The sequence below is a fragment of the Geobacillus lituanicus genome, assembly GCF_050994965.1.
Lineage (GTDB): Bacteria > Bacillota > Bacilli > Bacillales > Anoxybacillaceae > Geobacillus > Geobacillus stearothermophilus.
In genome coordinates, this window is record NZ_CP194773.1 from 57,672 (window position 1) to 115,342 (window position 57,671).

Consider the following 57,671-nt stretch of genomic DNA (forward strand, 5'->3'; position numbering starts at 1 on the left):
GAGCATTTCCAAATGGCATAACCGTTTGAACTTCCGCTAAAGTAATTTCACCTGCATCAATCGAAGCACGGATTCCCCCACCATTTTGTAAAGCTATTATAGTATTAGGATTTATTGTTTTAGCTTTTGCAAGCATACCATCTGTAATTAAGTTTCCTAAATTCGTTTCTTTAGTACGTACATTGTTACGCACCCCATCTAATACGACAGCTGAATTTCCAATAACAGTCTTTTTCTTTTCTTCAATTTGATCATTGTACGGTTTTAGTTTTGCAGCAGCTTCCGGATCATCTTGTAGCACATAAACCTCTTTATCTCCTACTTTTACTTTTTGATCAATGTCGATCAGCTTGCCGGCATAGCCAACCACTTTCCCATTCTCATCAAACTCGACATCTAGCGTACCAAGGTACTTGCTATATTCATTCGCTTGAACAATAACAGTCGGCTCTTCTCCTGTTTTATCAACAACAGGTTCAACAAGCTTATCGTGAGAATGTCCGCCAACAATAACATCTATTCCTTCAACTTCCTTTGCCAACGTAAGGTCATTATCTCCACCGCCGTCGTTAAATCCTATATGGGTTAATGCGATAATTTTATTGACTCCTTGGGCTTCGAATGCTTCAACTGCTTTTTCCGCCTCTTCAATGTAGTCTTCAAAGACTACGTCTTCACCTGGACTTGAAATATTTTTCGTTTCAGCTGTTGTTAGGCCGAAGATACCGATCTTTTCTCCATTTACTTCTTTGATAATTCCATTATAAATTTTTCCATTTTCTGGATTTGAAGATATTTCATTACGGAAACTTACTTTTAGATTTTCATCTTTGGAGAAATCGACATTGGCGCTGACAAATGGGAACTTCGCCCCCTTCACAAAGTTAGCTAAAATTGCAGTTCCTTTGTCAAACTCATGATTTCCAAATGTCATGGCGTCATAGCCCGCAAGATTCATAAACTCTAAATCTGCTAATCCATTAAATTCATTAAAATACAATGTTCCAGAGAACACGTCTCCTGCATCTAATAACAATGAATTAGGGTTTGTTTGTCTTACCTGTTTAATTGCAGTGATGCGTCTTGCAATATTGTCTAAATGAGCATGTGTATCATTTGTGTGCATTACTGTTAATTTAAATGGGTTTCTCGTTCCACCTGATCCTGTATTACCTGTTGAACCAGTTTGTCCACCGGGATTGTTCTTTACTGTAACACCGATAGCCGTTTGCACCGTACCGTTATTTATTACTTCAATAGAACCCGTGACGGATGAATCTTTCTTAATCTCTTTAATTACAGAATCTTTAGCTACTTCAATTTTTGCATTAGCATTTTTAACAGTGACCGTAGCTTCTTTTAAGTCCCCTTTTAATTCGATTTTTTGTCCTGATTTTTCGGCAGCTAAGTTCACGGCTTGTACTTTCGCGCCCTGTTCCGCTTCCAATTTCGCTTCTGTCTTCACTTCGATTTCTTTCACTACAGCGTCTTTCGCTACCTTGACTTGTGAACCTTCTCCCGTTACCTCTACCTTCGTATTAGAGAAGTCGCCTCTCAATTCCACCCCTTTACTCGATTCGCTTCCTTTCGTGCCAACAGAAACGACTTCGTACGCGCCTTTTTCTTTAGAATCAAGAATAATCGTTCCTGTCGCTCCCGCCTTTTCTGTAAGAGATAATGTCTTAATCTTTGTTCCTTCTTCCGCTACGATATTAGCACCGTTCGCATCGTTGATTTTCAATTCTTCCGCTGTAACGTTTTTCTGACGCAAACTGTGATCAGCCACATCATCAACAATAATGACACCGCCTTGGTTGTTTACCTTGTTCACTTTCACATTTTCAAGGTAAACCGTTCCAGCGCCTGTTTCATTCCCTTTAATAATAATATTTCCATTGACCTCTGCATTTGCCAGTTTAATATATTGATCTTTTCCCGCAATGACGATAACGGATTGGTCGTATTTTTTCACTTCCGCTACCGTTCCGCCAAAAGTGGTTGGCTTGTCCGCTATAGTAGAATCTGCATTAAAAATTGCAAATCGCTTTTCCAAATCTGCCTTAACCGGATTTACGTAAGCCATCACGCTTTTTAATAGCTTGCTATTTTCTTTCAACACTCCAAGTTTTAAACCTTCGCTCACAAATTTTTCAATACGGTTTTTATGGTAAATCGCTTGATCAATCTTATTTTCTTTTAGCGCCGCGTTCAAACGGTCTGTCTCTATTTTAATGGAAACTGGATATAACGCCGCATCTTTCACTTGTTGTGCAGGTTTGAGATATGTTTGAACCAATGCTGTACGAGTAGAAGCACCATATACTTTATAAAAAGCAGGGGACTTTGTACGAATTTCTTTTGTTAAATCATGATACGCTTTTTCTGTGGAGTCATTTACGATATGGTTAGAAATGAATTTCTTTAATATATTCGCTTTCGCTTCAATTTTTTTACCTGCTGAAACGGCATCAATATAGAAGGTAGCGCGATCAACGTATACTTGAACATTTTGCGTGAGACGAGCCTCCAAAATTTCTTTCTCTTTTCCTTTTAGCTTCTTTACTTCTTCCCGAGCAGCTTTCAACGCAGATTTTGTCTCATTAAACAGCTTCATATCTGGATAATCTAACACATTTTTAGGATAAACCTTTTTCCGGTAATCGTAAGAAACTTGCCATTTTAATGCGCCAGCAAGTTTTTCCGCTTTGACAACCAACTTCTCAGCATTGGTTGTTATTGCGGCTTGAGACGGATTGGAAACCACCACTGCACTAGCGGCGAACGCAGACATAGCAGCAATAGATATTGCTAACTTTTTAGTTTTTTTCTTTCTCATTCTTCTTTCTCCTTTACTAAAAATATTGATTCCGAAAATAAGTATAATTATGGTAAATAAAATCTGTATATCAAAGTATCATATTTTTCATATTAGTACAAGATATGTAACGTAAATAAATTATTAATTTTTTATTAATTACTCATATTTCGCAACCTTTGCATAATATACAAAAAATAACCAAAATATTCGCATAAAAATAAATTTTTATACAAATATTGTAAAATAACTAATTTTTATTCACTCAAATCAGGCTTATTTTGAATTTTTATTCAGGGTGCGAAATGTGAGTTAATTATATATTATTTGAATATTATACTTTTAAATAAAAAAGAATAGATAAAGGTTTTCTCCCGTTCCACGGCGAATAAATAAAAGAGAAAATAGGGGAACGGAGAGAAAATATGATGCCAAATCACAAAGACGAGATCGAAAAGTTGTCCACTGCCATGAAAGAAGCAAAAAGTAAACGAGCATATGAACGCTACCAAGCGATTTATCTTCATTTGCAGGGATATACCAAAGGAGAAATCGCAACGATTATTGGTCGATCCAAGAAAACTATTTATAACTATATTCATGCCTACGCCCAGCGCGGTCTTGATGGACTGGAGATGAAATACTCACCTGGCGCCCCACGTCGATTGACCCCTGAGCAGGAAAAAGAGCTGGCTTTGATCATTGAACATCAGCTCCCCGTAGATGTGGGATTCGAAGCAAAATATAATTGGACGCTTGCGATAATCGCTGAACTCATTCAACAAAAGTGGGGGCCAACATACACGCTTCGCGGAACAAGTGACATTCTGCATCGGTTAGGGCTAAGCTATACGAAACCGACCTATACACTAGCCAATGCCGATGAAGAGAAACAAAAAGAATTCGTCGAAATCACCTTCCCTGAAGTAAAAAAAACTGGTAGATGGGAACATCGCCCATGTCCTCTTTCAAGATGAGTCGATGATTCGTGATTACCAAGCGATTCAAAAAACATGGTTTGTCAAAGGAAAACAACGAATCATTCCGACGTTTGGAAAACATCAAGGGCTGAAGCTGATTGGCACGTTGAACTACGAAACAGGGGAAGTGTTTTGCATCGAAGAAGAACGCTATGACGCGGAAACATTTCTTCGATTTCTTCAACTTGTGTTAGAACGCTATCCCACAGGCAAAATAGTGATGATTTTAGATAACGCTCGAATTCACCATGCCAAACTCATTCAGCCATTTTTAAAAGAACACGAAGATCGGTTAGAGCTCGTCTTTTTGCCACCATACAGTCCGCAATTGAACTTGATTGAAGGGCTATGGAAATGGCTAAAATCAGACGTGATTTACAACGTGTTCTATTCGAGTGTGCAAGAAATTAGAAAGAATGTCCAAGCCTTTATTCAGCGAATCAACCAGAAACCAGAACAAACGATCGATCGTTTGTGTGTTCAGTTGTAAATCTTTAATTCAACTTATATAGACGGCGGCCAAGCCTGGGTCTATTCGACTTCTCTTTTCGGATATCATACGCTGCTCGTCTATGGATTTGAGAACGGAAAGCTTGCCTTCTACGGCTACTCGTTCGATGCCGGCCAGGAGTATACAAACGATCAGCTCACAGCGATTTATAACAATCTGAAACAACAGCTCATCACGCTATTTGGAAACCAGTATGAACAGTCCGATTCTGGCCAAGGCTACCCGCCTGCACTCGTATTTCACAAAGACGGCCTTGTGATTGCCCTTTCCTATGATGCGGACGGGTTGGCGGTTACGGTCACGAGTGAACAATAACGTGCAAAAAGCGAGGCTGCCCTATTGATTCGGACTGCCTCGCTTTCTTGCTTACTCCCCATTCACCAACTTCAACTTCTCCTTTGACGGCGTTTCGTAGCGGATGTGCGTGTCGATGTCGGTCACGTAATACCCGCCGCCGACCGCGTACTGCCCGCCGAAGCGCGCATCATACCCGTAGACGCGGTACACTTCCCCAGGCTGTAAGATGCGGACGAACACAAGGCGCCCATCCTTCGTCCGTTTCCATAGATTGATCGGCTTTTGCACCGTCAAGCGGCCGATTTGCCCTTTTTTCAGCTCCACGCCATCCCAGTACACTTTTTTCACTTGGCCTGGAGGAGTGGTTGGCTTTCTCGGTTTCTCTTTTGGTTTCGATGGAGACGGTTTTTGCGGCGGTGCTGATGGAGGTGCTCCGTTTCCCGGCGGAGCTGTGCCGCCCGGCGGAACGCTCCCCCCAGGGGATGTGCCATCCGATGGACCACCGTTGCCTGGAGAGGTGCCGTTGCCTGGTGTTGTCCCTCCGTCATGGGACGGCGTTTCGCTGCCCGGCCAACCGCTTCCTGGAGAATCGCCGTTGCTTGGCGGCGTTGTCAATTTCCCTTCACGCAACTGCTTCGTCTCCAAATTTAGCACGTAATCTTTCGTATTTTTCGCAATGGCTCCACCGTCGTTTTTGAACACGGCTGCTTTGCTTTCCGCTGACGGTTCGATATGGATCGCCACTTCTTTTTGCTGCGGAGCCGGCGTAAAGGTGTAGACAAATGCCATTTGATCATTGATCGGCACCCGCTCGCCATTGATCGTCAAAACACCGTTTTTAATGGCATTGCCCTTGATCGTCACTTGACTCCCTTGTTTTTGCACCTCTTCGATGACCACCGGCATATCAATCCAGCGCAAAATGCGGTCTTCCACAACCATCGTATTGTTTCCTTCATTGTGAACGGTCACTTTCAAATCCGTGCCGATCGAGCCGTATCCATAATAACTGACATCATCATCCCCATTGTCTGCAGGCGTATGATCAGCCAGTCCTTCCTGATCCCACGACCCGCCTTTCACATACTTATACGTGATCGTTTCCCCTTCTTGCACTTCAGTTGTAAATTGCCAATCAGGCGTCACCGCTCCATTGCGCGACATTTCCCATGCCCCTGTGTTCCAGCCATTCAAACTGTTCGGAATCGTAATTCGGGCATCTAACGGCGTATAGTCTGGGGCTTTGACTTTAAAAATGACTTTCACCATCACAATGTCCGGCTTCACTTTGACCGTGTTGGACGCGGTGACATTTCCAGCGCGGTCATACAGCTTGACAACGTACGCATACTCGGTGCCGTTTTCGACCCCGTAATCAACGAACGATGTGCTGATGGATGTCGTCATATGAATGACTGTTCCATTGCGTTCGATGACTAGCAAGTATGCATCCGCATCATCTTTTCCTACAAACTGCCATGACAAATGAACTTGCCCTGACTCAACAGGCGGCGGCGTCAGCTCAATCGCCTCGGCCGGCGCTTTTTGGTCGCTGGAGTCGGCCGCAAACGTCACTTGTTTGGCTTCCGTATACACCCAATTCTTACCAAGGTTGGTCGTCAGCGCGTAGCGATACGTATACGTCCCTGCCACAAGCGGGGTGAAGGCGGCACGGAACACATTAGCGTCGCCATCTTGCCCTTGGTAAACCGCTCTATATTCTTTCCATGCTTCGTCATGCGGCCCTTTCACTTGCAGCACCGCTTGCAACCCATCGGCTGCTCCTTTGCTTGTCACACCGTCGATGTTCACTTTGACATCGATTGGTTGCGGCTGGGACAAGTCGAGTGTGGCATCGCTTAACGTGGTCACGAACTGGACATTGTCGCTCGTCAGCGGATAATGAGGAACGACGCGATTCGTTTCCACCTTTGGCGACTCATTCCCGTTCTCATCGACGGCGGTAACGGCAAAGTAATACGCAGTCCCGTTCGCCAACGAATCGATCGTCACGGAAGTCTCGTTCGTTTCCACCGCTAACGTATAACCAGCCCCTTGAATGGTTGATTGGTACACCCGATACTTCGACGCTTGCCCTTCCCAAGTAAGCGTCACGCGACCAACCGCGGCGCTTGCCTGCAAATTTCTGACCGCGGCAGGCATTTCTGCCGTCACCGTCCCAAACATCATCCGTCCATCCATCGCCGGAACAGTGACCTTCAATGTTCCGCCGGCGACTGCGGCCGTTACGCCGTCATGCAACTCATCCGTGAGTACGGTGCCATTCGGAAGCAAAGAAGCGACATCCAATGTCACCGTTTTGTCCGCATCACCGCGGTTGACGGCAATGAGCGCCACGTCACGACCGTATTGGCGGGCAAAGACGTATACATCCCCTTGCGCATACACGGTCTTGATGTCGCCATGGGCCAGCAATGACGAATGATGTTGACGAATTTGGCCGACTTTTCGATAGTGCGCCAACAAGTTTTGGTCTTCGCTGCCCCACGGATAGGTGCGGCGGTTGTCCGGATCTTTTGAGCCTGTTACTCCCGCTTCATCGCCGTAATAAATCGTCGGTGCTCCCGGATATCCCATCTGCAAAATCGCCGCTAGCTTGAGCCGCTTTTTTCCAAGTTCTTCATTATAATTCGGATCAAACTCCGCCCGCTCGAATGAATCCGTTCCGTTCCCAAGCAGAAAGACCGCCCGCGCCGTGTCATGGGAACCAATTAAGTTCATCAGCGCATAAAACGCTTCACTTGGGTAGTCTTCTCTTATGGCCGTCAGCCGTTTGTCCGCCTCTTCCGCATTTCCGTTTTTCAAAAAGTCAAGCACCGCCCCGCGGAACCGGTAGTTCATCACGGAATCGTACTGGTCGCCTAGAAAATATTTCGATGCGTCATCCCAAATTTCCCCTAAAATGAGCGGCTGCTCCCCTTCTTTTAACGTCGGACCGCGGTCGTACGACCCTTGAAGCAATTCTTGGCGGAACTCGCGCCAAAACGCCGGATCCACCTCATTGGCCACATCGAGCCGCCAGCCGGAGGCGCCGCGGGCAATCCAGCTTTTCGCCACCGAATCCGGTTCGCGGAAAATGTAGTTCGCGAGCGCATCGTTGTTTAATTCACTCGGATGCGGCACTTTTTCCCCCGTCACCGACTTAAACTCCGGCAAGCTGTCATAGCCCCACCATGACTGATACTTATAACGACCATCGACTTTTTCGTTTTCAATATTGAACCAAAGGTGAAACCCATACGGGCTGAACGTCTGTCCCTCTTGTTTGAACTTCTCTTCCACTTGTTTCCGCGCTTCTTCCTCGCTCAATCCTTTTTCATTCATCAAATCGTAAACCGCTTCCCAATATTCATACGCGCCGACGGTCGGATAGCGGTGGTAACGGTCGAAGTAAATCGAATCATCGGATACGTGGTTGAACACGCCGTCTAAGATGAGATGCATCCCCCGTTTCGCCAGTTCCTGAACAAATGCCTGAAACTCTTCCGGAGACCCAAACATCGGATCGAGTTCTTTGTAATTGCTTGCGTCGTATTTATGGTTCGAGGGCGCCGTGGCGATCGGGTTTAAGTAAATCGTGTTCACCCCAAGCGACTGCAAATAATCCAACTTCTGTCTAATTCCGGCGATGTCGCCGCCGAAAAAGTCGTTCGACCATTCGCCGTCGCCATCATAGCCGCTCGTCCCTTTCAAGCGCGGATTATCGGGCAACTCCGACCAAGCGCGATGTTCAATCGGCTGCGCCCCGCGTGCCTGCTTCTTGCTGTTATCATTTGAAGGGTTGCCATTAAAGAACCGATCCGGGAAAATTTGATACACAACCGCTTCTTTCATCCAGTCGGGCGTCCTGTAATCCGGATCATACACCGTCAGTTGAAACAGCTCCGCGCGGCTGTCCACCGCTTTCCCCCATTGCCCTTCTTGCGTATCTTCGCCGTATTCCACTTTCGTTCCGGCATCTTGCGCTATAAATTTATACCCGTACACCCCGGGCGTCGAAGGGGTGAACGCCACCTCCCAATATTCATCGTCCCCGAGCACGCCGACTTTTTCCATCGTGTAGACGTTGGCCGTGCCGGTCGTCGTATTTTTCACATACACATCCGCTTTCGTCAAATCGCCTTTTTTCGCCGCTAAGCGAAGCGTCACCTTCGTTCCCGCTTTCACCGCCCCAAACGGCTGGCGGTACAGCGCATCCCATGTGTTATGCTTGAGCCGCTCTTTTTGAACGATTCCATCTGAACCTTGCGGGCGATAATCGGTATAGACCTCTTTCGTCTTCGCATTGAAAAAGAACGTAATCGTCGTTGTCTCCAACACGTTTAAGCGTGCATTTTCTTGCGGATAGTTTTCATCCCAATTGGTTCCAAGCACGATTTTGTATTCATAAGATCCTTTCGGCACCTGTGCCGCAAACGTGTACACCGAATCAAAATCATCATCGGTCAACAACGCCGTCGATGTTCCCGGAGTCCATCCATTGTTGTCCCCTTCATAACCAATGGCTGGCAATACCGTCCCGACAAGGCGCGGCTGTTTTTCCTTCGCGATCGGCGCATACCAAGTCGAATCCGCGATCGCATGGGTGCGGTCGTGGTAGTAAAACGTTACCTTTGTCGGCTCGTTCAATGTCAATGTAAGATTTCCACCGTTGCGCCCACCAGCGCCGTAGTTTTCATCCCAGCTGCCGTTGATGGCGATTTTGTACTCATACGTCCCCGCCGGCAGCGTCCCCGTCAACGTATAAAGCCCATCGCCTTCATGATGCATCACGGTCGCTGTAGCCGACGGATCCCATTCCTTCGTATGGCCCAATTCATCTTGTAGCGTGCCGACGAGCGTGATCGTCCGTGGTTGCGAGGCCGTGGATTCGGCCGTCCACCGATGCGCTCCATTCCCTAGAGCGCTAGAACTTCCTGCCTCGTTCGCAGCGGCAACCGCCTGGAAAGGAGTCAATGCCAGCAACAACACCGATGCCAAAACCAATGATAGCATTCTCCTTGCCCTCTTGATCATCCCCCGCTCCCTTCTCCTTTGTTTGGCCAACTTCCTTCTCTCCTTTCCTTTTTATATTCTTTGTGCAATCGTTTGCAAAAAATGGTTGATGCAAACGATTTCATCAATCTTTATCTTATACGAATAAACAGAATATTTCAACTGTATTTTCCCCATGTTGAAAAACGAATCGTTCCGTTGTTCTATTTTCCATTCGTGTCAAACTCAAAATTGTTTAAATTCGATATTGAAAACGATTACAAATAAAAATTATAATAGACGTAAACGTTCGAGGGTTTGCTCCCTTTTTACTCTTTTTATGCAATCGTTTCCCTTAATTTTTTGGAAGCCAAACCGTCGAATGTAACATTTGATTAAGGGGGAAGGGCATTGTGCTAACGTTTCACCGCATCATTCGAAAAGGATGGATGTTCCTGCTCGCGTTTTTGCTCACTGTCTCGCTGTTCTGCGCAACAGGACAGCCCGCCAAGGCTGCCGCACCGTTTAACGGCACCATGATGCAGTATTTTGAATGGTACTTGCCGGATGATGGATGGCACGTTATGGACCAAAGTGGCCAATGAAGCCAACAACTTATCCAGCCTTGGCATCACCGCTCTTTGGCTGCCGCCCGCTTACAAAGGAACAAGCCGCAGCGACGTAGGGTACGGAGTATACGACTTGTATGATCTCGGCGAATTCAATCAAAAAGGGACCGTCCGCACAAAATACGGAACAAAAGCTCAATATCTTCAAGCCATTCAAGCCGCCCACGCCGCTGGAATGCAAGTGTACGCCGATGTCGTGTTCGACCATAAAGGCGGCGCTGACGGCACGGAATGGGTGGACGCCGTCGAAGTCAATCCGTCCGACCGCAACCAAGAAATCTTGGGCACCTATCAAATCCAAGCATGGACGAAATTTGATTTTCCCGGGCGGGGCAACACCTACTCCAGCTTTAAGTGGCGCTGGTACCATTTTGACGGCGTTGATTGGGACGAAAGCCGAAAATTGAGCCGCATTTACAAATTCCGCGGCATCGGCAAAGCGTGGGATTGGGAAGTAGACACAGAAAACGGAAACTATGACTACTTAATGTATGCCGACCTTGATATGGATCATCCCGAAGTCGTGACCGAGCTGAAAAACTGGGGGAAATGGTATGTCAACACAACGAACATTGATGGGTTCCGGCTTGATGCCGTCAAGCATATTAAGTTCAGTTTTTTTCCTGATTGGTTGTCGTATGTGCGTTCTCAGACTGGCAAGCCGCTATTTACCGTCGGGGAAATTACATTACGAAAACAAACGGAACGATGTCTTTGTTTGATGCCCCGTTACACAACAAATTTTATACCGCTTCCAAATCAGGGGGCGCATTTGATATGCCCACGTTAATGACCAATACTCTCATGAAAGATCAACCGACATTGGCCGTCACCTTCGTTGATAATCATGACACCGAACCCGGCCAAGCGCTGCAGTCATGGGTCGACCCATGGTTCAAACCGTTGGCTTACGCCTTTATTCTAACTCGGCAGGAAGGATACCCGTGCGTCTTTTATGGTGACTATTATGGCATTCCACAATATAACATTCCTTCGCTGAAAAGCAAAATCGATCCGCTCCTCATCGCGCGCAGGGATTATGCTTACGGAACGCAACATGATTATCTTGATCACTCCGACATCATCGGGTGGACAAGGGAAGGGGTCACTGAAAAACCAGGATCCGGACTGGCCGCACTGATCACCGATGGGCCGGGAGGAAGCAAACGGATGTACGTTGGCAAACAACACGCTGGAAAAGTGTTCTATGACCTTACCGGCAACCGGAGTGACACCGTCACCATCAACAGTGATGGATGGGGGGAATTCAAAGTCAATGGCGGTTCGGTTTCGGTTTGGGTTCCTAGAAAAACGACCGTTTCTACCATCGCTCGGCCGATCACAACCCGACCGTGGACTGGTGAATTCGTCCGTTGGACCGAACCACGGTTGGTGGCATGGCCTTGATGCCTGCGATCGCGTTGTAAAGATATTCCGCTCTATCATTGAGACAAAAAACACGGCCTTGCCCGCCATGAATGGCGGCACAAGGCCGTGTTTGATGTTACCATCCATTTGCTTGCTTCAACTTCTCCTTTGACGGCGTTTCATAGCGGATGTGCGTGTCGATGTCGGTCACGTAATACCCGCCGCCGACCGCGTACTGCCCACCGAAGCGCGCATCATACCCGTAGACGCGGTACACTTCCCCAGGCTGTAAGATGCGGACGAACACAAGGCGCCCATCCTTCGTCCGTTTCCATAGATTGATCGGCTTTTGCACCGTTTGATGATTGTACCGTGATTTTCTTCGCGAGGAAGTGAGACGAAATGACGATTTTCGACCTTTGAACCATTTCATATATATCTCAAACATTCCTGCTTCACCGTTAAATCCCTAGTTGAAGTTCGTGTACAGTATATTTGCTTTTTGTCACAACTCCCCGGTGCCGCAATGTTTCATGCACCTTCTCATTATACAAGCGAACGTTTTCATTCATGACCTTCCACTCAACCGATCGTTGATGGCAAAACCCATCGATATCATTGTCGAGATGTTTCACATAGCGATAGGGGCTAATGATCCCAATGCTGAGCCATGCTCCATTGCGAACCAACACGATATCCCCTTGTTCCATCGTATGGACAAACGCCCAGATTGCGCCAAGAGCGTTGCCAAGCTTCGCCCCCGAATAATGGTACACGTTGCGCAATCGCTCTTTCCGTTCATCTTTGCTTATGCCGTCCAAATTGCCAATCAGCGGCCAGCCAATCCCAATGACCTGGTCGCGAATGAATTCGTCGTACCGCTGAAAAAAAGCGGTACACGTTGATCGCCGTCAGCCAGTTTTTCTTGTCTAATTTTTGTCAGGCTCTCAGATATTACTGCTCCATTCATTTCGTCTACCCTATGCTTTTCTAATTTTTGAGCTGTTGTCTTCTTCGTTACTCCCATTTAAGAGTCCGGCTATTCCACATTTTCCAATATTCATTTTCTTTTAAAATTGAGTCATATACAGGAAAAAGAAAATCTCGAATTTTCTCCATGACGAAGGGAAACTGTAGATCTTCTTTTATACCCGTTCTTTGCAAAAATGCCTTCCACTGTTTGTTTCGGCTCTCATCTTCTGCAAAAGAAGATGAAAACACAGGATGTTCTTTTTCTAAATTCGTTCGACGTCTTTGAAAGGGTTCAAATATGGCTTCCCATAAAACACGTCCATCAAAATTCTCGGTTGATAAAAGCGTGAAAACATCATAAAAATCCTTCATTCTACTGTTGACAACAGATAGTGAGATCATCGCCTCAAACTTTTCAGCTATTACTGAATAAGTTGAGTAGACTCGAATCTCCGGGGGCTTCATATTTAATAAAGTAGGATACTGCATCTCTTGTGGTTTTGGGATCACGACATCACCAAATCCAATATCCAGTTGCAATTGCTTTTTTATTTTGCCAAGTGCTGCCGGAATTTTAATACGAATCCCTTCATAATCAGCACCCTCTTTAATTCGTTCAGCCGTAATGCCCTTTACATCAAATTCGACTCCATCTTCTTCAGTGGCTAACGCACAAATGGACTCAAACGCAGTTTTGATATATTGAATATCATTCGAAATTTGTCTGGCTAAAAAGTCAATATCTTTGGTTGGCCTAGATTTAAATTGTGTTAAGGAAAATAAAAAGAGACCGCCTTTTAGAACAAATTGATCCCGATAATGAGAAATGGAAAGTCGATATAGCAACCTTTCTTGAAAATACAACAATAAAATGAAATCAAAGGTTTTTCCGCTTTGTTTAGCAATATTCTTTAGTCTTTCTCCAACTGAAGCAGGTATATTTTTAATATTTCCCATTATAAAAGCACCTCTAAGTATTTTAATAAAACCGTCTTGATGCGCATTTTCTCAGCACATTCCACCAGTTTATTTATGTTTTTTTCAGGACTTTGTAAATAATTTCGCAAACCTTCTTTCATTAAATCGATTCCTATTTTTTCTCTGTATCGAATAATGTCGCAAATCGTTTTTTCACGATTATAAATGCTTATTTTATGGCCGCCTATTTCCACTTCTTCAATTCCATATTCAAACTGTTTTTTTGAAAAATAGAAAATTTTAATTGGCGGATAATCGGGCAAACTGGGTTTCCTTGATTTTCTTTCAATAGCAATTTGGTACTCCCACGGGTTATAAGTTGTTAACTCATAAAAAGACAATGCCGACAAAAGACAAAGAACACCATTCGGGATCACTTTTGATACTTCAACCACTTCTTCATTTTGATCATTTTCAAATGCAGCATAACGGTACAGCCCACGTTTTATCCTAATGATGTCTCCATTTTGCTCGAACTTTCGAATATAATATTTGCTCACTCCTTCTCTGGTTAAGTCTTCTGTCTTCGCAAATCCTTTTTGACGCACAAAAATATCTTTTATGATTTTGCTTACTTCTTTATTCATTCATGATCACCACTCCCTCTAGAAATGTTGATCTATCAAGGCTTTTCGGCCTCTCAGGGGTGCCGAAAAAATATTTTTCGACAAAATCTCTTACATCCTTTTTCAGTTTTGTGGATATCTTACAGACCTAGGGTGCGCTTCGCGGCCACGGCTGGTTATATTTTCCTGCCGTGGGGGGGAAGCGTATTCGATGCACCCTTTGGATCTCCGCGTCGCTGATGAGGACGAACCCTCCCATGTCTCCGGGCGTCTTCGCGCCAACATTCCCTCGTTCGGTCTCGTCATCAGGCGGAGGCCGGCCAAGCTCCTTTGGGGACTCAAGGTCGAATGGATAAAATCACGCCAGCTTCTCCGGTGTCATCCTGTTGTCCAACGATTCTTCCGTTCGCAGGGGGAGGCCTTAGGCCGCCCGTTGCACCTGGGACAAGACGTCCTGTTTCATTCGCTCCGCGTCAAAGGCTTGTTTCTTCGTACAAATCGCAAACAGCACATTCAACAGCTTCCGGCATAATGCGACGATGGACTGCTTTCCGGTCAGCGGGTTGACGGGGCGGGTCGTGTAATATTCATGCAGCTCGCGAAACGCCTCGTTGTGCCGGATCAGCGGAATCATCGCCCGAAACAGCACCGAGCGCAGCCGTTTCCGTCCCCGTTTGGAGATGTGCTTTTGCCCTTTGCGCTGGCCGGAGGAGTGCTCCTTGAGCGTCAGGCCCGCCAACTTCACCAATTGGCGCGGGTCCCGATAGTGGGCGAAGCTGCCGATCTCCGCCAACAGATCGATGATCGTGGCGTCTCCCAACCCGTCGACCGTTTTCAACCATTGATACTCCATCGTCGTTTGAACCAATGCCTTCAACTCGGCGTCCAGTGCGGCGATCTCCGCCTCCAATTGGCGGTATCGGCGGACGAGCGCGGCGATCTCAAACCGGGCCATCGTCGTCCCTTCCGTCACCCCAATGGAGTCCTTCGCGGCGTTGATCAACGCCTGAATTTTGGCCTTCTGCGGGCATTTCAGCCCTTCGCTTTGCCGGTACACCTCGATGAGCTCCTCGGCGGTCCGACCCGCCATATCGGCCGGAAACGGCGTCCACTCCAACACCGAAAGCGCCGTTTTTCCCAGATCGCGAAACACCGTCCAAAACTCCGGAAAATACCGATCCGTCCAGCGGACGATCGCATTTTTCACCGCCGTCTGTTCCTTGCGGAGCTTCTCTTTGAGCGTGCTTCCCACGCGCAAATCGGCTTCGATCTCGTGCAGCAGCCGGGGAACGAGGAATCGTCCGTCTTTTGCCAGTCTGGCAATGACCAGGGCGTCTTTGGCGTCGTGTTTCGTCGGCAGGTTGTCATCGAGTTCTTTCGACCGGCACACATGCGCCGGGTTGACCATGACCAACGGGATCCCGTGCTCCTCGAGGAAGTAGGCCAGGTTCAACCAGTAGTGCCCGGTCGGCTCCACCGCGACGATCACCTCTGACTTCCCAAACGCTTGCATCGCCTCCTGAATCGCTTTATACAGCTGCTGAAACCCCTCTTTCGACTGGAAGATCGGGAACGACTTGCGAAGCACGCGCCCCCGGTCATCCACGAAGCAGGCGTAGTGGGTTCGTTTCGCGATATCGATGCCCACGACAAGCGTTTGTTCCGTAACTTGATCAATTTTATAGTTTTGTGTACAATTCATTTGAAGTCCTCCTTGGCATGATGGTAGGTATTGTTTGACACCCCTGCATCATACCAAGAGGGCTTTTTTTGATCAAGTCCCCGGAAAAGCTCCTAACGGGAATGCTCTTTTCACCTAAAAGTCGGCATTTATCATTCATTGCAAACATTTCATCCTATTTCGCGCAGGAGACTCCCACTTCAACGACCAAAGGGAGTAAGTGGGAGAGGAATGCGCGTTCCCCCCTTTCTTTTGTGTATGATATAATAAAGGCGTGGAGAAAACCGTTCAATAAAGGCACTCCAATCACGGCTACTCGATGTATGGAGTTGGTTACAGGAAACGTTGTAACCGTAAAACATCGAGCGTAGGTCCGTCTGTTGTGTGTGGAAGCCAAGTACTGCCAACAGACACACCGAGAGAATCGGTAACGATGCAGGCATGACCTGCGTCGTTGGGTAGTCGTCAACCTGCCCCTGATGCAACCCCAAGTCAAGGAAGGAGGACGAAGTCCGTTTGCACTTCTGGGGAGTTGCAAGCCCCCACTTCAAGCGTTAGCTAAGTGGGGGTAGTTGACATACTTATTCTCCATTATTCACAATATCCCTCTTTTTTCACCTTAATGCATTCACTTATTATTATATGCCGACAATAAGTAAAATTCCTACCGTTATTTTCACATATAATACTGAACCATTTCGCTCATGAAAACGTGATCCACTCCACTCCCGGAAAGACATCGTGTTAATATGGAGGGAGAGACATGATCGGCTGGTTGCCTCATATATCGCCATTCAAGCAAAATAATGCCTATGGAGGCTCCATACCTGTTTATTGCAAAATAAAAATACAGAGTTCTGCAACGAAAAGTGCAGAGCTGAAGGCAAAGAAAAAAGGCTTGCCAGCCTCTAACATTTCCTCTACTGTGGAAGTTGTGAACACATAACCAAACAGTGGAGGAGCGAAAGGATGCTGGCAATGCCCGAAATTAATCGTATCAGAAAACTGCGTGAAAAGAAAGGGTTATCGATTGCGGAAATTTCCCGTGAAACGGGATATAACTGGAGAACGGTCAAGAAATACGCAGATGGAGACATTTCTGTCCAACCAACCATCAAACGCAAAAAGGGGATGATGGAGGAAGAAGGGTACGGGCAAATCATTGATGACTGGTTGGAGGAGGATGCCAAACTGCCGAGAAAACAACGGCGAACGAACAAGACGATGTTTGAAGCGCTTTGTCGTGACCATGGATTTCAAGGCTCGTATCGCACCGTTTGCGCGTACGTGCAAAAACGAAGACCGCAGCTCAAGCTCGAGAAAGAACAGCGCTATGAACGACTGGAGCACCCGCCAGGCGAGGCGCAGGTGGATTTCGGGAAGATGACGGTTGTGACGAAGGAGGGGAAGGAAGAAGAGCGATCGGTTTTGATCATGAGCTTTCCCTATAGCAACGCTGCGTTTGCTTATCCGCTGCCGGCGGAAAACAGTGAATGCTTCCTCCATGGGTTGACGCAGCTGTTTCGTCAGGCTGGGGGAGTGCCAAAGGCATTGCGCATTGACAATTTGTCCGCGGCCATTGTGTCGATTCGAAAAGGGGGAGAACGCCGATTCACCGAGGCTTTTGAGAAATTTCAACTCTACTATCGGTTTGATGTACAAGTGTGCAATCCATACAGTGGACATGAGAAAGGAAATGCGGAGCGAAAAGTCTATTACACTCGCAACCTTTGTTTCATCCCCGCTCCATTGATGGAGTCGGATCCGGAGCTGGTGGAGTGGCTGCATCGCAAGATGGTCGAGGACCGAAACCGTCCTCATTATGAAAAGGGGCGGTGGATCGAGGAACTATGGCAGGAAGAGCAACCGGAGCTGTTGGCGTTGCCGGAACAAGATCTTCCGATCTTCTCCCTCGATCACGCTTACGTGAATAAGTACGGAGAAGTGATGGTGGATGGGAAGGCGTTCGTCGTCCATGGCCTGTCCGTCCCCAACCGGGTGTTGGTGAAGAAAGAATGGAATCGTTTCGTTGTGTTCTCTTCCGATGGAGACGTCCATCTTGAAGCGCCCAGGCCGTATACGAACGTGAAACGCGAAATCCCTTGGAAAGAGATTTTCGCTGAGTGGGAGACCAAACCCCGGGTTGTCGGACATTCCCGCTACCGGACGTACTTGCCGGAGGCGATCCGAACGTATTCTGGCTGGCCCCCCGCCCCAGGTGGTGGCCCGTTTGAAAGGACTGCGAGCGCTGTTGGATCGGCACACGCTTTACGAAATCGCCCAGTGGCTCGAGGAGAGTCAGCGATGGGACTTGGCTCCTCATGAAATCGGCGTGTTGATGGAAGCGAAGCACTCCTATTACCCGGACAAGTGGGAAGAATCATACACCCCTTCCGTTCTAATCGACTATGAAACGGATTTAACGGTGTATGATCAACGTCTTCATCCCGCTCGGGAAGGGGGTGTCCAGAGATGAGAGCAGAGGTGAAAGAGATTTGTAAAGCGCTGCATTTGGCCTATATCGCAGATCGATTCGAGGAGGTGAGATTCGAAACGAAAGAACAGTTTTTGCGGGATGTATTGGCGCTGGAACTGTCGTGCCGCCAAGAAGCGAAACAGGCTCGGCTGATCAAGAAAGCCAAGTTTCGGGAGTTGAAATGGCTGAAGGATTACGAATGGTCGGGTCATATCCATTGGCCAGCCACGACATCGAGGGAGGAACTGTGTGACCTTCGCTTTTTGGAGCGAAAGCAAAACGTTCTGCTTTTAGGTTCACCTGGAACGGGGAAAACCCATCTCGCCACAGCACTTGGCATTCAGGCGTGCCAACAAGGCCATGAGGTTCGGTTTTTCCGCGTCGCGGATCTTGTCGCCCAGCTGGAAGAGGCGTTGAAAAACGGCACGCTCGGACGGCTGAAACGAAGCCTCGACCCATGCGAACTGTTGATTTTGGATGAACTCGGCTATGTGCCGTTTCAAAAGCAAGGATCGGAACTGTTGTTTCATATTATCGCCGACTGTTACGAGCGAAAAAGCGTCATGGTGACATCGAATCTAGAATTTGGACAGTGGAATCGGGTGTTTGGGGACAACCGTTTGACGGCAGCGTTGGTGGATCGCTTGGTTCACCACGCCCACATCTTGGCCTTTACGGGAGAGAGCTATCGACTGCGGAACGCTCTCTCCGCGATCCAGCCGTCCTCTGCCTCCGGTCTGGAACCTTAAGTCTTGAGCTGGCAAGCCTATGTATTTTTTCTTGCACTTCTCTGCATTTTTTGCTTGCAAAAAACATCCATACCATACTGACTGTGTTCCAAACTGTCCTTGGTCAACCGCAATGTCTATGGCTACACTTTAACAGCGACGTCACTGCCACTGACTATTACTCCGTCAAATGATTTGAACTGTGAGCATCATAACACCTTCATTCATTACCAACTAACTTGAACGCTCTCCCCCTATGCTTGCACTTAGAGGCGGGAGATTCTTGGGAACCCCCGCGGCAGGCTATGAACCAAGCCATCCCCGTGCATCCCACGGTTCAGCGATCTTACGAAGACAGCGATTCATCCCCCACTTATGCTCACGCGTAGAAGTGGGGTCTTCTCAATTCGGAATGATAAGCATGCAAAAAGCGAGGCTGCCCCATTCATTCGGACAGCCTCGCTTTCTTGCTTACTCCCCATTCACCAACTTCAACTTCTCCTTTGACGGCGTTTCGTAGCGGATGTGCGTGTCGATGTCGGTCACGTAATACCCGCCGCCGACCGCGTACTGCCCGCCGAAGCGCGCATCATACCCGTAGACGCGGTACACTTCCCCAGGCTGTAAGATGCGGACGAACACAAGGCGCCCATCCTTCGTCCGTTTCCATAGATTGATCGGCTTTTGCACCGTCAAGCGGCCGATTTGCCCTTTTTTCAGCTCCACGCCATCCCAGTACACTTTTTTCACTTGGCCTGGAGGAGTGGTTGGCTTCTCCGGCTGCTTTGGCGGGTTGGGCTTTTCTTCCTTCCAAAGCGGCAAGGCAAATTCATATTGGGCAAATCCGCTCGGCAAGGCGGTGACATAGCGGATGCTGCCGTCTTGCGGCAAGTATTTTTGCGCTTCCGGCGACGATTCAAACGTGACGGTCACCGGCGCTTTCCCTTTCACTGGCGCAAACCGCCAGTTGCCATCCGCTGACGGGTTGATCGTTCCGTTTTCCCGAATGTAATCGATGATCACTTGCCGGTTTTCATCCGGCGCAGCCAAAATCGTGTTTTTCCCGCCCGGATTGATGATCCGGTTTGTCGTCGCCCGATAGTTGTTCGTTGCGACGATAAATTCCATGTTCGGCGTCACTGGCTTGCCTTCGAATTTCAAGTTTTTAATCCGGTTCGCATTCGGATTGATCACATTTTGGTTTTTGTCGTATTTCGCCGGCTCGGTCACATCGATCTCGTACGTCACTCCATCAATAATGTCGAAGTTGTACGTCGGGAAGTCGTTGTTCACAAGCGGCTGAACGTCTGTCTTGTTCGGGTCGATTTGGTTGAATTGCCCCGCCGACCACTCAAGCCATTCTTTCAACTCGGCTCCCGTAATTTTCAACGCATACACCGTGTTCGGATACAAGTACAAATCGGCGACGTTTTTAATGGCGATTTCCCCTGCCGGGATGTCGGTATAATAGCTCGCCCCGCCGCGTCCGCCGGCTTTGAACGGAGCGCCGGCCGACAGCACCGGAAGGCCTTCATATTTCGTCCCTTTCAACATCTTTTCGACATACCATTTTTGCGCATTCGTGACGATTTGCACGGACGGATCGTCTTTGATAAGCGCAAAATAGCTGTTGATCGGGCTCGTTGTTTTTCCAACCGGGCTGCGGACGTACTGAATCGTCGCTTCATGTTCCGCTTGGATCGCCTGCTCAACGGCCGGGTCGCTGTCGACAAGCGGCGTTTTCGTCGCCTTGTCATACACTGGACGGAGTTGGGCTTTCGCTTGCGTCACTTTCCATTTTCCGTCGACTTGCTCGACCGTCAAATCGATCACGCCGAGCGTATCTCCCCATGAACCCGGCATCGTCACCGGAACACCGTTGATCGTGCCGGTTTCATTGTTGATTCCGTTTCCGTCCGGAAAATCTGGTGTCGTGCCTGGAAGGGCCGGGAATTTTTTATGCTGGTGGCCGGTCAACACGGCGTCGATCCCCGGAATTTGCGTCAAATAATACGATGCGTTTTCCATATTCGGGCTGTTTCCGCCGGTCTCAATGCCCGAGTGCGATAGCACAACGATCAAATCGGCCCCTTCCGCTTTCATTTTTGGAATATACTTTTGCGCCGACTGCACAATGTCTTTCGCAATCACTTTCCCTTGCAAATTCGCTTTGTCCCAATCCATAATTTGCGGCGGCACAAAGCCGATGACGCCGATCTTCAGCGTATGCTTCTCCCCGTCTTCATCAACGACTTCTTTCGCTAAAATTTGATACGGCGTGAAATAGTTGACATCGTTATCCGGATTTTGGTCATGATCGTCACGGTACACGTTCGCATTCACGATCGGCAGCTTGGCATCGTCATACACTTCATTGAGGAAATCCAAGCCATAGTTGAACTCATGGTTCCCAACCGTCGCCGCATCGTACTTCAACAAATGCAACAGTTTCACCGCTGGATGCACTTCGCCGTCTTGCAGCGGCTTCACTTTCGCCACATAGTCGCCAAGCGGCGTTCCTTGAATCAAATCCCCGTTGTCAAACAGAAGCGTATTCGGCTGCTCAGCGCGCGCCTGCTCGATCAAACGCGCCGTCTTCGACAACCCAAACTCATTCGTCGGACTATCTTTGAAATAATCGTAGTTGACGAGATTCATATGTACGTCCGTCGTCTCTAAAATGCGCAGCTTGACGACATCTCGGTCTTCCGCGCCCGCTGCGGTCGGCAACACAGCCGGAGCAAGCAGCCCCAACGCCAACACCACGCTCGCCGCCGCGTATTTCTTCCGTTTTTTCAATGCCCATCCCCCTCACTCAGATCAAATCATTGTCATCTCTATACATATTACCATAAAAGCAACAAAATTTTGATAGAAAAAACAAACAAAAAAATAGAGGAAATAAACAGACAATATCGAAAGAGATAGAGGAAAGCACAATGTCCTATTCTTGGGGATGGTTGATCTCTTCAATCTTCTTTTCTACATTCATGCTGTATATTATCATTGAAACCGCCGTCCGACGAGCGATTGACAGCTCAACATTAGCAGAACACATCAAAAAACCGTTGGAAGATAGAAAAAGAAGGAATGACAGCCGACATTAAAGGAGTGACACGCATCGTTCATCAATGTTATGATTAAATAAAAACTTGGAGCTTTTATTTGCAAGGGGAGTATGCAATGTTGCGGGACATCATCAATGCTGTTCTCGGTGTGATCATCGGGGTCATTTTAGGAGACCCTCTAAAGGAGGCTTGGGGGAAATTTGTCAAATACATGAAGCGCCTCCTTGCAAAGCCAAAAACTATTAAAGATCCCTCATATTTTACCATTGGGAATGAAACTACTTCGTTTATTGTTTGTGACGGAGATGGCGTTATGACCTACTCTCCTGAAAATATTGAAACAAGAGTAAACAACCATGCAGTTGAGCTTCCCAGTGATTTAAAAATTTTGAGGAGAGAAATAGAAAAAGCGGAAGATGCAAAGAAACAACGGGGGGAAAGCTACAGTTGGAATGGACCTTTGCTCTCTCTCGAAAAATATTCAATTCTACGAACAAAAGTGAATGAGGATATGAAAGTCATTTTTTCGTTCGTTCCTTCAGATTATTATACATTTAAAGCGTTAAATATGAATCTAGATAAACAACTTCCTTCCGGTTATACAATCCGAGAGAAATACTTGGCCGGAAACACAGTTAGGCAACCAATCCCAGCGCTAGCAAACGGCGTTGGCGTAGCCATCACTGTCATTACTTCAGACAATTACGTCATTTTAACCAAACGATCGCCTGAAAGCGGGGTGCGGCCAAACGAGTTGGATATTAGCGTTGTCGAAGCAATCCATCCTTCCCACGACCGTAAAGCGGTAGGACAAGGGCCGGACCTATTTAATACTGCTGTACGTGGCGCAGAAGAGGAGCTAGGCGTTGTCATCCCTAGGGAAAATATAAAATTTCTTGGGTTCGGTGTAGATGAACAATACTATCAATGGAATATCATCGGCATTGCGCACTGTAAAGAAAAAGCCGAAGAAATTATGAAACAACGCAGCAGAGGAATCCCAGGGAAATGGGAAATGGAACAAATACTCTTCATTCCGTTTAAAATTAGGGACGTATTATATACTATCAAAAATGAAAAAATGTGGTCCACAGCAAAAGTTGCTCTATACTGGTCACTCGTCTTTGAATATACAAAAAGAGGAGTAGATAAGGAAGCAGAAAAGCTGTTCAAATAATCCATTATTCGCAGAGAGAATATGCCTTGAAGGAATGTCTTTTCTAAAAGAGCAGGAAAAGAAGCAACCCAAGCAAAAATAGAAGGTCACCATTGCAACACAACGAAGAGCGCCCTCCACTGGCGCCCTTCCTCATTTCTATAGCAAATTGAGCAACGCCTTTTTGTTCGCTTGCACTTGGTCGTTCAACGCCTTGACTTTTTCTTTTAACTTCTGAATGTCTGCGTTGTTGGCGCCGACTTTCTTTTCAAGGGCGCGAATTTCATTCGTCACCGCCCGCAGCTGGTTGGACAGCGCGATGAGCTGGCCGATGAGGCCATCAATTTGCTCTTGTTTTTCTTCATCGAGTTCCTCTTGGTCTTCACCAACAGGTTGTGGAGAATTCGGAGACGGCGCCTCCGTTACCGTTTGCCCGCTGGAAGCTGGAGCGGCAGCGTCATTGGCCGCTATGGCTTGTCCACTCGGAGCGTCAGTTGCCGCTGTGACTTCTGTCGGTTGAGAAGCAGACGGCTCGCCCGTTGGCAACGAATCAGCAGGCGTCGTTTGCGTGTCCGTTGCCGATTCCGCTTCGCTCAATGCTTGAATGCGAGCGGTCACTTTGTCTAGCCGCTCTTCAATTTGGCCTACTTTTTTATGTAACTGCGCCAACTTTTGCGCAAGCCATTTTTGTTGCTTGGACGATTCCTGTTTTTTCTTCGCCTCTGTTTCCTTTTGTTCCGTCTTCTTCTTGACGACGACTTCCACTTTCTTCACCATCGTTTCGCGCTCATGCGCTTTGCCCGCAGGTTTGGCGGCCGCCCACGCCGGAGAGGCGACGAGCATCGACGCCACCAAAATTGGCCATCCTTTCTTCAACATTACCAATTCCTCCTTTATTTTTTGGTAATGGCAGCTGGCTGGCATAGGTTTCCCCTTAGCCCCTGTAGCTTTGTGACGCTAAGTTTCCTTAGCTGTACCTTTCATCATCATTGTACCATGATTTTCTTCGCGAGGAAGTGAGACGAAATGACTATTTTCGACCTTTGAACCATTTCATATATATCTCAAACATTCCTGCTTCACCGTTAAATCCCTAGTTGAAGTTCGTGTACAGTATATTTGCTTTTTGTCACAACTCCCCGGTGCCGCAATGTTTCATGCACGTTCTCATTATACAAGCGAACGTTTTCATTCATGACCTTCCACTCAACCGACCGTTGATGGCAAAACCCATCGATATCATTGTCGAGATGTTTCACATAGCGATAGGGGCCAATGATCCCGATGCTGAGCCACGCTCCATTGCGAACCAACACGATATCCCCTTGTTCCATCGTATGGACAAACGCCCAGATTGCGCCAAGAGCGTTGCCAAGCTTCGCCCCCGAATAATGGTACACGTTGCGCAATCGCTCTCTCAGTTCATCTTTGCTTATGCCGTCTAAATTGCCGATCAGCGGCCAGCCAATCCCTATGACTTGATCGCGAATGAATTCGTCGTACCGCTGAAACCCATGCGGTTTCGTTTTCATTTGAAATACATGCGCCATTTCCAATCCCCCGTTTCCCTTTCAACCTCCGCCTTAGCCACACCGTCCCATCCATCAAAAAGCGACAGGCGCGTAACCACTTCAACTTCTTGCATGCTTCTTAAGAACGGCGGTAATCGCCTCAATCGTTTCTTTGGCGCCATCCGTCCACGCTTCAAACTTAAAAGCAATCTTTTGCATGAGATCAGCTTTTTCCTACCGCGCTTCGCTTGGTACCCCCGACGAGTGTTGCGAACAAAAGTTCGCAATCCTCGTCGGGGATCATTTCGGAATGTCACCCACAAATATTTTACTCACACTCATCTCCCACCTACTCATTGGGCTTTGCCCTGCACATTCCTTGAAGGTGAGAGACTTCTGTCGGATAGATGTTAAAAAACAAGTTTCTTGGAGAATTTTCTCTCCAAGGAACTGCTTCGATAATATAAGCGTATTAATTATGCGCTAAACTTGAACATGCAAGTTATGATCCTGTCTACTTGTACCATCAATGATGAAAGGGGTATTCAATGCCTGCGAGATTTTAAAAAGTGTCTCTACTCTAGGGCTTGTAAGCCCCGCTTCAATTCTCCCAATCGTGGATTTTGGAACTCCAATACGGTCTGCAAGTTCCTGTTGAGACATATTCAGCTGCTTCCGTCTTGTTTTGATTTGTGCAGCTATAGTTCCCTCTAATTGAAGTTTTTGAACATGCTGCTCGCCTCGAATAGCTGCATATTTCTTAAAAAAATCACTCATTCTTTTTCCCTCCCAGTTGATCAATAAAGGTAAGGATCAAAAGCGCAATAACTTTCATATGCTGATTCGGCAGGCACAATATCCTCTCGTCTTATCGCTCCATTATACTGCTTGTCGAAATAATGGAGCAGTATGACTTTTGAAAAATTGTGGATCGCAAATATAATCCTGTGATTTCCATCTCTTCCACCCCTTATACCCCATCTGTAAAAATTATCATAACGAGTATTCATGCTAAGATGTTTCAATGATGGAGGGGTTATATCGTCCAGAAAGCTGTTGTCCTCTGGATCAGAAGGATATGGATTATGTTGAATAATCGTAAGTTGCCTTGCATATACATCAGCAACATGACACCATATACCCGGATGACCTTTTTGTCTAAGTTCTTGCTCTGCCTTATTCAAGAGATAATTTTCAAATTCCTTTACATTTCCTGTGTATATTACCTCAAACAACATCCTCTACCCTTTACATATATATTATTACACATATGATAGCATTTATGCTACTGAAACACAATAATTTATAATTAGGGAATACTGAACAACTTTTTTTCCTATAAATAAATTGCCATTCTGAGTCTCTGAGATAAAAATATCCGTCGAACGAACAAGTGAAAAAAAAGGCAAAAAAGTATCCCGAAGGATCTTTTCAAGGTTCATGACCAAGAATTGGAGGGCAATGACGGTTTCGCTTGTCTGTTGAAGGCGTGCTCGAATAAGACCAAGCCCATAAGCACGCTTGCCCTCGCCAAATTTGCCTTCGACGGCGTTCCGATCCAAGGCGTCTTGGCATTCAATTTGTTTGTGGGCGCTGCTTTCCTCCCTGTCTTTTGAAGGACGTCCCAGTTTCGGCTCGCTCAGACGGATGCCCAGTTTTTGGCCATACTGGCGGTTCTCTCGCATCCTGTCAATCTGATCTGCCAGTGCAGCTTCCGGATAAACGCCGTATCGTCTGCGGTAGGCCTCAACAGATTCCTGGAGGTATGATCCTTCGTGATAATCTGGTCTTCCGGAGAAGGTTTTGTCTGTGCTTCCGCCACCCATTCGTTGACCCGGTTAAGGATATCGCGGCCAAGCCGTTTCCGGAAATGAGTCATAGAAGAAGGGTGGAGAGGCGCTTCATCCTGGAACGACGGCAACCCGATGAAGTATTGGAGATACGGGTTTTCCGTAATCTGCCGGACGGTTTCTTCATCACTCAAATTCAGGCGTTCCTGAATGACCAGTGCCCCAAGTGCCAAACGAACCGAAAAAGCCTTGTTTCCCTGCCTTACATCACCTTGTATTCCTTTTCCGCTCTTGACCAAGGAATGAGGTTGGACAAGACCACCCAACGGTTATGTGGATTTAATTGTCCGCCAAACGGCAGAAAAAATTCATGTAGCAAGATCATTTGATCGTCATTATGTAAATTATCACTTTATTTCGGAACAAAAGAGCCATTTTTTTGCACATTCCTTCAGAAAGCCCTCTCCCCTTTTCTGAAAGAATGTGCTAAATTTTTTGTGAATGATTTCAGAAGAGAAAATCCATCGATTCAGAGGAGGGGGAGGAGGACGTGATCCAATTTCATGACTTTGGCATTGACGTCTAAACGTATGCAGAACGTGGAAAAGAAAACGACTTCCCTCTTCTGAAACAGTGTCCGCATTGCCGGGCCAAGCGCCCGTTGCACCGCCACGGTTACTATGAGCGAAACGCATTGACCCCACATGGTGATGATCGCATTTGGATTGTCCGGTATCGCTGCCGGGAATGCTTGAAGACGGTGAGTGTGCTGCCTTCCTTTCTCCTCCCGTATTTTCAGTATACGTTGTCCGCCATATGGCAAGTCGTGAAAGAGCAGTTGGGATTGACCGAGGGGACGAACCAGACTCCGTTCCTCCCGACAAAGGACGGCATCCTCTTTTATGTCCGACGGTTCTGCCGAAACCTATCAAGCCTTCACAGCTTTTTTACGAGGCGGTGGGGGATCATAGGCCCTATCGTGAAAAAAGAAAAGGAACGGGCTTCCTGGTGGATCCGGACGTTGGAGGAACACGGTCTCTATTCGGTCATCAGAGGCATATGGGAGGACGGATTCCGACACCCTTTTGCGAATCAAATGGGATCCTGATTTTGAATAAATATCCTGAATTAGAAATAGTTGAGGTTCCCACAAACCTTTCCTATCGACGGAAAAAAAGCGATCCGGTACGATAAGGGCAGACGGACCGGAACGGTCCTGATTCCAAGTGAGACAAGGAGGAGATTCGAATGGATGAGTCGATGAGACACGACATGGCCCTGTTTCGGTACGGGCTGATCGCTCCATTGGTGAATGGGCAGGTGGAACCGAAGACATATCTGAAAGAGGTGAGCGAACGAGTGCACCATGTCCCCCACCAGGGCGACAAACGAATCGCAGCCAAGACGATCCTCGATTGGTGCACCCGATATAAAAAAGGGGGCTTTGACGCCCTAAAGCCGAAGCGCCGTTCGGACCGCGGCCACTCAAGGCGTCTGTCGCCCGATGATGAGGATCATATTTTAGCCCTAAGAAAAGAACACCCCGCCATGCCCGTGACGGTGTTCTACGAACACCTGATCGAGTAGGGGGAAATCCCAAAAAATCATACCTTCCTCTAGAAATATTGACGTATCAAGGCTTTACGGCCTTTCAGGGGTGTCCAAAAAATATTTTTCGACAAATACCTTACATCTATTCCCAGTTTTGTGTATATCTTACAGACCCTGGGTGCGCTTCGCGGCCACTGCTGGGTATTTTTTACTGCAGTGGGGGAAGCGTATTCGATGCACCCTTGGACCTCTGCATCGCTGATGAGGACGAACCCTCCCATGTCTCCGGGCGTCTTCGCGCCAACATTCCCTCGTTCGGTCTCTTTATCAGGCAGAAGCCGGCTAAGCTCCTACAGGGACTCAAGGTCGAATGGATGATATCGCGCCAGCTTCTCCGGTGTCATCCTGTTGTCAAGAGAATCCTGTTTTACGCGAGAAGACAGGCACTAGGCGGCCCGGACTTGGACATGGGCGAAGACATCTTGCCTCATTCGTTCTCCATCCAACGCTTGCTTCTTCGCGCAGATGGTAAACAACACCTTGAGCAGTTTGCCGCACAACACCACGATCGATTGTTTTTTGGACAGCGGATTCACCGCACGGGTCGCGTAATAATCGTGCAACTCGCGAAACGCCTCATTATGGCGGATCAGGGGGATCATCGCCCGAAACAGAACCGAACGCAGCCGTTTTCGTCCCCGTTTCGAGATCCGTTTTGTCCCTTTGTGCTGGCCGGAGGAGTTCTCCTTGAGCGTCAGGCCCGCTAATTTGATCAGTTGCCGCGGGTCCCGGTAGTGGGCAAAGCTCCCGATCTCGGCCAACAGGTCAACGATCGTGGCATCTCCCAGGCCATCCACCGTTTTCAACCACTGATATTCCACGGTCGTTTGCGCCAATGCCGTCAGTTCCGCATCCAGCGCGGCGATTTCCTCCTCCAATTGGCGATATCGGCGGACGAGCGCGGCGATCTCAAAACGGGCCATCTGCTGTCCTTCCGTCACGCCAATGGAATGGCTCGCGACCTCAAGCAGTTTCCGGATTTTCGGTTTCTGGGGCGCTTTCAGCCCTTCACTTTGCCGGTAGATCTCCACAAGCTCCTCCACGGTGCGGCCGGTGATCTCCTCCGGAAACGGGGTGAGTTCCAGCACGGCCAGCGCCATTTTCCCCAATCTGGAGAAGACGGCGGAGAACTCAGGAAAATACCGGTCGGTCCAACGGATAATCGCGTTGCGCACGGCTGTATGCTCTTTTTTTGTTCAAGTCCTCGGAAAAAGCTTCTAACAGGAATGCTCCTACAATGCAAAAAGGCTATTGATGTACATCGTCATACATCAATAGCCTTCTACCAGTAATATGGTTTCACGGTCCGCTCTCTCCTTCCTGCTCACGACAGTTATATAATAATGTCGGGAGTTTTTTGGCGCTGGAAGCATGTCGGTTCCTTGACGCTCATCGAATCTGCCATGCATGGTTGGAATCCCTTTAGTTTTGTCGTGAGTTTTTGAAAAGAAATGTCGTGAGTTGGTCTCATTCCCGGCTGATTCGCTCCAAGTAGCGGATGTAGCTCTGCAGCATGTTGCGGTCGTGATGGTCTGCAATCCGACGCAGAGCGGCTTCGATTTCCCTTTGGCTAATCTCAATCTCCTCGTCCACCACCTCCTCCAACAACATTTGAATAAGCTCATCTTCACTAAGCATCTCGCCGTAGCCGTCCAATCCGTAGCTGTATTCCCGATAGTACGGCATCCCGTCAATGATAATGCGGTGATATTTTGCCATTTTCCCTTCCCCTTTCATTTGGTCTAGCCGTGAAAATTCTCGGACGAACATCCGCCAATCTCAGACATATATTTCGTAAGCGATTGGCTCCCCATTCTTTATCCACACTTCGTACAATTTCTCCGCTGTTTCCTCATTTCTTACAAATCCCGCTATCCACTCGTTTCCGTTCCCATCGACATATGCTAGGGTCTCAAAAAGCAGCGGATTCGGCAGCTTTTCCAGATGCTCTTCAGGCACAAGATAGTTGTCCAGCTCTTCGTGATAGAATTCGTACGCTTCATAGCCCACCTCGTCAATGGTAACTGCTACGTTGAACGTTCTTTTCATTGTCCTTACAAACCAATCCATGTGCAACATCTTCTCGTCTCCTCTCAAATATATCCTTTTTCTTTCAGCGACAAATATTGTTCGGGGCAAACAATCAAATGGTCTAGCACATCGATGCCAACGATTCTTCCAGCCTCTACTAACCGTTTCGTTACCTCGATGTCTTCCCTCGACGGCTCGCAATGACCGCTGGGATGATTATGGGCTACGATGATGGAAGCCGAGTTGGAGAGAATGGCAGCCTTCATCACCTCCCTCGGATGCACGATGCTAGCGTTCAGGCTTCCGACATGGCAAACGTTGATGGCAGTCGGCTGGTTTTTCGTGTCAAGGCAGACAACGACAAACTTCTCACGGTCGGCTTCCACAAGAAACGGCTTCAGCAACTTGTACGCGTCTTCCGGCGACTTGATTTGACGCTCCCTGTACAGCACGCTAGACTCACGAACGAGCTTCAGGCTGACAATGTTGACGCGCTTCGCTGGCTGCCCGACAGACACTTCTCTTTCTAGCAACTCTAGCTGCTGATGGTTGATGGTTTGATACTTGCTCATCCTTTTCCCTCCCAAAACAAAAATAGCCTCAATTCCCCGAAAGGAATTGAGGCTTTATGACTGTAGGTTCAAAATCATAATATATATTTGAAATCAAGCTTGATACAGATTCGGGCAAAAAGAAAAGCCCCGCAGAGATTGCTCTCCACAGAGCTTTTAGTCCACTTTTGGGTGGTGACAGATACCTATCCCAAACAAACTAGAAGCTATCCTTAATGTTACTTACTAATAACTGCGTCTTTTACAAAGTTGTTATTCATATCAACAACATTTGTACCAGAAATCTCAACAGTGATAGAATCACTTAAATTGAACACTGTAGTTGTAGTAGTAATTGTTAACTTGTTATTAGTTTTTGTAAATGTTAAGTCACTAGCATCTACATAAGTACCGTTCTTCTTAACTTTAATACCATTCACAGGTGTAGGCAGTGTGTTAAGGTTTTCAGAGAATGTAACTTGTAAAGTTTTGTTGTCTACAAGTTCAACTTTTTGTGCAGTTGGACGAACGTTTTCTGTTAAGTTAACAGCAACACCGTCTTTAGCTGCTTGAGTTAAAGTATTACCGTTTTTGTCAGTAATATCTTTTGCTGCCACAGTACGAATACCATTTACAGCAATAGTACCTTCTGGTAACTCTGCACGGATAGTGTTCTTATCACCGAAGAAATATAATTTTGTTCCAGTTGGTAAAGCTGCTCCGTTAATTGTAAATTTGTTTACATCTAATGCAGCAGATGTTAATTCAGTACCTGCAGCACCAATTTCAAACTCAAGTACACCAGGAGAGATTTCAGAAACAACTAATCCTAAAGTAGCAGATGTAGTGTTTTCTTGAGCTACATTGAAAGTAATTTTTGTTGTTGCTGTAGTGTTGTTATTATTTAAATCCTTAACAGCTCCAGCTGGTAAAGTAACTTCGTAGCTACCTGCTTTTAACTCACATTTCGCACCCTCTCGACGAAAATCGGGAGGATTTTTTCGTTCCGATGTCGAATGAATCCTTGACACACAAGGAAAGTGAAGGAGTTTTTCTCTCATGAACGTTCAAGTCAAAAAGGTCTATCGTAATGATTATTTGAATATAATAAGTGCCCTATTCAAGAAACTGGGCCTGCCCCAATTGATTGACCATCTCGTTCCCGTTGATCCACAGTGCCAGACTCGAGTCAGCGATGCCGTTCAGGCCATCATCTACAATCTGTTTGACGGCCGGCAAGCCCTTGTTCACTTGGAACATTGGGCTCAGGAGGTCGATTGTGAGAAACTCATCCGTCCCGATCTCCATCCTTCCTGGTTGAACGACGATGCGTTGGCCCGTCATCTCGATCGCCTGTATGAGGCTGGCATTCACAACGTCATCAGCACTTGCTTGATTCATATTTATCGCAAAGAAGGCCTTTCCCTCCGAGCCTTCCACGCCGATACGACGGACAAGACCGTTTACGGCGCGTATGAATCGGCCTCATTAGAGGCTTTGCAGATCACACATGGCTATAACCGCCATCATCGTTGGCAAAAACAGATCGGTTTCGGACTGGTCGGCAACGAGGACGGCATCCCGTTTTACGGCGATGTGCACGACGGCAACCTGCCTGACAAAACGTGGAATCCGGAGGTGCTGTCCCGTGTCCACGAACAGCTCAAACAAGCCAAGATGGAAGACGAATGGATTTACGTGGCCGATTCCGCCGCGATGACAAAAGACACTCTGGCGCAAACCAAAGCGGCCAACGCCTTTTTGATCACCCGAGGCCCTTCGTCGCTTCGGATCGTGAAACGGGCATTAGCGGAGGCCGATTCGCCTCACATCCCGTGGAGCGAACCCTTTACCCTGGCGGAGAGAAACGGCGCCACGTATCGGGTATGGGAAACATCCTCCACCTATGAAGGCCACCCCGTTCGGCTGATCGTCGTCGAATCGAGTGCGCTCGACCAGCGAAAAGGAAAGACGCTTGAAAAAGAACGAACCAAAGAAGCGGAGCTTCTTCGCGAGGAACAAGCCCGTTGGGAGCGTCACCCCTTCTCCTGCCGGGAAGATGCCGAACAAGCCTTGGCGTCCCTCAAGGCGTCCCTTCGCCCCCGGTTTCATCGGGTTGAGGCCGCGGTCGAAGAGACCGTACGCCTGAAAAAACGGCGCGGACGGCCGAAAAAAGGGGCGGAACCCGAGGTGGAGACGCTGTATTTCTTGCACCTTGACGTCGAATTCGACCAAGACGCGTGGGAACAGGCAAGACGGAAAGCGTCCCGGTTTGTCCTTGTCACGACCGTTCCGAAGGAATGGAAGGGCCAACCCATGGATGCCCAAGAGATCTTGAAGCTGTATAAAGGGCAGATCTCGGTGGAAATGAACTTCGCTTTTTTGAAAGATCCGTTTTTCACGGATGAGATTTACGTCAAAAAACCAGAACGGGTCGCAGTATTAGGCTATTTGTTTCTGTTGGCCTTGGCGATTTACCGCGTTTTTCAGCGCCGAGTGCGCCAGTTCATCACACCCGAACACCCATTAAAGGGCGCCGGAGGCCGCAAGCTGACCCGACCGACGGGGCAGGCGATTTTCCAGCTGTTTCAATATGTGAACGTCGTCCTCCTGGAGCTGCCGGATGGACGCATCCAACGCTCACTGGATCGCTCCCTCACCCCTGAACAACGAAGGATTCTGCAGGGGTTGGGGCTGGATGAGAGCATTTACGTGTAACGTCATACGGAACGACCAGCGATGGTAAAAAAAGGATTGCCATCGCTCGTCGTGTTGGTCAAAAAGTTATTCTGAAAAACTAAATAAAAAATCCTTTGTTTTGACCTTGTTAGGGTGCGAAATGTGAGTTTTAACTTAGAAGATGCAACAAAATCAGAGTCTGTAACAGTAATTACAAGATATTGGTTCTCACCAACATCTGTAGTATCACCGTCGTTGTTTGCGTCGTATACATAAGCAACTGTTGAAATTGCGGCAGCATTATCAACTTTTACAACGCCGTCTGTATCAATATAGCGAACATTTAAGTTGTTTCCAGCTGTTAAAGCAGAAGTACCTGGTGCAATTGGTTCATCAAACTTCACAATGATTTGGTCATTTTTATAAGATGTGCTCACTACTTTAGGAGCTGTCTCATCTTTAGTAATAGTTAATGTTTGTTTAAAATCAGAAGAAGTATTTCCACTAGCATCTTTTGAACCAGCTTTTACAGTAAATTCTTTAGTAACAAAGTTATTACCTGTAGGGATAAACGCAGAAGCATCTACTAAATATTCTTTTCCTTCAGTATCAACTTGTTCAGCAGATGTTGCGTACACATGAGTAGTACCATCTGATAACCATAAACGTTTGTTAGCTTGACCGTTAAGAGTGGCATCTACAACTGGTTCACTAAATTTAACGCGAATTTTAGAACCCTCAGCAGTCATTGATACTACTTGAGGAGCTGTTTTATCTTCACCAACAGTAACTTTTAAAGTCAATTCTGGTAAGAAGTTACCCGCTAAATCTTGAGCACCTACGATAGAGATTGTATGCTCACCAGGTGTAAGACCAGATAATGTAATTTTGCTAGCACCTGTTAAAGTATCACCATTAGTATTATCATCAGTAATTGTATAAGAAGTTGTTGGTACTCCATCTACAGCAACTGTAGCAGTGTTTGTTGATACAGAACCTAATTGTGTACCTTGCTTTTTAAGAGGTTCAGAGAAGCTAACTACTACATTAGGCGCTTTATACTCTACAGTAGCCGTTGGAGCTTGTTTATCTTCTAAGAATAATGGTGCTTGATACTTAGTAACGTCCTTGCCAGTAGCATCTTTAATATTTTCAACTTTAAATTCAACGTATTTGTTTAATTTAGATACAAATCCTGCACCGAAAGTTAAAGTAGCAGTCTTTTTATCTTCGCTTAATTCAACGTAACTATTCACCCCAGTGCTAGTGTATAAAAAAGCCCAGCACAAATAGGGCATTTCGGTCATAGAAAATGCCCTAGGTAGCGGAAAGAACTCGATCGATCGTTTCGCCTGCCAACAGAAGACATAACGAATCCCACACGTTTTTTTCGTGTTTCGTCAGTGTGGAAACGATGCTTCTTGCGATGCAAAACGACTGCGCGAATGTTTCTTCGCGAAACGTACCCGAAATGTTCTCTTTGACTTTGACCATGCGAAGATCGCGTTCGGCTTGGTTGTTGTCAAAGGGAACATGTACTTCACGTAAGAAACGCAGCGCTTCTTCCTTTCGTTTTTGAAGGCGTCGAACAAAAGCGAGTGCTTTTTTCGGAAGAGGCGTCATCGTTTCTAATCGGTGTTGTGCTCTTTCTAGGATGCGATCATACACTCGTTCCCACCGTCTCGCTTCTTCTTCGGAAAGTGCACCGTGATGGGCTTCGACGGCTTGCTTGGCGGCTAACAGAAACGTGGTCATGCGCATCGCCCACGTATGCCCTTGTTCGATGAATCCTTTTAACTCACGCAAATGATGGGCGTGACAAAGGGCATGGGTGGCATGTGTGTATTTCGGATATGTACCGAACGCATCGTGCATCATCGTCCCTTCATATCGGGGAAGAATCCCGATATCATCGGTCGCTTTTTTTCCACGAGAAGCGTGAGGAGCCAAGTATGTATATCTCGATGTACACGCGACATGCACCCATGCGAGTTTCCCATTGATGCGCAAACTCGTTTCATCGACATGCAGGATGTTGGATTCAAGTAAGGCGTCTTCGATGATGTCCATATTTGATTCCAGCGCTTCGCGTCCTCGTTTCACCATATTGGCAAGGGTTCCTGTACTAATCGAGTGTTGATATAACGCTTCGATTGTATCACTTAAACGCTTGTACGGGATCAATTGGATATGATGTAAATAAACAACGAGCGCCGTGAGCCGTGGACCGTATTGCACATGATTCGTGACATGGGATGGGAATTCGGCTTGTTGCACGCATCGACAATGTGGACACGATTTCACTTCACGTTCATGTTGTGTCACCTCGATCGCCACACGAGGGACATCAAACACTTGACGGATATCGACTTTGAACGGTTTGACTTCACACAAAGAAGCTCCACATCCTTGACACGTATGCACACGGTGGACGACACGATGATGTGGATGTTCCACTTGACGGAGCGTCTTCCCCTCATGTCCCTCTTGCCCACCAGGCTTTTTGCCAGACGGCTCGCGGGAGGAACGCTTTTTCTCAAAACGGTCAGAAGATGGGGGCAAATGGCTATTGGAGCTGTTTTTTTTCGTGCGTGCTTCCAGCTCTTGAACACGGTACTTCAGTTGTTCATTTTCTTTGCGTAGTTGTTTGTTTTCGTGACGCAAATGTTCATTTTCTTGAATGAGTTGATGAATGAGCTGTTTTTGTTGTTGAACTTTGCCGATTAAGCTCTCAACTGTAAATACAGCTTGTTGTACCGTCAACATGCGATTCACCTCCTTGTCTATCAGTATTCACATCATAGACAAGGAAAGAAGAAAATATTCAGCTCACTTTATGATGTGGCTGAATAGTTACAATTCAACACGTGTAGGGTTAGTACCATCTAAGCTATAGTTTGCAACTACTTGAGCACCACCAGTTGCTGTACCAGCTTGAACTGCCTTATTGAACTTAACAACAACTTGTTTAGCGTTAATCGCACTTACACTCTCAACCTTCGGCGTCAATGCCGCTTCATACGCCGCATTGGCGTCTTGTGCTGCTTTTTGCAGTTCAGCTTTGAACGCATCGGTTACTTTCGATACGTATTGGTTGACTTGGTCAAGCGCCGCTTTCGCTTTGTCCAAGTTGCCGGCTTTGACAGCGTCTTGCGCTTCACGAGCTTTCATGGCAACGGTGATGTCGTAGATCAAGCTGTCGCGCAATGCTTGAGCATCGGCTTTGAACGTCGAACGGAGGAGTTCGCGCGTCGTTTGGCCGTATACGCGATCAAGGATGACCGTGCGCGTTTTGAGCTCGTACGAAATTTTGTGGTAGAGCTCTTCTGCTTTTTTCAGATCTTTCGCATCGACGGCTGCTTTGAGTTCTTGACGCATCGCGTCTAATTTTGTCGCATAGTTGTAAGCGTCGATGTACGTAGCCACGCGCGCTTCGCCCGATTTCGGGTTGGCTTTGAATACATACGTTTCGTATGTAGCTTGCAAGTCAGCCAAATACGCGTCTTTCTTCGCGCCGCCGGCTTTGTTCACAACAGCGACAGCGTTCGCATACGCTTGTTTTGCTTTGTTGTAGGCTGCGTATACATCGTTAATGTCCGGGAATTGGCCCGTTTCCGTTACCGTGTGGCTGTACGTATAGTACGCTTGCTTCATTTGCGCTTTCGCTTGGCTGACGACCGTCGCAACGTCCGTGGCTGCTTGGGAAGCATGCGGGTTGGCTGCGACGAAAGCGCTCGCTGCTACAGCGCTGGCTGTGGCGAGTTTGACTGCTTTCTTTTTGTCCATAAAGCCCAAAATCCCCCTTCGTTTTTATGAAACTTTAGAGCAATGGGTACTAAACGTTTCCGTTTAGTAGATTCATTGCCTAAAAGGTGCTAACATCAACCAATATCATCCTTGACGGCTAGATGCTGGGCTGATTAGAAAGCCTAGCATCTGTTGCTAGCACTTGAGCATAATTCCTCAATGCTCTACGTCTCCTATAATAATACATTTTTCTTCTAAATTCTAGTCCTAAATACAAATTTTTTAGAGAATATGCCTTTGAAATTATTGCCATCGATGGCGACATTGATATGAATATGCCTGTAACAGAAATTTAGAACGATATTTTGGCAGTTTGATGGTTTTGGTTGGCAAACATTTTGTGCAAAAACATCAATCGTTTTTCTTCACCGTGACGTCCATCGGTTGGCCAAGCGTCATTTTGACGACGTCATAGCGGTCATTCAAGTACAAATCGAGAAAGCGGAACTGTCCTGCGAATTGTTCCGGGCTGTTCGTGATGGAAAATTGCAGCTGCATTGCGTAATCGCCGCTGTTGGCGAGCTGTTCGGCGATTTTTTCGATCTCTTCCTTCGGCACGTTGTACGCTTTTAAGTAAGAGATCGAGTCGGCGATCGCTTCGGCGTTGTCGTTGAAGAAAATGGAGAGCGTCACCGTTGCGCCGTCGATGCGGCCTTCAAGCGGCAATGACATATTTTGGCCGTATAAGTACCAGCCGAACAGACGATTTCCTTTTTGCCGCTCAATGACGAACGGAACGGATTCATTTCCTGCCTGAAGAATGTATTGCCCTTTCAATGAGCGGGCGACAAGGGCGAGAAGTTCGTCTTTTGTGAACGGCACGTATTGGATGGCGTCCCCTTGTTTGGCATACAGTCCACCGCCGAGGCTGTAATAGACGGCGCCGCCTGCCCGTTTTTGGCTGTAGACGCGATACTCGCGCCCTTGTTTCACCGTCATGGCGGTCTGCCATGCCGCTCCGTTCAGGCGGTATAGAGGCGTGTCGCGCAAAATGGCGACTTTGCCGATCATGCCTTGTTTCCATTGGACTTGCCCCCATTGGACGGCGGCGTCAACTGTTTGTCCATTTCCTCCGAGGGCGATGGCGGCGGCGAGGCAGATGGCGGCTGCCATTTGGGATGCATGTTTCATCTTCGTTTTCCTCCTCATTTTGGTCATCGTTGTCGTTCCAGCATGCTAAAAGAACCGCTTCGCCCCCAAGTACCGCTGTTTCCAATACGATTGGTCGAGGCGGCTGATCGTCACTCCAGTCGAAGCGCCGCTATGGATGAACTGGCCGTTGCCGATATAGATGCCGGCATGCGATGGGCCGTTGGTGGTCGTGGCGAAAAAGACGATGTCGCCGACTTCCGGGGCGGAAACCGATACGCCTGCATTCCACATCAAGGCGACGGTGCGCGGGATGGGGACGCCTTGTTGCTGGAACAGGTAGAAAATGAAGCCGCTGCAGTCAAATCCCTCTTCCGGCGCATCGCCGCCCCAAACGTATGGGGTTCCGAGCAACTCAGCCGCATCGGCGACAAGTTCGATGACATCCAGCTTCGCCGCAGGGGCTTGTCCGATCAGGCGCTCGTATGTTTCGCCGTCAACAATGCCGGTCGCTGGGAGTTTGGCCGCTTGTTGGAAACGGCGGACGGCATCGGCGGTGGCAGTGCCGTAGTAGCCGGTGATGGCCGTGTAGAAGTAGCCGAGCTCTTTCAGCTTTGTCTGAATGCGCTTGACGTCTTCGCCGAGCGAACCAATCGAAAGGCGTATCGCTGGGCGTTCGGCTGTTGCAGGCGGGGGTGTTTTCGCTTTTACTGCGCTCGCGAGGAGGGCAGCGGTTTGGTTGTCGACCGCGCCGGTCACTGGCAGGCCGTTGTCGCGTTGAAAGCGGCGGATGGCGTCGGCGGTCAGCACCCCATAGTAGCCGGTGATGTCCGAATACGTAAAGTAGCCGAGTTGTTTAAGCTGTTGCTGCAGCTCGCGGACGTCGTCGCCGCGCGCCCCAACGGTCAGCGCCGCAGACGGTGAGGGCGAGGAACCTTCTTCTTTTTGCTTCAGCCGCTCAAGCGTCGCCCGGTCCGCCCGCCCGGTGGCGGGAAGTCCGTTCGCCCGTTGAAACTGCTTCACCGCATCGGCCGTCACCGCGCCGTAGTAGCCGGTGATTTGCGGATAGCGAAAATAGCCGAGCTGTTTCAGCCGGCGTTGCAAATCACTGACGGCCGCGCCGCGGGAACCGATGGCGAGCGTGTCGTTTGACGCAGGCGCGCTTTTGAGCTTCGCGTAGGTGGCGTCATCGACGATGCCGGTGGCTGGCAAGTTCATCGCCCGTTGGAACGCTTTGACCGCTTCTTCGGTAATGGCGCCAAAGTAGCCGGTCGCTTGCGGATACGTGAAAAAGCCTTTTTCTTTCAAGCGCTGCTGGAGCTGTTTGATTTCAGGAGAACTCATGCCTTTCTTCCATTCCGCCGCTTGGCTCTCGTCCGGCGCGAGAAAAAAGGCAGAAGCCATGGCAGCGGCGAAAACAACGTGATTCGGTTTCACGGATGCGCCCTCTCCCTTCGCCGTCTGTTTCGTTTTTCATCTTTCATCGAGGCCTCATGCGGGATAGTTCCTCAGGCCGGCTTGACATCCCGCAGCCAAAAATAGTAATGTTCTATATTTTCAGTATAACGGACGAAAGCCATGAAAGGAAACGATTTTTTTTATTGGAAGAAGGAAGAAGTTTATGCGCCGGAACGGGGCATGCTTCGCTTCGGAGGCGACGGATACGTGAACAAATACGACACGCATCGATCGTCGACAAGGTAAATCGACTGCAGCACTTCATAAATGAGCTGTTTTTCCATCGCCAGCCATTCATCTGCGCGGATCGGGATGTATTTTTGCCTCGGTTCGTTCCACTCATAAAGGGCGACGGTAAACTTTTTTTGGCGAAGATCGAGCTTGACGATAAACATGTAAAGCTGGCTCGTGCATTTAAATACAAAATAGAGCTGGGCTTCCTTTGAGCAGGTGATCGTGCGGAACAGCGCCTCGCCTTCCGATGCAAAACGCATCCGTCCACCTTCGTTTTTCAGCGAGCGCAGCGAATCGGTGAAACTGGCCGGGGCGATCGTTTTCAGCCGCACGGAAAACGGATTTTTCATTTCCTTAATATAGATGTGGCACATTTTTTGGGCGTGTTTCTCCCCGTTTCGTTCACAAATGACAAAATCGGCAAGATAGATGTTCACCTTGACCCCCTCTTTTTGGTTCGTAATTTCCCATTTTTAACTAATTGTACTATGTCCTTCCTGGACAAAAAAGATGCCGAACGACGAAATCACGGACAAATCTGTTCTGATTTAGAAACAAAGATAGAAATGAGCGAAAAAGGAACAACCATTGACTCCATGCTTTTCTATCTTTAAAGAGTAATGATGAAAAGCGTGGTGACGAACGATGACAAACTTGGGGGAGACGCTCAAACAACTGCGAAAACAACGGCGCTGGACACAGGAAGAGCTGGCCGAGCAGCTGAACGTGTCGCGTTCGCAAATCAGCAAATGGGAAAACGGCAGCTTGCTTCCAGATGTGCAGTCGCTTGAGAAGCTCTGCCAGTTGTTTGACGTCAGCGCCGATTTTTTGCTTGGCGGCGAAACGCGCCAGCGCGAGCTGTTGCGCGAAGTGACGGACATGTACGGAACGGCGGACGTGCACGAAACGGTGCTCGCGGCGTTGGACTACTTGCTTCATAACCAAGAGATGAGCGAAGCGGTGTACACGCTCGCGAAGCTGCCGGATAAAAAGCGAAAACATGTCGAAACGATGATCGTGACGATCGTAAAAGAGTGCTCCGAGCTCATGTAGCTCCCCTCATGCTGAAAAAAAGCGCTAACAACGACGTGCTAGCGCCATCCGTTGGGGGAGTGTTTGGGGACACGTTCTTTCTCTTGGGGATTCGCTTTGAAAGGCATGTATGGGGAAACGACTATACGTGCTCCGGCCATTCTGGTTTCTTTCCGGAGTGGAGAAATTGGACGGACTCCGCGACGACTTCGGTGACATAGACGCGTTGACCGTCTTTTTTATCGTAGCGGCGCGTTTGGATTCTCCCCGTCACCGCCACCATCGAACCTTTTCGGCAATAATTGGCGGTATGTTCCGCTGTTTTCCGCCATAAAACGCATGGAACGAAATCGGCGTCAATCCCCCCTTCCGCGTTGCGGAAATTTCTCGCCACCGCCAGTGTGACAGTCGCGACGGCAGCCCCTTCGGCCGTGTAGCGAAGCTCGGGATCTTTCGTCAACCGGCCGACCAACACGACTTGGTTGATCATGTGTTGGCGCATCCCCCCTTTCCTCCACCGCACCTTTATGATAACGAATCTCGTTTTGGGTCGTAAAATCGCGATTTTTGCATTTTTTTGCGCACTCTATGGATACAATCCAGCGAAAAAGGCGAAATCTTCGTCGACAATGGCGGGGCAAAATGGCGTTTTTGCCATCCGCCGGAAAATATGCAGATCGTTTTTCAGCAGGAAGGGCGGCATCCCGTTTTTCTTCCCTCGTCCGCCTGTGCTATAATCTTGGATAAGACAACGGTAACGAGGTGGACGAGATGAAAACGTTCAAGCTTGTCGGGCTCTCTGTCATCGACGACGACATGCACCGCCAAGACATCCCGTTTATTGACGGGTTGATCATCAACAAAGAAGACGGGCAAAACCGCTGGCTCGTGGAGGCGTATTTGGATGACGACTATGAGCCAATGTTTGTGAGCTTGCAGCGGCGTCCAGAGTTTCAACTGCAAGTGACGATCACCCACACGAGCAACGACCCGGCCAACATGCTCGTCGCCGTCCGTTCGATCACGAAAATGAACGGCCACATTAGCGTCTTGATGGAAGGGCTGATGATCCCGCGGCGCACCCATTTGGCGGAAGTCGTGCTGGCCGGCCTTGTCAAGAAAGGGCTGCAAGGCGAGGCGCTGCTTCAAGAGTTTCGCCAGCAAATGCATGAGCGAATCGATGCCAAGGCGCCGCAGGAACGGAAAAGGTAAAAGGCTGGAGAGCGCACTTTCCAGCCTTTTTGTTTGCCTTCCTGCAGGCAAGTGGATCATCCTCTTGGAAACGCCAGGGCATCAACCCGAACCGGGCGGGCGGTGACGATGCAGCGCTTCGGAGCGCGGCCGATGAGGCGAAACGGGTAGCACGTTGTCACCGTCAGCGTTGGGCGCGCTTTCTCGACCAAAACGGTCCGGTCGTCGTCATCGACGATGCGGATGTTGACGATGCGGTAATGGATGGCGGCGCGATCCGTCCGAATGATAAGCGCATCGCCGATCTCAAGCTCGCCAAAGCGGCGGAACACAGTATCGCGGTGCCCGGATAGCACGACATGCCCTCGTCCCCCCGGCCAATCGCTCGCTGGATAATGGCCGACACCTCGGCGCAATTCTTGTTCGCGGACGCCTTCATACACGGGAATCGCCGCCCCGAGCTTTGGGATGGCGAGTTCACCAAGGTAGACGCCAAGCGGTGCGTCTTTTTGCGCCGAACGTTCCGCTGGAAGGCTTGCGGCCGGCGGTGAGGAAGGCGCAGGAGCATCCCGCTTGACCGCCATCCAGCCGACGGTGTACCAATAGCCGTTCCAACCGGCCATCGCCGCTCCGATGACGATCGCCGCCAGCGCCGCCCATTGGGCGGCCCGGCGCCCCCACGAAACCCGCGCGGGCTTGCCGTTCACGTTCCTTCACCCTTTCAGCCGCCTGACCCGCCGGTAAAGAAGGAACCCGGCGGAAGCGAGCATCAGTCCGGCCAACGTATAGGTCAAATACGGTGACGCCGTCTCCGGTAGTTTTTCCCCATACATCTTTCCTTTCATCTCTACAGCGAGCAGCCCCGCGTCAATGCCTTTCTCCCCCGCGCGGACGATGTAGCCCGATGTCAACATCTCCCGCGTTATGGCGATATCGGCGACCTCCTCGCCTTGGCGGTTGTACAATCGAATGCGGATCGGCTCCGCTCCGGCCGCCTTTATGTCCGGCTCGTCCGCCTCAAGTTTAAGCAAGCGAAGCCCCTCTTCCCACATCGCCCGCAGTTTGCGGCGCTCTGTTTCCGTCCACGGCCCTTCCATCTCCGCAAACGGACGCAGCCGTTCACGAAGCGCCGCCAGCCGCCCAGCTAACTGCGGGTCGTCAAGCGAGGCAATATGGCGGGTGAGGGCGCGCACTTCTTGTTCCGTCATCCCGAGCGCCCCAAGCAAGTCGTTGATTTGCTGCATGGCGGCGTTGTGCTGCGAGTAAAAACGGATGGCCCGGTCTAAGTCTTCGATAAATGTGTAGTCTTGCACCGTTTCGCCAAACTGGCCAAGCAGCGCCTCGAGCTCCTCAACCGTCAGCCCGTGCCGGCGCAGAACGGCATGAAGCCGCTCGTCAGTGATGGGTGTGCCGAGCCATTGTTTCATCTCATCCATGGTGCGAAAATCGGCGGCTGTCAAGCCGTATTGATCCAAATAAGCCAACAGGTCGCTCACTGTCCAGCCGACGCTCTCAGCGTACTGCTCAAGCTCGCTTCGGCTGATGGCCGCCGCCCCAGCCGGAAACGAAGCGAAAACGGCGACAAGCACAGCCATTCCTAGCCATTGCCGCATTCGTTCTTCCTCCCTTCCGCTTTCTTTGACGTACATTGGTAGTATTTTCCGAACATGCCGCTCTTATGTACGCCAACCAGCGAAAAAAGAAGAAAGCTCGGCTTAGAGCGCTTGAACGTTCTCCCACCTACGCAAACGCTTAGAGATGGGAGATTCTCGGGGACACCTGCCATAAGGCAGACTGCCAGCCAGACCATTCCCGTCTGTCCCTGTGACTTGGCTGTTCCAACGAAGTCCTTCTTTCAAGATATTTTGAGCGGCGTTGGGGGACATCCATGATGGAAGACGCTGATTCATTCCCCCCTTCGGCTGATCGCGTGAAAGCGGGGGCTTCTCGGTACATAAGAACAGGCGCCCGAGTTTCGGACGCCTGTTTCGCGTTAGGAAAGGGGGCTTACGGTTGCCTGTTGGAAGTAGGCGTTGTACAAGGCGCGAACCGCCTCGTTGACGACTTCTTCTTTGACGCCGAACATCATGCTCACTTCGGACGAACCTTGGTTGATCATCTCCAAGTTGATGTTGGCGTTGGCGAGCGCAGTCGTGGCTTTCGCCGCCATCCCGATCGTTTTTTCCATCCCTTCGCCGACGACCATAATGAGCGCCAAGCCGTACTCAATCGTCACCTCATCGACGGCAAGCTCCTCGCGGATGCGGGCGAGGATGCGCTCATCTTTTCCATCCACGAGTTGATCTGCCCGCAAAATGATCGACATGTTGTCGATGCCGGACGGCGTATGTTCGTAGGAGATGCCTTCGTCTTCTAAAATTTGCAGCACACGCCGGCCAAAGCCAATCTCACGGTTCATTAAGTATTTGCTGATGTTGATGCTGCAAAAGCCAGTGTCGCTCGCAATGCCGGCGACTGGTTCGTCGATATGATTGCGCTTGGCGACGATCCACGTGCCTGGAGCGGCCGGGTTGTTTGTGTTTTTTACGCAAACGGGGATGCCGGCGCGATAGACCGGCTCAAGCGCCTCGTCATGAAAGACGGAAAATCCGGAATACGACAGCTCACGCATCTCGCGGTACGTGATTTCTTTCAACTTGCGGGCATCAGCGACGATCGACGGATTGACGCAATAAATCGAGTCGACGTCGGTAAAGTTTTCGTACACGTCCGCTTTGACGCCCGCGGCGACGATCGAGCCCGTGATATCCGACCCGCCGCGCGGGAACGTGACGATATGGCCCGACCGAGAATAGCCGAAAAATCCCGGGATGACCAAAACGCCGCGACGTTCGCGCAGCTGCTTCAGTTTGTCGTACGACTCCGGCAGCACTTGGGCGTTGCCCGGCTCATCGGTGACGATAATGCCGGCTTCAAGTGGGCTGACGTAGCTCGCCTCAAGCCCGCAATCTTGCAGATAGAGCGCCATGAGCCTTGCGTTATGGTCTTCGCCGCTCGCTTTAATGGCGTCAAACAACCGAGGCGGCTCGCTTCGATAGGCGCTGATTTTCGACTGCAAGTCATCGACAAGCTCGGCCAAAAAGCCGTCGGCTTCCAGCCCCAGCTCATTGGCAATGTCAGCATACCGCTTCACGATCGCTTCCATTGTTTCCTCATGCGGCTCGCCAGCCACAATTTGTTCGGCCAGCTGGATGAGCATATCGGTCACTTTCACATCGTCTTTGTACCGTTTCCCCGGCGCCGACACGACGACGATGCGGCGCTCGATATCCGAGCTGATGATATCAGCCACTTTGCGGAATTGCGCGGCGCTCGCCACCGAACTTCCACCGAATTTAGCTACTTTCATCGTTCATGACCCTTTCTGTCGAAAGTCTCTATAATTGTTTATCATATCACATTTTTCCGCCCATGGAACTATTCATTTTTTAGAAATTTCCGCGAACGTCCCAAAACGCCGCCATCGCCGGCCATGACTCTCTTCAAAACAGATGACGCCGTGCTTCGTCAATGGAAAGACGGTGCTGCAACAGCCCCCCCGCCTTGACAAACGGATGATGGTTCAGCACAGCGCCGTTTTTCCATCGTTCCTCCTCGATTTTTTCCGAAAACGGCCGCTCTGCCTCACGTTTGTGCCACATTGCCGCGGCGGACGTTGGCGATTCCTTCTTTGCAGACGCCATACGGCAGCCACGAGCAGTTGCGGCATAACTCGTCCAAATCATCCGGCTTGACCCGTTCCGCCGTCCGCCGGATCAGTTCGGACTTCCAATACACATTGCCCGGCTCCAAGCCTAAATGGCGAATGACGTTTCCGTCAAGCGAACGGACGTGGGCATCGGAATTCGGGCCGGCTTCACACGTTGTCTCCCCATGATGTGGGCAGGCGAGGCACGCTTCATCGAGCGCCGCGACGACTTCAATCGGGAAATCGTCGTGTTCATCGCGAATGCGGGCCACGATCTCCCACATTTTTTCCACGAACGACGGGCTGTAGCCCATGCCGCGAAACCCGTGCACACAAAGCAAATGATGGCCGCGCAAACGAACCGGTTTCATCTTCTCTCCCCTTCCTTTCTTTCCTTTGGCGGGTATTGGTCAAGGGCGAATCTGGCTCTGAGAATACCCTACGATGCCCAACGGGATGGCTCGTGTGGAGTTTTCATAGAACTTTTGACGCTGCCTTCTTTCCTCTCTTCAGACATATGCCGCCCGGCCCAATCGTTTCTATCGTTTTTGACTCCATCATACGTCAACTCTTTTCATTGAGCAACTGGCACCTCGATAACCAGCAGCGGACAGCTAAGCGACATCCCTTTCAGACCTATGCATCGTCTATGAAACGGTGGGCTCCCGGCCTTCGCCCAAACCGCCGTTTTCCTCGGTCAATTCGGAAAAATAACGGATCTGCTTTATACAGACAGCCGTCATGATACAATGAGAAAGGGAACGATGTTGCTGGGAAAGGACTGGCTGATCATGACGAAAGAAGAATTGGCACGCTCGCTTTCCGTCTTGCTTCATGAGCTGACGAAATCATGGCGGAAAGAAAAAATTCATTCCGATGTGCTCGAAATCATTATGAAACTGCGCATTCAAACCGATGACGACGACCAATACGTTGCCGATCTGCTCGGCAACATCGCGTTTGCGAGCGAATCGGCTCATGCGCTCAAGCAAATTTGGGGCTATATGCTGCGCGAGCAAACCTTTCTATCGCCACAGACGATCGAGGCGATGCTCACTGACGCCCAGCGCAAGATCCAGCGCCGACTGTCAGAGATGACGGCCCGCTATGAGCGTCCGTTTTTGTCCATCGATGACCCGCTCGAGCGGAAACGCCAGCTTGAGCGCTCCTACGGTGCGCTTCTTTTGTTCAACCGGATCGCCACCGACTTTTTGCTTGAGTTCGTCCGCGAAGAAAACGAAACGGCAGCGAGCGTCTTTTTCGCCGCCGACCCGAACGAGGCGATCGAAGTGTTCCATCATCTTTGCAGCGTCTACGCGAGCCGCTGGCTGGAAGGCCTGGAAGTCGATTGATGGACAAACCGTCGATTCAAGTCCTTGAAGCCAACCAAAGGTGCCCCAAAAGCGGCGGGGCGCCTTTTCTCATCACCATCTATACTGCCGCATTGGCATTTTCGATTTGACAGTATTGTCCAGCCATGATATTGTATTCATTGGAAAGAATTTTTATAATATTCTTTCGTTTGTAAGCGAATACAAAAAACTCAAATGAAGGAGGAATCGGGGATGATCTACGCACAACCAGGCCAGCCAGGCGCGCTTGTCACATTTAAAAAGCGCTACGAAAACTTCATTGGCGGCAAATGGGTGCCGCCGGTCGACGGCGAGTATTTCGAAAATATCACGCCAATCACCGGACAGCCGTATTGCGAAGTGCCGCGCTCAAAAGCGGCGGACATCGAACTGGCGCTTGACGCCGCCCATGCGGCAAAAGACGCATGGGGACGCACGTCTCCAGCGGAGCGCGCCCGTTTGTTGAACAAAATCGCCGACCGGATGGAAGAAAACTTGGAAATGCTCGCCGTTGCGGAAACATGGGAAAACGGCAAGCCGATCCGCGAAACGTTGGCGGCTGACATCCCGCTTGCCATCGACCATTTCCGCTACTTCGCCAGCTGCATTCGCGCGCAAGAAGGCACGATTTCGGAAATCGATTACGACACGGTCGCCTATCATTTCAAAGAACCGCTCGGCGTCGTCGGGCAAATCATCCCGTGGAACTTCCCGATTTTAATGGCGGCCTGGAAACTCGCTCCAGCGCTCGCGGCCGGCAACTGCGTCGTCTTGAAACCGGCGGAGCAAACGCCGACGTCGATCCTCGTTCTCATCGAACTCATCGAAGATTTGCTTCCGCCTGGCGTCGTCAACGTTGTGAACGGCTTTGGCTTAGAAGCCGGCAAGCCGCTCGCCTCGAATCCACGCGTGGCGAAAGTGGCGTTCACCGGTGAAACGACGACCGGACGGCTCATCATGCAGTACGCCTCGCAAAACATCGTGCCGGTCACGCTTGAGCTTGGCGGCAAGTCCCCGAACATTTTCTTCGCTGATGTGATGGACAAAGATGACGAGTTTCTCGATAAAGCCCTCGAAGGGTTTACGATGTTCGCTCTAAACCAAGGCGAAGTGTGCACATGCCCGTCGCGCGCCCTCATCCACGAGTCGATTTACGATGCCTTTATGGAACGGGCGCTTGAACGCGTCAAGCAAATCAAGCAAGGCAATCCGCTCGATACGGAAACGATGATCGGCGCCCAAGCCTCCTCCGAACAGCTCGAGAAAATTTTGTCATACATCGACATCGGCAAACAGGAAGGCGCTGAGCTCTTGATCGGCGGCGAGCGGAACATGCTCGAAGGAGAACTCGCCGGCGGCTATTACGTCAAGCCGACCGTTTTCAAAGGGCATAACAAAATGCGCATTTTCCAAGAAGAAATTTTCGGCCCAGTGCTCGCGGTCACAACGTTTAAAGATCACGACGAAGCGCTTTCAATCGCCAATGAAACGCTGTACGGCCTTGGCGCCGGCGTCTGGACGCGCGACATCAACACCGCGTACCGCTTCGGCCGCGGCATCCAAGCCGGCCGCGTCTGGACGAACTGCTATCACGTCTATCCGGCCCACGCGGCGTTTGGCGGCTACAAAATGTCCGGCATCGGCCGCGAAACGCACAAAATGATGCTCGACCATTACCAACAAACGAAAAACTTGCTCGTCAGCTATTCGCCGAAAAAACTTGGCTTGTTCTAACATTGGCCCACCTGCTCTTCCACGGCAAAAGGCAGCGCCGACGCGCTGCCTTTTGCCCACTGTTGCATCCGTCACCGCCAAAACCACGCAAACGCCTTTTGATGATGGAATGGAAAACGACGCAACAACCGTTCCATTCGACGAATCCAGCAAAGCTGCTCTAGGAGCCTGTCTTTGGCCATGATGCGAAAGGAGGTGCATCCGATGCCTGATGAACCGAAAGTCATCGCCACCGAAGCAGCGTTAGAATTGATTGAAAAATTAAAGGCGAAATACGGTCCGCTCATGTTCCATCAATCCGGCGGCTGCTGCGACGGCAGCTCGCCGATGTGCTACCCGCTCGGTGAGTTGATCGTCGGCGATTCCGACGTTTTGCTTGGCGAAATCGGCGGCTGCCCGTTTTACATCGCCAAGGCGCAATACGAATATTGGAAGCATACGCAGCTCATCATTGACGTCGTCCCCGGGCGCGGCGGCATGTTTTCGCTCGAAGGCCCGGAAGGCGTCCGCTTTCTCACCCGCTCGCGCGTCTTCGGCCAAAGCGCGGATGCGGGCGCAACGTAACCAGCCATCGCGAATCGTCACCGTGAAACCGCCATGCGCCGGGCATCACGTCGATGCGAAACCGCCTGGCGAAATGGGCCGCACGGAGCGAGCCGCCGGCTTCCATTGGCACCTCACCCCCGGATGCCTCATCGCTCCGGGGGAGTTTTGTTCGTCGCCGCCAAAAAGAAAGGCGGCCCGCCGCCTGAGCGAATGAGGCGCGGTCCGCCGTTTTCTTTTCTTCATTCGCATGCCGCTAGGCCTTCTCCTCTGCCTGCTTCAACTGCTTCATCGCCTCGGTCCGATCAGACAAGGTGATCCTTTTCAAACCGAACACCAACAACAAGCCCACAGCGATAAACACGAGCCCGAACAAAAAGACGGATTGCAGCGAGTCGACAAGCGACTGCTTCAGCACCGGCACGAACATGTCGCGCAGCAGCGCTGGAATCTTGGCCATCGCTTCCGGACTGAGCAGAACGGAATACAGCCCTTGCGGATCATCATGGATCATGCCGGCAAAGCGGTCGACAAGCCCTTTCGCCTGCGCCGGCAGCGCTTCGAGCTTTGGCATGAGCCGCTCGTCAAGCAAGGCGCTCGACCGGTGGTTCATGATGGCGCCAAGCACCGTCATCCCAAACGTCCCGCCGATCGAGCGGAAAAATTGGCTTGAAGACGTCACGACGCCAAGCTCCGATTTTGGAAAGCTTTCTTGCAGGGCGAGCGTCAAAATCGGCATCACGAGCCCTGTGCCAAGACCGAGAATGATCATATACATCGTCGCCGTCCATTTCGACGTCTCGACATCCATCGTGCCAAGCAGCCCAAATGCGGACGCCATAACGGCCATGCCGATGATCAGCTGCGGCTTCACCCCGATCCGGTATACCAGTCGACCGCCAAGGACGCTGCCGATGATCATCGTGATCATCATCGGCGTCATAATCGTCCCGGATTGGGTGGCGCTCACACCGACAATGCCTTGCATAAAAAACGGCACAAACATAATCGCGCCAAACATGCCGACGCTCATGAAAAAGCCGATGCCATTGAGCAGCGTAAACGTCCGATTGCGGAACAACCGAAGCGGAATGATCGGCTCCTCCGCCCGTTTTTCCGCCCAAACAAACAAAGCGAAAAAGACAACCGCGGCCGCAAACAACGAAACGATTTGCCACGACCCCCACGGATATCGGTCGCCGCCAAACGTCAACCCCAACAACAAGCTGACGACGCCCGCCGTCAACGTCGCCATCCCGGCGATGTCAAATTTCACCGGCCCTTCGGCTTTATATTTGCTTAACCCCATCGCAATCAGCACCGTGGCGAGAATGCCGACCGGCAAGTTGATGTAAAACACCCAGCGCCAGTTCAAATGGTCGACGATAAAGCCGCCGATTTGCGGGCCCAGCACTGAAGCGAGACCGTACAAACCGCCGAACACCCCTTGCCATTTCGCCCGCTCCTTGCCGGTGAACACGTCACCGATGACAATCATCGCCATCGGCATCATAATCCCGCCGCCCAGTCCTTGAATGCCGCGGTAAATGATGAGCTCGGTCATATCGCTCGCCATGCCGCAAAGCGCTGAACCAGCCATAAAAATGACCAACCCGCTCACATAGACAATCCGACGGCCCAATAAGTCGGCGAGCTTGCCGGCGATCGGCACGACCGTCGTCGACGTCAACATATACGCTGTCGTCAGCCACGTCATAATCCCCAATCCGTGAAGCTCCCCGACGATGCGCGGCATCGCCGTGCCGACGATCGTCCCGTCTAATGCCGCAAACAGCATGGCAATGATCAACCCGGTAATGAGCAACGGACGATGACGAATGGTGCTCGCTGGCACTGTTAACGCTTTTTCCATGGTTCTCTCTCCCATCCATTGAGTCGTTGATACGCTTCCATTTCTTGGCTCAGTGCGTCCAAAGCCGACGCAAGTCGAGGCGCCTGTTGATGGCGCAAATACAAAAGCAGCGCTTCAACGATATAGGCGCGCGGCGGCTCATTGCGCCCAAGCACTTCCTCCTCCAGCGCCGCTACGGCTTCAAGCACATCGTTCGCCTGCTTCGGATCGAGCCCGTTGGCGGCCTCCCGGACGGCGGCGAACGCCGAAACCAGCCGCTCCCGCTGGCGCTTGCGCTCGCGCTCTTCGAGTTCTATCCATGGCACGAGCGCCTCCTCGGTCAACAACGGGCGCTCGCCGGCCGCAAAGCTAGCAACAATGGCATCAATGCGGCGCACGAGAAAACGAGCCGCTGCGTCCGCATCAAACGCCTCCTCGCGAAAAAAGAAGTAAAACAAATATTGTCGGATGATGCCGTTGGTCATCATGGCGACATCATACACATACGGACCGACTTCCTCTCCGTACACCTCCGCCAGACGGGTGCAATACCATAAAAAAAGGCGCCCATGCTGGCGGAACATATATTGCCCTACTTCGGGGTTCACTCTCGGCAATTGTTCCACCATCACCATATGCAAAAATTCCTTATACTCGCGGACATGGGAGAAATGGGCTGCCAACTGGCGGATGAACCGCTCCTTTTCCGGGCCATCCCCGCCAGCCGCCGTGAAATCGGCCACCATTTTTTCACTGTAGTGGCGAAGTACAGCGAGCAGCAATTCTTCCTTCGAAGCGAAATGGTGGTAAAACGCCCCTTTGGAAATGCCCCACGCCTCAACCAAATCTTGAATCGAGGTGGCATGATACCCTTTTTCCGCAAATAGTTTCATCGCGGTTTCAATAAATCGAACACGCCGTTCATCCATGGCAGCGTCTCCTTCCTTTCCCATTCCTCTCCATCCACTGCAGATAAGACGGCAACAATATGCGCGGTTTCACGAAATCAACCCGCACGCCGCACCGCTGCAGCCATTCAACCAACCGCCGAACATCGGCCATTGTCCTCGCCTCCACACTCTATATGACCAAACAGTCAAAGCCATTATAAACTATCGTTACAAACTTATGCAACTAAAAAACGATGTTTTTTTGACCAATAAGTCATTTATTTATTCTCGTCCATTGAACAATTAGTCATTGTGTCTTCCACAAAAAAACAGCCGTCCGCAGCTTCACGCAAAAGCTGTGGACAGCCGTTCCCATTATTCGCATGACGCTGCAGCCGCCAGCGCCAAGGCACCCGCAACACCGGCGTTGTCGCCAAGCCCTGGAAGAACGATGTACTCGTCGATCTTCTCGAGAATCGCTTCGTGCTGAACATACCCATTGAGCAACTCCTGCACATGACGGCGCACAAGCGGCAACACGTGCGTCTGCTTCATGACGCCCCCGCCCGTGATCACCTTTTTCGGCGATAAAATGAGGATGTAGTTGGCGATCGCTTGGGCTAAGTAAAACGCCTCAAGCTCCCACACCTCGCTCCGGTCGGCCAGCTCCGCCCCCTTTTTCCCCCAACGCCGCTCAATCGCCGGGCCGGACGCCATGCCTTCCAAACAGTCGCCATGATACGGGCAGATGCCGGCAAACGCATCATCCGGATGGCGGCGGACGAACATATGTCCCATTTCTGGATGAAGCATCCCGTGAAGCAGACGCCCTTCCACGACGGCGCCGACACCAATGCCTGTCCCGACCGTCATATATAGGCAACTATCCAATCCTTGCGCCGCCCCCCAGCGCAGCTCACCGAGCGCCGCCGCGTTGACATCCGTGTCAAAGCCGATCGGCACGGGAAAATGCTGCTTCATCGTGCCGACAAAATCAAACTGCGCCCACGCCTGTTTCGGCGTGCTCGTAATATACCCGTACGTCGGACTGTCCGGACGCAAATCGACCGGGCCGAACGACCCGATGCCAATCGCCTCGATGCGGTGCGGACGGAAAAAGTCGATGACGTGCGCCATCGTCTCTTCCGGCGCCGTCGTCGGAAACACCGCTCGTTCATGGATGTTCCCCTGTTCATCGCCGATGGCGCAGACAAATTTCGTGCCTCCAGCTTCAATGGCTCCTAGGATCATATGTACGCCTCTCTTTCTTCATCTGCTCTTTTCTTGTATCTATCTTACTAGAAAAAGGGAGAGGGCATCAATGACAAAAAGCCGCTGATCAGCGGCTTTTTGAAACATAGCGCAATCGATTCTATTGTCTACCGGGTTTGTTGATCTACACTGCTGATTGGCTCACCCCTTCACCGAACCAGCCAACAACCCACGGACAAAATATTTGCCAAGGAAGATGTACACAAGCAAGGTCGGCAGCGCCGCCAACAGGGCTCCCGCCATTTGCACGTTCCATTGGACGATTTGACTGCCGGATAAGTTTTGCAAGGCGACCATGATCGGCTGTTTGTCCGATGTCGTGATCGTCACGGCGAACAAAAACTCGTTCCAAATGTTTGTAAACTGCCAGATCGCCACGACGACAAATCCAGTGATGGACAAGGGGAGCATAATATAACGAAAAATACGGACAAACCCAGCGCCGTCGATTTTCGCCGACTCAATCATTTCATCGGGGATCGCCGCGTAGAAATTCCGAAACATCAGTGTGGTGATCGGAATGCCGTAGACGACATGGACGAACACAAGCCCCGGAATCGTGTTGTACAGCCCGATTTCGCGCAAAAATTGGATGAGCGGAATGAGAATGCTTTGATACGGAATGAACATCCCGAACAAAATGAGCGTAAAGAGCGTATCCGCTCCTTTAAACTTCCATTTCGACAGTACATAGCCGTTGAGCGACCCCAGCAGCGCGGAGAGCAGCGTCGCCGGCACGACGAGCAAAATCGAATTCCAAAAGTTTGGGGCGAGCTTGTCAAATGCCGTCGCGTAGCTGCTCCAATCGATCGTTGACGGCAGCTTCCACATATCGGCCAATGTCACTTCATCGAGCGGCTTCAAGCTCGTTGTGACCATGACATACACCGGCAACAGGAAAAACACGCTCATGACGAGGGCCAACAAATACAAAAACGGCCGCGCCCACATGGATCTCGCCATCACGATCCCCCCTTGCGGCTTGAGATGAGATATGGAACGATAAAGATGGCGACCGACAGCAGCATCACGATCGCAATCGCCGCGCCGTTGGCGTAATAGTTGCCGCGGAACGTCGTTTCAAACATGTACACGCCCGGCACATCGGTGACAAAGTTCGCCCCCGGCCCGGTCATGGCGTAAATCAAATCGAAAATTTTGAGCGAAATATGAGCCATGATGATGATGACGCTGACAGTGATCGGCCGCAGCAGCGGCAAAATGATTTTCCAATACAATTGAAACTCGGTCGCTCCGTCCATCCGCGCCGCTTCCCGCACTTCATCTGGAATGGCGCGCAGGCCGGCGAGATACATCGCGACGGCAAAGCCAGTCATTTGCCAAACAGCCGCCACGACCACCGCAATGATGGCGACCGGGATGCCAAACTCAATCTTGCCCCAATGAAATCCGAACAGAATGTTCGTATCCGTATACCATTTTCCATCCAAGCCAAGCGGTTTTAAAAACAAGTTGACGCCCGTTGACGGGTTGAACAGCCATTGCCACACGACTCCGGTGACGACAAATGACAAGGCCATCGGGAAGAAGAAAATGTTGCGGAACAGCGACTCGCCGCGCAGTTTTTGGTCAAGCAAAATGGCAAGCAGTTGGCCGAGCACAATGACGGCGGCGATAAACAACACCGTAAACACAAGTGTATTGCGCAAGTCGGCCTGGAAGCGGAAATCATGAAACAAATACAGATAGTTTTTCAACCCGGCAAACGACCAATCCGGCACGAGCGAATTCCAGTTGCTCAAGGACACATACCCCGTCCAGCCGATAAACCCGTACACAAATAAGAAAATCAGTACGACCGACGGTGCCAAAAACGCCGCTGCCAGCCAATGATCGGCCGTCCATTTCCGCTTTTTCCGCACCGCGGGGACAGCCGCTGTCTTCTCGGCTGGCGTGATGTTGACCGTTTCCACTAAGATCCCTCCTCATGATGACGAAAAGGGGAAGAGAATGGCTCCCGTCCCCTTTTCCCGATTACTTCTTCAGTTCTGCGGCGGCCGATGCCAACGTGTCGATGAACGTCTTCACATCTTTTTGCGTCACGAAAATGTTGACGGCCTGATTGACCTTCGTGACAAACCCTTCCGGCGCTGCTGAACCGTGCGCTAAGCTCGGCGCCAGCTCCGCCGTCTTGAAGTCTTGCATCGTTTGTTTGCCGTATTCATCGTACTTGGACGGATCCGCGTCGATGCGGGCCGGGATGGAGCCTTTCAGCGGGTTAAACGCATCTTGCCCTTCCACCGAACCAAGCACCGATAAGAACTTCTTCACATCGTCCGGGTTTTTCACGCCTTTCGGCAGGCCGAACGTATCGGTAATGACCATAAACTTGCCTTCCGTATTCGGCACCGGCACATAACCGAAGTCTTGGTTCACCTTCAATTTCAAATCGTTGACAAAATAGCCCTTCACCCAGTCGCCCATCACGTACATGGCCGCCTTTCCTTCGGCGACGAGCTGGGCGGCGTCTTGCCAGTTGCGCGAGCTATGGTCTTCGTTAATATAGCCAAGCATTTTCTTAAACGTCTCAACGGCTTGTTTCACTTGTGGGTCGTTAAACGATAATTCTCCCGTCCAAAGTTTCTTGTAGTTTTCCGTTCCGAGCGTGCCAAGCAGCACGTTTTCAAACAGGTGCGTCGCTGCCCACGGCTCTTTGTCGCCTAAGGCGAGCGGCGTAATGCCCTTTGCTTTCAGCTTGTCGGCCACTTGGAAAAACTCGTCGAATGTTTTCGGCGGCTGAAGCCCGTTGTCGGCAAATACTTTTTTGTTGTACCAAAGCACGTTGCCGCGGTGAATGTTGACAGGCACGGAGTAAATGTTGCCGTCTTTGCTCACCATGTCAATCAACGCTTTCGGGAATTTGTCCATCCAGCCTTCTTTTTCATATAAATCGTTGAGCGGCTCCATTTTGCCGGCGGCCACCCAGCCTTCATTCAGCTCCGCTCCGCCGTGTACTTGGAACGTCGATGGCGGATCGTTTCCTTGCATGCGGCTCGCCAACACCGCCTTGGCGTTCGTTCCCGCCCCGCCGGCCACCGCCGCGTTTTCGACTTCAATATCCGGATATTTTTCTTGGAACAGTTTGATGAGCGCTTTTAAGCCGTCTTCCTCACCGGCTCCGGTCCACCAGCTGAAAATCTCGAGCTTCTCTCCCGCTTTTTGGCTGCCTTGTTTGGCGTCATCGGACGAAGAAGAGTTCGAGCTGCTGCAGCCCGACAGCGCCATACCGACGCCAAGCGCCAACGCCAGCCATGCGGATGCTTTCTTTCTCATGTTCCTCCCCCTTTTCCGTTTGTTTTTGAAACCCCTTTCAATGTTGAGTGTACCATGGGCCGCTTATCAATCGGCGGCTTGATTTCTTCACTTTTTTGCGTTTTTCTTCACTTTTTTGTTTTCCTTTCTCCTGTTGGGCAAACGGAAGGCTCGCTGGTACAGCTAACGGCCGGTTCGCTTCCATGGCGCGAAAAAAGCCCGTCTCCCCATCAGTGGGGCGGGCTTCGCTTCGGACGCCGGAAGAAGGGTGGAGCCTGCTTTGTCCGCGGGACTTACCTTTTGACTTGCCATGCACCTTCCTTGTTGGAGACAGCACTCCCCTTGTCAGCGCGCCTGTACTTTTTTCCGGTATTCGCTCGGCGACAGGCCGGTTTGCTTTTTAAAGACGCGGCTGAAATAGTTGGGGTCGTTGTAGCCGACTGAAAAACAAATTTCTTTTAAGCTTTGATCCGTCTCAGCCAGCGCTTCTTTCGCCCGTTCGATGCGCACGTTCGTCACATAGTCGATAAAGGTGATGCCAAACTGTTCTTTGAACAGTTTGCTGAAGTAGTATGGGCTCATCCCGGCTTGTTCCGCCACCTCCTCAAGCGTCAGCGGCTCGGCATAATGGCGGTCAATGTACTCTTTCGCCTTGCCGATTTTGCCATACGCTTGCTGCTGGCGCCAAACCTCGAGATCAGCGGCGATGCGGTCCAGTTCATCAAGCGCCGCTCGCTTCAATTCTGCCGCCGACCGGCAGGAAGCAAAGGAAGCGAGCCGCTCATAACGAATGCCCAGCTCCGATAGAAGACGCCCGAGCCACACAAAGGTCTCTTCCGCTT

At 49.9% G+C, this 57,671-nt stretch carries 43 protein-coding genes, 8 pseudogenes and 1 riboswitch (2 of these 52 cut by a window edge); of the genes and pseudogenes, 14 read left to right on the forward strand and 37 right to left on the reverse strand.

Features of this window, described 5'->3' with window-relative positions:
• Positions 1–2,836 carry the 5' portion of a 5'-nucleotidase C-terminal domain-containing protein gene (locus ACR1UW_RS00250; RefSeq protein ID WP_498934207.1) on the reverse strand. It extends 599 nt beyond the left edge of the window, so only the first 2,836 of its 3,435 coding nucleotides appear in the window; its start codon is at positions 2,834–2,836; its stop codon lies off the left edge, out of view.
• Positions 2,837–3,240: 404 nt separating this feature from the next.
• Between ACR1UW_RS00250 and ACR1UW_RS00255 the strand changes: the two genes are divergently transcribed.
• A protein-coding gene (locus tag ACR1UW_RS00255) for an IS630-like element ISBs2 family transposase (protein WP_015374552.1) occupies positions 3,241–4,285 on the forward strand; the annotation gives its coding sequence in 2 pieces (ribosomal slippage) (positions 3,241–3,744 and positions 3,746–4,285; 1,044 coding nt in all).
• Positions 4,286–4,672: 387 nt separating this feature from the next.
• Here ACR1UW_RS00255 and ACR1UW_RS00260 read toward each other — a convergent pair.
• On the reverse strand, positions 4,673–9,670 hold the full coding sequence (locus ACR1UW_RS00260) for a pullulanase X25 domain-containing protein (protein WP_498934210.1): 4,998 nt from the start codon (positions 9,668–9,670) through the stop codon (positions 4,673–4,675).
• 377 nt (positions 9,671–10,047) lie between these two features.
• Here ACR1UW_RS00260 and amyS point away from each other — a divergent pair.
• Positions 10,048–11,634 (forward strand): annotated as a pseudogene (amyS, locus tag ACR1UW_RS00265) (alpha-amylase).
• A gap of 97 nt (positions 11,635–11,731) precedes the next feature.
• On the opposite strand, the pseudogene ACR1UW_RS00270 reads toward amyS, so the two are convergent.
• The 5 genes and pseudogenes from ACR1UW_RS00270 to ACR1UW_RS00290 all read right to left on the reverse strand — a co-directional run.
• Positions 11,732–11,956: pseudogene (locus ACR1UW_RS00270) on the reverse strand (hypothetical protein); the annotation flags it as partial.
• Positions 11,957–12,056: 100 nt separating this feature from the next.
• Complete coding sequence (locus ACR1UW_RS00275) at positions 12,057–12,416, reverse strand: DUF8426 domain-containing protein (protein WP_498934212.1); 360 nt, start codon at positions 12,414–12,416, stop codon at positions 12,057–12,059.
• 196 nt (positions 12,417–12,612) lie between these two features.
• Positions 12,613–13,524: a nucleotidyl transferase AbiEii/AbiGii toxin family protein gene (locus ACR1UW_RS00280; RefSeq protein ID WP_498934214.1), complete on the reverse strand. Its 912-nt coding sequence runs from the start codon at positions 13,522–13,524 to the stop codon at positions 12,613–12,615.
• Complete coding sequence (locus tag ACR1UW_RS00285) at positions 13,524–14,132, reverse strand: type IV toxin-antitoxin system AbiEi family antitoxin domain-containing protein (RefSeq protein WP_013524694.1); 609 nt, start codon at positions 14,130–14,132, stop codon at positions 13,524–13,526. The genes ACR1UW_RS00280 and ACR1UW_RS00285 overlap by 1 nt, the downstream gene beginning before the upstream one ends.
• Positions 14,133–14,532: 400 nt before the next feature.
• Positions 14,533–15,813: an IS110 family RNA-guided transposase gene (locus tag ACR1UW_RS00290; protein WP_498934217.1), complete on the reverse strand. Its 1,281-nt coding sequence runs from the start codon at positions 15,811–15,813 to the stop codon at positions 14,533–14,535.
• A gap of 742 nt (positions 15,814–16,555) precedes the next feature.
• Between ACR1UW_RS00290 and ACR1UW_RS00295 the strand changes: the two genes are divergently transcribed.
• From ACR1UW_RS00295 to istB, 3 genes and pseudogenes are all read left to right on the forward strand, one after another.
• Entirely contained in the window at positions 16,556–16,738 is a 183-nt protein-coding gene (locus tag ACR1UW_RS00295) for a hypothetical protein (protein WP_498934219.1), read from the forward strand.
• Positions 16,739–16,761: 23 nt separating this feature from the next.
• Positions 16,762–18,268, forward strand: a pseudogene (gene istA / locus ACR1UW_RS00300) (IS21 family transposase).
• A complete protein-coding gene (istB, locus tag ACR1UW_RS00305) occupies positions 18,265–19,017 on the forward strand; it encodes an IS21-like element helper ATPase IstB (protein WP_011230286.1) in 753 nt (250 codons plus the stop codon). The pseudogene istA and the gene istB overlap by 4 nt, the downstream one beginning before the upstream one ends.
• Before the next feature lie 450 nt (positions 19,018–19,467).
• Here the strand turns inward: istB and ACR1UW_RS00310 are convergent, their stop codons facing one another.
• Positions 19,468–21,795, reverse strand: a complete 2,328-nt coding sequence (locus ACR1UW_RS00310; protein WP_498934221.1) for a bifunctional 2',3'-cyclic-nucleotide 2'-phosphodiesterase/3'-nucleotidase — start codon at positions 21,793–21,795, stop codon at positions 19,468–19,470.
• Between the two features lie 384 nt (positions 21,796–22,179).
• Here ACR1UW_RS00310 and ACR1UW_RS00315 point away from each other — a divergent pair, with 384 nt between their 5' ends.
• Positions 22,180–23,241, forward strand: coding sequence for an NUDIX hydrolase (locus tag ACR1UW_RS00315; RefSeq protein WP_021321947.1), 1,062 nt, complete (start codon positions 22,180–22,182; stop codon positions 23,239–23,241).
• Positions 23,242–23,379: 138 nt separating this feature from the next.
• Here the strand turns inward: ACR1UW_RS00315 and ACR1UW_RS00320 are convergent, their stop codons facing one another.
• The 5 genes and pseudogenes from ACR1UW_RS00320 to ACR1UW_RS00340 form a co-directional block, all read right to left on the reverse strand.
• The gene (locus ACR1UW_RS00320; protein WP_023633615.1) at positions 23,380–24,099 is read right to left on the reverse strand and encodes a hypothetical protein; all 720 of its coding nucleotides are present in this window, start codon (positions 24,097–24,099) and stop codon (positions 23,380–23,382) included.
• Between the two features lie 26 nt (positions 24,100–24,125).
• Positions 24,126–24,208, reverse strand: a riboswitch (cyclic di-GMP riboswitch).
• A 97-nt stretch (positions 24,209–24,305) separates the two neighbouring features.
• Positions 24,306–24,770: a DUF8426 domain-containing protein gene (locus tag ACR1UW_RS00325; protein ID WP_456307969.1), complete on the reverse strand. Its 465-nt coding sequence runs from the start codon at positions 24,768–24,770 to the stop codon at positions 24,306–24,308.
• A 444-nt stretch (positions 24,771–25,214) separates the two neighbouring features.
• The gene (locus ACR1UW_RS00330) at positions 25,215–25,508 is read right to left on the reverse strand and encodes a helix-turn-helix domain-containing protein (RefSeq protein ID WP_015865141.1); all 294 of its coding nucleotides are present in this window, start codon (positions 25,506–25,508) and stop codon (positions 25,215–25,217) included.
• Between the two features lie 20 nt (positions 25,509–25,528).
• Positions 25,529–25,969, reverse strand: coding sequence for a hypothetical protein (locus ACR1UW_RS00335; protein ID WP_131874295.1), 441 nt, complete (start codon positions 25,967–25,969; stop codon positions 25,529–25,531).
• A gap of 162 nt (positions 25,970–26,131) precedes the next feature.
• A pseudogene (locus ACR1UW_RS00340) lies at positions 26,132–26,906 on the reverse strand (transposase); the annotation flags it as partial.
• A gap of 165 nt (positions 26,907–27,071) precedes the next feature.
• Between ACR1UW_RS00340 and ACR1UW_RS00345 the strand changes: the two are divergent.
• Both ACR1UW_RS00345 and ACR1UW_RS00350 read left to right on the forward strand, forming a co-directional pair.
• A pseudogene (locus ACR1UW_RS00345) lies at positions 27,072–27,629 on the forward strand (DUF6431 domain-containing protein).
• A 140-nt stretch (positions 27,630–27,769) separates the two neighbouring features.
• Positions 27,770–28,105: pseudogene (locus tag ACR1UW_RS00350) on the forward strand (helix-turn-helix domain-containing protein); the annotation flags it as partial.
• Positions 28,106–28,518: 413 nt separating this feature from the next.
• On the opposite strand, the pseudogene ACR1UW_RS00355 reads toward ACR1UW_RS00350, so the two are convergent.
• From ACR1UW_RS00355 to ACR1UW_RS00375, 5 genes and pseudogenes are all read right to left on the reverse strand, one after another.
• Positions 28,519–29,322, reverse strand: a pseudogene (locus ACR1UW_RS00355) (transposase); the annotation flags it as partial.
• Between the two features lie 277 nt (positions 29,323–29,599).
• Entirely contained in the window at positions 29,600–29,851 is a 252-nt protein-coding gene (locus ACR1UW_RS00360) for a hypothetical protein (protein ID WP_498934225.1), read from the reverse strand.
• Positions 29,852–29,911: 60 nt separating this feature from the next.
• On the reverse strand, positions 29,912–30,211 hold the full coding sequence (locus ACR1UW_RS00365; protein WP_498934227.1) for a hypothetical protein: 300 nt from the start codon (positions 30,209–30,211) through the stop codon (positions 29,912–29,914).
• Between the two features lie 14 nt (positions 30,212–30,225).
• Positions 30,226–30,735 (reverse strand): JAB domain-containing protein, encoded by a 510-nt coding sequence (locus ACR1UW_RS00370; RefSeq protein WP_498934229.1) that lies wholly within the window; start codon positions 30,733–30,735, stop codon positions 30,226–30,228.
• Between the two features lie 218 nt (positions 30,736–30,953).
• Positions 30,954–31,775 carry a hypothetical protein gene (locus ACR1UW_RS00375; RefSeq protein WP_498934231.1) on the reverse strand — a complete coding sequence of 274 codons (822 nt, stop codon included), beginning with the start codon at positions 31,773–31,775 and terminating at the stop codon, positions 30,954–30,956.
• Between ACR1UW_RS00375 and ACR1UW_RS00380 the strand changes: the two genes are divergently transcribed.
• A complete protein-coding gene (locus tag ACR1UW_RS00380; protein WP_429903820.1) occupies positions 31,774–33,432 on the forward strand; it encodes an IS1634 family transposase in 1,659 nt (552 codons plus the stop codon). The two genes, ACR1UW_RS00375 and ACR1UW_RS00380, sit on opposite strands and share 2 nt — an antisense overlap.
• A gap of 2 nt (positions 33,433–33,434) precedes the next feature.
• Here ACR1UW_RS00380 and ACR1UW_RS00385 read toward each other — a convergent pair whose 3' ends face one another.
• The 6 genes and pseudogenes from ACR1UW_RS00385 to ACR1UW_RS00410 form a co-directional block, all read right to left on the reverse strand.
• Positions 33,435–34,700 carry a hypothetical protein gene (locus ACR1UW_RS00385; RefSeq protein ID WP_498934233.1) on the reverse strand — a complete coding sequence of 422 codons (1,266 nt, stop codon included), beginning with the start codon at positions 34,698–34,700 and terminating at the stop codon, positions 33,435–33,437.
• Between the two features lie 10 nt (positions 34,701–34,710).
• A complete protein-coding gene (locus ACR1UW_RS00390; protein WP_498932894.1) occupies positions 34,711–36,159 on the reverse strand; it encodes an IS66-like element ISBst12 family transposase in 1,449 nt (482 codons plus the stop codon).
• A gap of 159 nt (positions 36,160–36,318) precedes the next feature.
• Positions 36,319–37,179 (reverse strand): annotated as a pseudogene (locus tag ACR1UW_RS00395) (S-layer protein); the annotation flags it as partial.
• A gap of 372 nt (positions 37,180–37,551) precedes the next feature.
• Positions 37,552–38,331 (reverse strand): hypothetical protein, encoded by a 780-nt coding sequence (locus ACR1UW_RS00400; protein WP_062898983.1) that lies wholly within the window; start codon positions 38,329–38,331, stop codon positions 37,552–37,554.
• A gap of 45 nt (positions 38,332–38,376) precedes the next feature.
• Positions 38,377–39,726 (reverse strand): C40 family peptidase, encoded by a 1,350-nt coding sequence (locus ACR1UW_RS00405; protein ID WP_498934235.1) that lies wholly within the window; start codon positions 39,724–39,726, stop codon positions 38,377–38,379.
• Positions 39,727–39,908: 182 nt separating this feature from the next.
• Positions 39,909–40,418 (reverse strand): hypothetical protein, encoded by a 510-nt coding sequence (locus ACR1UW_RS00410; protein ID WP_068895184.1) that lies wholly within the window; start codon positions 40,416–40,418, stop codon positions 39,909–39,911.
• A gap of 208 nt (positions 40,419–40,626) precedes the next feature.
• Here ACR1UW_RS00410 and ACR1UW_RS00415 point away from each other — a divergent pair, with 208 nt between their 5' ends.
• Entirely contained in the window at positions 40,627–41,034 is a 408-nt protein-coding gene (locus tag ACR1UW_RS00415) for a helix-turn-helix domain-containing protein (protein WP_033008231.1), read from the forward strand.
• Between the two features lie 121 nt (positions 41,035–41,155).
• Here ACR1UW_RS00415 and ssb read toward each other — a convergent pair whose 3' ends face one another.
• Positions 41,156–41,515, reverse strand: coding sequence for a single-stranded DNA-binding protein (ssb, locus tag ACR1UW_RS00420; RefSeq protein ID WP_011232661.1), 360 nt, complete (start codon positions 41,513–41,515; stop codon positions 41,156–41,158).
• Positions 41,516–41,784: 269 nt separating this feature from the next.
• Between ssb and ACR1UW_RS00425 the strand changes: the two genes are divergently transcribed.
• Positions 41,785–42,225: a YwpF-like family protein gene (locus ACR1UW_RS00425; protein ID WP_013146485.1), complete on the forward strand. Its 441-nt coding sequence runs from the start codon at positions 41,785–41,787 to the stop codon at positions 42,223–42,225.
• 56 nt (positions 42,226–42,281) lie between these two features.
• Here the strand turns inward: ACR1UW_RS00425 and srtD are convergent, their stop codons facing one another.
• The 5 genes from srtD to ACR1UW_RS00450 form a co-directional block, all read right to left on the reverse strand.
• Positions 42,282–42,911: a class D sortase, LPxTATN-specific gene (gene srtD, locus ACR1UW_RS00430; protein ID WP_014196837.1), complete on the reverse strand. Its 630-nt coding sequence runs from the start codon at positions 42,909–42,911 to the stop codon at positions 42,282–42,284.
• Between the two features lie 6 nt (positions 42,912–42,917).
• Positions 42,918–43,817, reverse strand: a complete 900-nt coding sequence (locus tag ACR1UW_RS00435) for a processed acidic surface protein (protein WP_033012456.1) — start codon at positions 43,815–43,817, stop codon at positions 42,918–42,920.
• A 380-nt stretch (positions 43,818–44,197) separates the two neighbouring features.
• The gene (locus ACR1UW_RS00440; RefSeq protein WP_014196839.1) at positions 44,198–45,574 is read right to left on the reverse strand and encodes an aspartate kinase; all 1,377 of its coding nucleotides are present in this window, start codon (positions 45,572–45,574) and stop codon (positions 44,198–44,200) included.
• Between the two features lie 133 nt (positions 45,575–45,707).
• The gene (locus ACR1UW_RS00445; protein ID WP_155266779.1) at positions 45,708–45,866 is read right to left on the reverse strand and encodes a hypothetical protein; all 159 of its coding nucleotides are present in this window, start codon (positions 45,864–45,866) and stop codon (positions 45,708–45,710) included.
• The gene (locus ACR1UW_RS00450; RefSeq protein WP_025039145.1) at positions 45,850–46,284 is read right to left on the reverse strand and encodes a DUF1284 domain-containing protein; all 435 of its coding nucleotides are present in this window, start codon (positions 46,282–46,284) and stop codon (positions 45,850–45,852) included. The genes ACR1UW_RS00445 and ACR1UW_RS00450 overlap by 17 nt, the downstream gene beginning before the upstream one ends.
• 393 nt (positions 46,285–46,677) lie before the next feature.
• On the opposite strand from ACR1UW_RS00450, the gene ACR1UW_RS00455 reads away from it, so the two are divergent.
• The 3 genes from ACR1UW_RS00455 to ACR1UW_RS00465 all read left to right on the forward strand — a co-directional run bounded on the left by ACR1UW_RS00455 (position 46,678) and on the right by ACR1UW_RS00465 (position 49,563).
• Positions 46,678–47,265 carry a hypothetical protein gene (locus ACR1UW_RS00455; RefSeq protein ID WP_014196843.1) on the forward strand — a complete coding sequence of 196 codons (588 nt, stop codon included), beginning with the start codon at positions 46,678–46,680 and terminating at the stop codon, positions 47,263–47,265.
• Between the two features lie 213 nt (positions 47,266–47,478).
• Positions 47,479–48,999, forward strand: a complete 1,521-nt coding sequence (gene adh, locus ACR1UW_RS00460) for an aldehyde dehydrogenase (protein ID WP_498934240.1) — start codon at positions 47,479–47,481, stop codon at positions 48,997–48,999.
• A gap of 204 nt (positions 49,000–49,203) precedes the next feature.
• Positions 49,204–49,563: a DUF779 domain-containing protein gene (locus ACR1UW_RS00465; protein ID WP_047819072.1), complete on the forward strand. Its 360-nt coding sequence runs from the start codon at positions 49,204–49,206 to the stop codon at positions 49,561–49,563.
• A 235-nt stretch (positions 49,564–49,798) separates the two neighbouring features.
• Here ACR1UW_RS00465 and ACR1UW_RS00470 read toward each other — a convergent pair whose 3' ends face one another.
• The 7 genes from ACR1UW_RS00470 to ACR1UW_RS00500 all read right to left on the reverse strand — a co-directional run.
• Positions 49,799–51,415 carry an MDR family MFS transporter gene (locus ACR1UW_RS00470; RefSeq protein WP_498934242.1) on the reverse strand — a complete coding sequence of 539 codons (1,617 nt, stop codon included), beginning with the start codon at positions 51,413–51,415 and terminating at the stop codon, positions 49,799–49,801.
• A complete protein-coding gene (locus ACR1UW_RS00475) occupies positions 51,400–52,323 on the reverse strand; it encodes a TetR/AcrR family transcriptional regulator (protein WP_456307977.1) in 924 nt (307 codons plus the stop codon). Before ACR1UW_RS00475 ends, ACR1UW_RS00470 begins: the two co-directional genes overlap by 16 nt.
• A 336-nt stretch (positions 52,324–52,659) precedes the next feature.
• Positions 52,660–53,535, reverse strand: coding sequence for an ROK family protein (locus ACR1UW_RS00480; protein WP_020278791.1), 876 nt, complete (start codon positions 53,533–53,535; stop codon positions 52,660–52,662).
• A gap of 162 nt (positions 53,536–53,697) precedes the next feature.
• On the reverse strand, positions 53,698–54,519 hold the full coding sequence (locus tag ACR1UW_RS00485; RefSeq protein WP_011232675.1) for a carbohydrate ABC transporter permease: 822 nt from the start codon (positions 54,517–54,519) through the stop codon (positions 53,698–53,700).
• Entirely contained in the window at positions 54,519–55,490 is a 972-nt protein-coding gene (locus tag ACR1UW_RS00490) for a carbohydrate ABC transporter permease (protein WP_011232676.1), read from the reverse strand. Before ACR1UW_RS00490 ends, ACR1UW_RS00485 begins: the two co-directional genes overlap by 1 nt.
• A gap of 61 nt (positions 55,491–55,551) precedes the next feature.
• A complete protein-coding gene (locus ACR1UW_RS00495; protein ID WP_014196864.1) occupies positions 55,552–56,850 on the reverse strand; it encodes an ABC transporter substrate-binding protein in 1,299 nt (432 codons plus the stop codon).
• A gap of 324 nt (positions 56,851–57,174) precedes the next feature.
• Positions 57,175–57,671: the 3' portion of a helix-turn-helix domain-containing protein gene (locus tag ACR1UW_RS00500; protein WP_498934246.1), read on the reverse strand. 1,045 nt of this gene lie beyond the right edge of the window; 497 of the gene's 1,542 nt are visible here — the last part of the coding sequence; its start codon lies off the right edge, out of view; its stop codon occupies positions 57,175–57,177.

Bases quoted from the DNA above. Each gene is read 5' to 3' on its own strand.
- ACR1UW_RS00280 (WP_498934214.1), bottom strand. From the start codon at position 13,524: ATGGGAAATATTAAAAATATACCTGCTTCAGTTGGAGAAAGACTAAAG.
- ACR1UW_RS00285 (WP_013524694.1), bottom strand. From the start codon at position 14,132: ATGAATAAAGAAGTAAGCAAAATCATAAAAGATATTTTTGTGCGTCAA.
- ACR1UW_RS00290 (WP_498934217.1), bottom strand. From the start codon at position 15,813: ATGAATTGTACACAAAACTATAAAATTGATCAAGTTACGGAACAAACG.
- ACR1UW_RS00295 (WP_498934219.1), top strand. From the start codon at position 16,556: ATGATCGGCTGGTTGCCTCATATATCGCCATTCAAGCAAAATAATGCC.
- istB (WP_011230286.1), top strand. From the start codon at position 18,265: ATGAGAGCAGAGGTGAAAGAGATTTGTAAAGCGCTGCATTTGGCCTAT.
- ACR1UW_RS00315 (WP_021321947.1), top strand. From the start codon at position 22,180: ATGTTGCGGGACATCATCAATGCTGTTCTCGGTGTGATCATCGGGGTC.
- ACR1UW_RS00320 (WP_023633615.1), bottom strand. From the start codon at position 24,099: ATGTTGAAGAAAGGATGGCCAATTTTGGTGGCGTCGATGCTCGTCGCC.
- ACR1UW_RS00325 (WP_456307969.1), bottom strand. From the start codon at position 24,770: ATGGCGCATGTATTTCAAATGAAAACGAAACCGCATGGGTTTCAGCGG.
- ACR1UW_RS00330 (WP_015865141.1), bottom strand. From the start codon at position 25,508: ATGAGTGATTTTTTTAAGAAATATGCAGCTATTCGAGGCGAGCAGCAT.
- ACR1UW_RS00335 (WP_131874295.1), bottom strand. From the start codon at position 25,969: ATGTTGTTTGAGGTAATATACACAGGAAATGTAAAGGAATTTGAAAAT.
- ACR1UW_RS00360 (WP_498934225.1), bottom strand. From the start codon at position 29,851: ATGGCAAAATATCACCGCATTATCATTGACGGGATGCCGTACTATCGG.
- ACR1UW_RS00365 (WP_498934227.1), bottom strand. From the start codon at position 30,211: ATGTTGCACATGGATTGGTTTGTAAGGACAATGAAAAGAACGTTCAAC.
- ACR1UW_RS00370 (WP_498934229.1), bottom strand. From the start codon at position 30,735: ATGAGCAAGTATCAAACCATCAACCATCAGCAGCTAGAGTTGCTAGAA.
- ACR1UW_RS00380 (WP_429903820.1), top strand. From the start codon at position 31,774: ATGAACGTTCAAGTCAAAAAGGTCTATCGTAATGATTATTTGAATATA.
- ACR1UW_RS00375 (WP_498934231.1), bottom strand. From the start codon at position 31,775: ATGAGAGAAAAACTCCTTCACTTTCCTTGTGTGTCAAGGATTCATTCG.
- ACR1UW_RS00385 (WP_498934233.1), bottom strand. From the start codon at position 34,700: ATGACCGAAATGCCCTATTTGTGCTGGGCTTTTTTATACACTAGCACT.
- ACR1UW_RS00390 (WP_498932894.1), bottom strand. From the start codon at position 36,159: ATGTTGACGGTACAACAAGCTGTATTTACAGTTGAGAGCTTAATCGGC.
- ACR1UW_RS00400 (WP_062898983.1), bottom strand. From the start codon at position 38,331: ATGAAACATGCATCCCAAATGGCAGCCGCCATCTGCCTCGCCGCCGCC.
- ACR1UW_RS00415 (WP_033008231.1), top strand. From the start codon at position 40,627: ATGACAAACTTGGGGGAGACGCTCAAACAACTGCGAAAACAACGGCGC.
- ssb (WP_011232661.1), bottom strand. From the start codon at position 41,515: ATGCGCCAACACATGATCAACCAAGTCGTGTTGGTCGGCCGGTTGACG.
- ACR1UW_RS00425 (WP_013146485.1), top strand. From the start codon at position 41,785: ATGAAAACGTTCAAGCTTGTCGGGCTCTCTGTCATCGACGACGACATG.
- ACR1UW_RS00435 (WP_033012456.1), bottom strand. From the start codon at position 43,817: ATGCGGCAATGGCTAGGAATGGCTGTGCTTGTCGCCGTTTTCGCTTCG.
- ACR1UW_RS00440 (WP_014196839.1), bottom strand. From the start codon at position 45,574: ATGAAAGTAGCTAAATTCGGTGGAAGTTCGGTGGCGAGCGCCGCGCAA.
- ACR1UW_RS00445 (WP_155266779.1), bottom strand. From the start codon at position 45,866: ATGTGGCACAAACGTGAGGCAGAGCGGCCGTTTTCGGAAAAAATCGAG.
- ACR1UW_RS00450 (WP_025039145.1), bottom strand. From the start codon at position 46,284: ATGAAACCGGTTCGTTTGCGCGGCCATCATTTGCTTTGTGTGCACGGG.
- ACR1UW_RS00455 (WP_014196843.1), top strand. From the start codon at position 46,678: ATGTTGCTGGGAAAGGACTGGCTGATCATGACGAAAGAAGAATTGGCA.
- adh (WP_498934240.1), top strand. From the start codon at position 47,479: ATGATCTACGCACAACCAGGCCAGCCAGGCGCGCTTGTCACATTTAAA.
- ACR1UW_RS00465 (WP_047819072.1), top strand. From the start codon at position 49,204: ATGCCTGATGAACCGAAAGTCATCGCCACCGAAGCAGCGTTAGAATTG.
- ACR1UW_RS00470 (WP_498934242.1), bottom strand. From the start codon at position 51,415: ATGGAAAAAGCGTTAACAGTGCCAGCGAGCACCATTCGTCATCGTCCG.
- ACR1UW_RS00475 (WP_456307977.1), bottom strand. From the start codon at position 52,323: ATGGATGAACGGCGTGTTCGATTTATTGAAACCGCGATGAAACTATTT.
- ACR1UW_RS00480 (WP_020278791.1), bottom strand. From the start codon at position 53,535: ATGATCCTAGGAGCCATTGAAGCTGGAGGCACGAAATTTGTCTGCGCC.
- ACR1UW_RS00485 (WP_011232675.1), bottom strand. From the start codon at position 54,519: ATGGCGAGATCCATGTGGGCGCGGCCGTTTTTGTATTTGTTGGCCCTC.
- ACR1UW_RS00495 (WP_014196864.1), bottom strand. From the start codon at position 56,850: ATGAGAAAGAAAGCATCCGCATGGCTGGCGTTGGCGCTTGGCGTCGGT.